This is a genomic window from Variovorax sp. IB41, from assembly GCF_016405905.1.
Lineage (GTDB): Bacteria > Pseudomonadota > Gammaproteobacteria > Burkholderiales > Burkholderiaceae_C > Variovorax.
In genome coordinates, this window is the sequence record NZ_JAEFCB010000023.1 from 1 (window position 1) to 56,123 (window position 56,123).

Sequence of the window (56,123 nt, forward strand, 5' to 3'; positions counted from 1 at the left end):
GATGATAGTGCGGGTTCCCGTGTGAAAGTAGGTCATCGTCAGGCTCTTACAGCCCGGAAAACCCCAGTCAGATTACTGACTGGGGTTTTTTGCTTTGGGGAATCGGAAAGTAAATAAAAAGCGCGGACATCTTAGATGGCGCGCTTTTTCTTATTCGGAGAAGCCGGATTCAGGTATTGCGAATACCCAAGGAGTCCATCTCCGCTGCACCAGCGGCAATCAATTCGCCCAAGATATCTTCGGTCAATTGATCCAACGCCTCGTCAGCAAAGAAACGAAGACGAATAGCGTCCAGGTAAGGTGTGCTTCGAAGCCACGCCGACCAGTCCTCGCGCGAGATGTGCTGCACTTCCAGCAGCTTGAACTTCATCAACACCTTGATCGCATGCCGCGCATGCTTCACCGGATCGCGCTGCAGCCCAGCCAGACGACGACGCGCAGTGATCAGCGCACCGTCGACGTCGTTGAACACTCGGCCGTGCCCAGGAATCACCCGCAACGGCGCAAGCTCCTCAATGCAATCGAGCGTCGCCGCGATATCGCCAAAAGACGGCTCCCCCGCCAGTTCGGGAAATGCAACACCAAAACCGTTCTCCCATAACGCGTCGGCCGAGATCAGCGTCCGCGAAGCCGGATCGAACAGAATGATCGAGTGCGGATCATGGCCTGGCGCACCGTGGACTTCCCACGCGCTGTCACCAAGCTGGCACTCCGTCCCCGGCCGCAGCAATCCGGTGAACCGAAAGCGAGGACAGACCTGCCCGGTCGCAAGAAAACTCAAGGCGCTCTCGTCCCATCGCTCCACCAGCGCCGCTTCCCCTGGGGGAATATCCGTTCGAAGTGCCGGATAGCGCTGCTGCAACGCCGCGTTCCCGCCGCAATGGTCGCTGTGCAGATGCGTATTCAGCACGCGGTCCAGCGGCCGGGAGCCCAGCGCCGACTCGACCAGCGCCAACGTCTGCTCGGCATGCGTGGCATAGCCGGTGTCGACCAGCGCGGTCTCGTCCGCCCCGACGAACAGGATGTTGTTCGACGACAGCCACCCGCGCTCGAACACGACGACATTCGCCGGCAAGCCGGCGCTCGCCGCGGCCTGGTTCATTCAGGCACCCGCACTGGTGCGAAGCTCGCGCCGCAGGATCTTCCCGACATTCGTCTTCGGCAGCGAATCGCGAAACTCGATGTGCTTGGGCCGCTTGTAGCCAGTGAGTTGCCCGTTGCAGTACTGCAGCACCGCGTCTTCGGTCAGGTTCGGGTCCCTGCGCACCACGAAGACCTTGATCGCCTCGCCCTGCTTCTCGTCGGGAACGCCCACCGCCGCGCATTCGACAACACCGGGGCACAGCGAAATCACGTTCTCCAACTCGTTCGGGAACACGTTGAAGCCGCTCACCAGGATCATGTCCTTCTTGCGATCGACGATGCGGCTGTAGCCATCTTCCTGCATCACGGCGATATCGCCCGTCCGCATGAAGCCATCGGCGGTGAACGCGGCAGCGGTCTCCGCGGGCTGGTTGTAGTAGCCCGTCATCACGTTCGGGCCCTTGATGCACAGCTCGCCCGATTCGCCCACCGGCATCGAGTTGCCGTCGTCGTCCTTGATCGCGATCTCGATGCTCGGCAGCGGCAACCCGATCGTCCCGGTGAATTTGGTGTTCGACACCGGGTTGTTCGTGCCGATCGCGCAGGTCTCGCTCATGCCCCAGCCTTCGATCATCGGACAGCCCGTCGCCTCGAACCACTTGCGCGCCGTGCCTTCCGATGCGGCCATGCCGCCCGCCTGCGAGACGAACAGCGTCGAGAAATCGATCGACTTGAACTCCGGATGCATCAAGAGCGCATTGAACAGCGTGTTCACCGCCGGCAGCATGTGGAACGGCCGCTTCTTGAGCACCGCGATGAACTTGTCGAAGTCGCGTGGGTTCGGGATCAGCGTCATGTGCGAGCCCTGGCGGATCACCAGCAGGCACAGCGTCAGCGCGAAGATGTGATACAGCGGCAGCGCCGCGATGCTGTTGACCTTCGCGAGGTCGCCGGCGCGAGACAGCGCCGGCGTGAACCACGCCTCGGCCTGCAGCGTCGCCGCGACGATGTTGCGGTGCGTGAGCACCGCGCCCTTCGACAGGCCGGTCGTACCGCCGGTGTACTGCAGGAAGGCGATCGAATCGAGCGTGCTCTGGTCCGCCGCCAGCGTGCGCCCGCGGCCTTCGGCGATGGCTTGCGTGAACGGCGTCACCGTGCGCCCGTCGCTCAGCGGCAGCTTGTACGGCGGCACCATCTTGGCCAGGTGGCGCACGGCGATCGTGATCCACGCGCCATACAGGCCGCCGAGCAGATCGCCCATCGAGGTCATCACCACGTGCTTGACCGGCGTGCGCTCGATCACCTGCTCCAGCGTGGACGCGAAGTTCTCGAGGATGACGATCGCCGTCGCGCCCGAGTCCTTGAGCTGGTGCTCCAGTTCGCGCGCGGTGTAGAGCGGATTCACGTTCACGCAGGTATAGCCCGCGCGCAGGATGCCGCACATCGTCACCGCGAACTGCGGAATATTGGGCAGCATGATCGCCACGCGCGCCCCGGGCTCCAGCCCCTTCGATTGCAGCCAGGCACCCAGCGCCTTGGACAGCACATCGAGCTCGCCGTAGTTCATCCAGCGCTCCATGCAGACCGAGAACGGCCGGTCCTTGTAGCGACCGAACGCCTCCTCGAACATGTGGGGCAGTGACCGGTATTGCTCGGGATCGATCTCCTGAGGCACACCGGCCGGATAGTTCTGTCGCGCGGATGTCTGCATGCAAGCTCCTTTGGCGCGGATTGTGGGAGCCAGGTGCTCCCAGCCGCCAGCGGGCTTGTCCTAGGGTGCCTGCGCGCGCTGTCGCGCAGGCGATAGATCACGACCGTGCGTCAGGCCTTGCCGGTCTCGCCCGGCAGCAGCACGCCGGGCTCGATGTCGGCCTGGACCTCCAGCGCCTCGTAGATCGGCGTGAAGTCCGGCGCCGTGAGATCGAAGAGCTGCGCGAAGTCTTCGATCACGAAGTAGTTGCTCTGGTAGGTGTCGATCTTGTAGCGCGTGCGCATGGCGCGCAGCAGGTCGAGCGGCAGCCGGCGCGGCTCGTCGCTGAGCACCGCGTGCTGGAGCTCGCCCACCGAGCTCAGAATGCCGGCGCCGTAGGCGCGCAGTCCGTCCGGCTGGCGGATCAGGCCGAACTCCACCGTGTACCAGTACAGCCGCGAGAGCTTCTCGCCCGCGCCCAGCTCGTGCGCCTTGATGCCGCCCGCGCCATAGCGCTGCACGTAGTCGGCGAAGGTCGGATCGAACAGCATCGGCACATGGCCGAAGAGGTCGTGGAACACGTCGGGCTCGACGATGTAGTTGAACTCCTCGGGCTTGCGGATCCAGTCGGTCACCGGGAACTTGCGGTTCGCCAGCAGCGTGAAGAACGGCAGCTCCGGAATCAGCCCCGGCACCGCGACGATCTCCCAGCCCGTGGCCTTGTGCAGCCGCTCGTTGATTTCGTCGAAGTGCGGGATGCGGTCCTTCACGCCCAGCGAAGGCAGTGCGTGGATGAACGCATCGCAGGCCAGGCCCGGCAACTGCGCAGCCTGCCGCTCGTAGAGCCGCCTGTAGGTGTCGTGGTCGGCCGCCGTGTAGCTGGCCCAGTCCTGCGGGCAGGTGTAGTCGGCCTGCACCGAGCCCCCGCGCGAGTAGTCGCCGCGCGGCGGGCGATCGGAGGCGCCATAGACGGCGGGAATGACAACGGCGGCGGGGGTATCCATGGGAATCGTGTTTCTCGGGTTATTTGAGCCAGCGGTCCATCGTGCGCTGGAAGTCGCCGCCGGCCTGCTGCAGGTGCAGCCACTGGTCTACGTACGACTTGAAGGCCACGTCGTCGCGCGGCAGCATCCAGGCCATCTCGCCGTACTGCAGCGGCTTGTCGGGGTTCACCGCGCACAGGCCCGGCTTGAGCTTCTGCTGCGTGATGGCCTCGGCCGCCTCGGTGACGAACACGTCGGCGCGGTTGGCCAGGATCTCGTCGAAGATCGTCACGTTTTCGCCGTGCAGCGTGAGCTTGGCCTGCTTGAAGTTGGTGCGGGCGAAGCGCTCGTTGCTGCCGCCCGGATTGAAGATGACGCGCGTCGAAGGCTGGTCGATCGCCGCGACGCTCTGGTACTTGGCCACGTCGGCGCAGCGCGCGATCGGCGTCTTGCCGTTGACCATGTAGGGCGCGCTGAAGAACGCGCGCTTTTGCCGGTCGGTGGTGACCGACACGCCGCCCACGGCGATGTCGCACTTGCCCGCTGCCAGGTCCGGCAGCAGGTTGGCCCAGGTGGTCTTGATCCACTCGGGCTTGGCGCCCAGGCTCGCGCTGAAGCCCGTCATCAGGTCGACGTCGATGCCTTCGAACGAGGCATCGGTCTTCTGGAAGCTGAAGGGCTTGTAGTCGCCCGGCGTGCAGATGCGCAGCACGGCGGCCTTCTGCACCGCGTCCAGGTGCGAAGCTGCCGTGGCCGCGGGCGTGGCCGCCGGCGCCATCGCGCAACCCGAGAGAACGGCGGCAGCCGCCGCGATGAAGGTCAAACCGATCGAAGACGTGCTGCTGCGCATGCTGGCTCCTGATGAACAAGGGCGGTTGAAGGGGCCCTTATTTTGCGGCGGTCAGCACGCCGCGGCGCATCTGGTCGAGCTCGATGCTCTCGAACAGCGCCTTGAAGTTGCCGTTGCCGAAGCCGTCGTCGCCCTTGCGCTGGATGAACTCGAAGAAGATCGGGCCCAGCTGGTTCTCGCTGAAGATCTGCAGCAGCAGCGCGTCCTTCTTGCCGTCGATCAGGATCTTGCGCTTCTTCAGCTCGGCCACGCTCTCGCCGTGCTCGGGGATGCGCTTGTCGACCAGCTCGTAGTACGTGTCGATGGTGTCCAGCAGCACGACGCCCTTGGCGCGCATCGCATCGACGGTGTCGTACAGGTTGTCCGAGCCCATCGCGATGTGCTGGATGCCCTCGCCCTTGTACATGTCCAGGTACTCCTGGATCTGGCCGGCCTGCTCCTTGCCCTCTTCGTTGATCGGGATGCGGATCTTGCCGCAGGGGCTGGTCATGGCCTTGCTCTTCACGCCCGTCACCTGGCCTTCGATGTCGAAGTACTTGATCTCGCGGAAGTTGAAGAGCTTCTCGTAGAAGCCGGCCCACACGTTCATGCGGCCGCGGTACACGTTGTGCGTCAGGTGGTCGACGTAGGTGAGGCCATTGCCCACCGGCGACAGCGCCTGCTGCGGCGACACGCCCGGCAGCGCCTCGAAGTCCACGTCGTAGAAGCCGATGTTGCCGATGTCGCCCGGCTGCGCGCCGTTCTTGCCGGGCCAGCGGTCCACCAGGTAGATCAGGCTGTCGCCCACGCCCTTGATGGCGGGGATGTTCAGTTCGCCCGGGCCGGCCTTGTCGGCGAAGCCCCAGGCGCCCAGCGCGGTGGCGCGCTCGTAGGCCTGCTTGGCGTCCTGCACGCGAAAGGCGATGGCGCAGACGCTCGGGCCGTGCTCGCGCGCAAAGCGCTGCGCGAACGAATCGGGCTCGGCATTCAGGATGAAGTTGATCGTGCCCTGGCGGTACAGCAGCACGTTCTTGTGGCGGTGCTTGGCCACGGCCGTGAAGCCCATGCGCTCGAACACCTTGCCCATGGCGACCGGGTCCGGTGCCGCGTATTCGATGAATTCGAAGCCGTCGGTGCCCATGGGGTTCTCCCAAGGGGTGAAGGCGGGTGCGTCGGCTTGGCTCATGTGCGGTCTCCAGAAAGTGGGGGATCGAATAGGTAAGGGATAGGCGAAAAACGCCAGTGCTGCAATGTAGGTTGGATGCCGCTCAAGTTTTCAGCGTTGTTGGGCGCGTTGGATGGCAAATGCGCAGTAAAACTGCAAAAATAGAAGAATGGAAGCACTCGACAAGATAGATCGGCTCATTTTGCGCACGCTGCAAGCAGACGGGCGCGCAACTTACGACCAGCTCGCCGAGCAGGTCAGCCTGTCGCCCAGCGCGGTGCTGCGGCGGGTCAAGCGCCTGGAAGAGAGCGGGGTCATCGACCGCTACGTGGCCCTCGTGCGTCCCGAGGTCATCGGCCTGGGCCTCACGGCCTACCTGAACGTGCGGCTCGAAAAGCACACCGAGACCCACAAGCGCAACCCGATGGACCTGTTCCGCGCCAGCGTGCAGACCTGGCCCGAGGTGGTCGAATGCGCGGCCCTCACGGGCGACATGGACTACCTGTTGCGCGTGGTGGTGGCCGACATGGCGCACTACAGCCGCTTCATCATGGACACCCTGCTCAAGCACCCCAGCGTGGAAGACTGCAAGACCAGCTTCGTGCTGGACCGTGTCAAGGCCACAACGGCTGTTCCCGTTTAGCCACACAAGGTTGCTCGGGCGCCACGGGCTTTGGTATTGGGTCACGAATGTGTCCCAGAAGTGTCCTTGCGGGCTTGTTGATTAAGGGAAAACCCTTACATTCAACCCATGCTTACCGCCAAGACCCTTCTCAAAGCGTCTCTCGGCCTCGGCTCTTTCCTGAAAGCGCCGATGGTTGAGACCCAGCCACGCGCCGTCTCGTCGCCCCAGCCCGTCATGGTGCCGATCCGCTCGATCGGCCCCCGCGAGCGGGAGCGCATCGCGCAGCATCTCTTTGCGCTCACCCCCCACGACCGGTACCTGCGCTTCGGCTACGCCGCGGCCGACGAGCAGATCCAGCGCTACGTGGACAACCTGGATTTCGAGCGCGACGAGATGTTCGGCATCTACAACCGCCGTCTCGAACTCATCGCGATGTCCCACCTGGCCTTCGCGCCCGGCGACCAGCACAGCGACTGCGCCGAATTCGGCGTCTCGGTCTCGGCGCACGCCCGTGGCCGCGGCTACGGCGCGCGCCTTTTCGAGCGCGCGGTGGTCGTGGCCCGCAACGAAGGCGTGGGCATGCTCTTCATCCATGCGCTGAGCGAAAACGCCGCCATGCTCAAGATCGCCCGCAACGCCGGCGCCACCGTAGTGCGCAGCGGCGCCGAAGCCGAAGCGCATCTGCAGCTGCCTGAGGCCACCTTCGACAGCCGCATGAGTGAAATCGCCCTGGAGCACTACGCCGCGGTCGACTTCGCGCTCAAGAGCCGCGCCAAGCAGTTCTGGGCCTTCCTGGCCAGCCTGCAGGAAGTGCGCAGCGGCATGAGAGACGCCCGACGTAAATCTGCGCCTTGAGCGTCCCCAAGGCCAATGAAACGGCCTGTGACGCCTGTGCGGTAGAGCGTGTCACACGCAATCCGTTATCCTTGCCTCTCTTCAACTACGCCCTCCCGCAGTGGCCGAACCTCACCCTGAACGCGCACCCGTAGAACGGGAAGACAAGCGCGGCTTCCTCCAGAAGCTTGCCGAATTCATCCACCCCGGACCCGACTCGCGCGACGAGTTGATCGAAACCTTGGCGGACGCCGAGGACAACGAGGTGATCGGCGCCGAGTCGCGCGTGATGCTCGAAGGCGTGCTGCGCATGGCCGACATGACCGCCGGCGACGTCATGGTCGCCGCGCCGCGCATGGATGCCATCAACATCGATGCGCCCTTCGATGCGCTGCTGCACCTCATCATCGACACGGCGCACTCGCGCTTCCCGGTGTACGAGGGCGAAAAAGAAAACATCATCGGCATCCTGCTCGCCAAGGACCTGCTCAAGCTGCAGCGCGCGCCGGGCCTGAACATCCGCGCGCTGCTGCGTCCGGCCACCTTCGTGCCCGAGAGCAAGGGCCTGAACGACCTCCTGCGCGAATTCCGCGGCAACCGCAACCACCTGGCCATCGTCATCGACGAGTTCGGCCGCGTGGCCGGCCTCATCACCATCGAGGACGTGCTCGAGCAGATCGTGGGCGAGATCGAGGACGAGTTCGACATCGCCGAGGACGAGGGCGACATCTTCGGCCTGGCCGACCACACCTACCGCGTCTCGGGCGACACGCCCATCGAGCGCGTGGCCGAGGCCTTCGGCATCGTGTTCGACGAAGAGCAGCTCTCCGAAGACTTCGACACCATCGGCGGCCTCATCGCCCACGAGATGGGCCACGTGCCCAAGCGCGGCGAACACCATGCGATGGGCGGCTTCGACTTCGTGGTGCTGCACACCAAGGGCGGCGCGGTGCGCTGGTTCAAGGTGTCGCCGGCGCGCGGCGGCGACGCGGCCGACTGATGCCGCTGCCTCAAGCAGCGACGGCGCGCCCCTCTCACGCCTTGCGCGCCTCCCCCGCGGTTGCCCGGTTTCGACTGCCCGGCCTCGTGCTGGCCGGAATGGCCCAGGCGCTGTCGATCGCCTGGCCGCTCGACGGCAGGCCGCTGTGGTGGCTTCAACTCCTTTCGATGGGCGCCCTGGTCTGGCTGCTCGGCAGCCTGCGCGCCGAGGGCGCCGGGTGGCGCCGCGCCGGCCTTCACGCCTGGCTCTTCTCGACCACCTGGCTTACCGGCAGCTTCTGGTGGCTCTTCATCTCGATGCACACCTACGGCGGCATGCCGGCGCCGCTCGCGGCCATTGCCGTGCTCGCGCTCGCGGCGGCACTCGGGCTGTACTACGCCGTCGCGGCCGCATGGTTCGTGGTGCGCGGGCCGAAGGGGCGCATCACTGGCGCGCTGGTCTTTGCCGCACTCTGGACGCTCGCCGAGCTCGTGCGCGGCAGCTGGTTCACCGGCTTTCCGTGGGGCGCCAGCGGCTATGCGCACGTCGAAGGTCCACTGGCCGCGTGGGCGCCGTGGATCGGCGTCTATGGCATCGGCGCTGTCGCCGCGTTCGCGATGGCGCTCATCGCGCTGCTGTCCCTGTCACGCATTACCGAAGCCGTCGGGGCACTGGTGCTGGTCGCGCTCGTGTTCGCATTCCCGCACATCACGCCGTCACTGCGCGGCGCCAGCACCGGCAGCCTCCAGGTCGCGCTCCTGCAAGGCAACATCCCGCAAGACGAGAAATTCATTCCCGGCGGCGGCATCGAGACCGCCCTGCGCTGGTACGGCGAACAACTGCGCGACGCCAAGGCCTCGCTCGTCGTCACGCCCGAAACCGCCGTGCCCCTGCTGCCGCAGCAATTGCCGGCCGGCTACCTAGAAGCGATCGAGGCGCGCTACAGCAGCGGCACGCAGGCCGCCATCGTCGGCCTCCCGCTGGGCGACCGCGCCGGCTACAGCAACGCGGTGCTCGGCTTCCAGCCCGGTGCCACGCAGCCGTACCGGTACAGCAAGCACCACCTCGTGCCCTTCGGCGAATTCATTCCGCCGGGCTTTCGCTGGTTCATCCAGATGATGAACATCCCGCTCGGCGACTTCCAGCGCGGCGGCCTCGCGCAGGCGCCGTTCGTCTGGCAGGGCCAGCGCATCGCGCCCAACATCTGCTACGAAGACTTGTTCGGCGACGAGATCGGCGCGAACTTCCGCGACGCGGCGAGCGCGCCCACCATCCTGCTCAACGTGAGCAACATCGCGTGGTTCGGCGACTCGGTCGCCATCGACGAGCACCTGGCCATCTCGCGCATGCGTTCGCTCGAATTCGCGCGGCCGATGGTGCGCGCCACGAACACGGGCGCCACCGTCGTCATCGATGCCGAAGGCCGCGTGACGCACCAGCTGCCGCGCCTCACGCGCGGCGTGCTCGAAGCCACGGTCGAAGGCCGCACCGGGCTCACGCCTTATGCGCGCTGGGTGGCGCCGTTCGGCCTGTGGCCGCTGTGGATCGCGATGCTCGCGGTCGTCGCCATCGCCTTCGCGATGGGCCGCCGCCAGCGCTGAGCGCCTTCAGCTCGCGGGCCGCACCGGCCAGTCGCGCAGCTTGCCCGGGTTCAGCAAACCCATCGGATCGAAGCGCTGCTTCACCGCGATGATCTCGGGCGGCAGCGGCCCGCCCGCCTTGCCGTCTTCCACGATGTTCACGTGCGGGTTGTTGATGTGCACATGGTGCGCGCGGTGGATGTCGATGATCTCCGCGAGCCGCGCCTCGGTGCTGAAACGCACCAGCTGCAGCCCGCTGCACGTCATGAGCCCCGCGACGTTGCGGATGAACTCGACGTGCATCATCACCTCGCCGCCCAGCAGTTTTTCCATCTCGACGATCTGCTCGACGTGCCTGCCGGGGATGAACCCGCTCTGCAGATAGGTCAGCGTGGGGTCCACCTTCAGCGCATGCAGCGTCGTGTGGTTCCAGGTGAATTCCATCAGCGTGCGGTTGCTCTTCTGCACCTCGGCCGCGGTCTTGCGATAGCCCACGGTGCCGCCGTGCGCCTCTGCCAGTTGCAGCAGCGCCGGCTCGCACGATTCGGCGACCAGCGACAGCACCGTGTGGCAACCCTTGGGCAGGTGCGCCGCGAGCTGCGCGAGGTGATCGGAGATGGGCGCCGCGAAGAATGCGATCTCGCGCTTCACGATGCCCGGCCCGTTCGCGAGCTTGTCGGCGAAGTGCAGCGCGTTCTCGAAACTGTCGAAAGTCACCAGCGTCTCGAGCCACGGATGCGCGGGCGCGAGCGCCACCTCCAGCTCCAGCACGAGCCCGTTGGTGCCCCACAGGTGGTGCATGCGCATCGCCTCGGCGCCGCGAAGCTCGACGATCTGCGGCTCAGGCTCGATCGTCATCGCGCGGATGCCGAGCACGTTGCCGGGCGCGCCGAGCGGCCCGTAGTTAATCGAGCCCACGCCGCCGAAGCCGCCGCCGAACAGGCCACCGAGCGTCGCGCTGCGGTAGGTGGACGGCACGCAGCGCATCTCCTGCCTCGAGGGCTTCGTCTGTTTCTCCAGTTCGCCCAGGCGGATGCCGGCCTGCGCGCGCGCCACGCCGGGCTGCACCCACAGGCACGCGTTGTAGCCCGTCATGTCGAGCACCACGCCACCCGCGAGCGGCGTGGTCTGGCCGTAGTTGCCGGTGCCGCTGCCGCGAATGACGATCGGCACGCCGCGGCGCGCGCACGCACCCACGACGGCGCGGATCTCGTCCTCGCTGCGCGGCCGCACGACCACGTCGGCGCGCTTGTCTTTGAGCTGGCGATTCAGCACGGGGCTGAACCACGAGAAGTCCTGCGAGAGCCGCGTGACGCGCCCTTCGTCGGTGATCCAGTCGAGGTCGGGCAGTTCGAGCAGCAACTGCTCGATGGCGGAGGCGGGAGCGTTCATGGTCGTCGTCAATTCGTCAATTCGTCAATGTCAGCAATGTCAATCTTGGGAAAGTTCGCTCGCATGCCACGAGCCCAGCGCCACCTTGGTGAGCCAGGCCATCAGCACGAAGAGCGCCACGCCGGTCAGCGAGATCAGCAAGAGCGCCGCGAACATGCGCGGAATGTTCAGCTGGAAGCCCGCCTGCAGAATCTGGTACGCGAGCCCCGCGCCCGAGCCGCCGGTGCCCGCGACGAACTCCGCCACCACCGCGCCGATCAGCGCGAGGCCGCTGGAGATGCGCAGCCCGCCGAAGAAATACGGCAGCGCGCTCGGAATGCGCAAGCGCACCAGCTGCTGCCAGCGCGTCGCGCGGTTCAGCTTGAAATAGCTCTGCAGATCGGGGTCAATGCTGCGCAGCCCCAGCGTCGTGTTGCTGATGATCGGGAACAGCGCCACCAGCGCCGCGCACACCGTCATCGCCGCCACCGGGTTCTTCACCCAGATGATGATGAGCGGTGCCACCGCGACGATGGGCGTCACCTGCAAGAGCACCGCATACGGAAAGAGCGCGGTCTCGATGCGCTTGCTCTGCACGAAGAGAAACGAGATCAGCACGCCCGCCACCGTCGCCAGCGCGAACGACAGCACGGTGATCTTGAGCGTGACCAGGAGCGCGTTGCCCAGCGGCGCCCAGTCGGTCACCAGCGTCTGCATCATGAGGTAAGGCGAGGGCACGAGATAGGGCGGCAGCTCCATCGCCACCACCATCCACTGCCAGAGCGCGACCAGCACCACGCCGATCAGCACCGGGTACAGCACGCGCTGCACGCGCGGTTGATTCAGGAGCGGCGTGCGCTTCATCGCGCGTGCTCCTCGTCGCCCTGGCTCGCGCGCAGCAGGCTGTCCTGCAGCCGCTTCGCATACTTCGCGAACTCGGGCGTCACCATGAAATCGGCGCTGCGCGGATAGGGCTCATCGATCTGGAACTGCTCCACCACGCGGCCAGGGCGCGCGGCCATCATCACCACGCGGCTCGACAGGAACACGGCCTCATGGATCGAGTGCGTCACGAAGATCACCGTGAGCTTCTTCTTGCGCCAGAGCTCCAGCAGGTCGGCATCGAGCCTGTGGCGCGTGATCTCGTCGAGCGCGCCGAAGGGCTCGTCCATCAGGAGCAGGTCGGGCTGCGTGACCAGCCCGCGCGCGATCGACACGCGCATCTGCATGCCGCCCGAGAGCGCACGCGGCAGCGCGCCGGCGAACTTCTCGAGGCCCACGAGCGCGAGCGATTCCGTCACACGCGCATCGGCCTCCTTGCGAGGCACGCCGGCCAGGTCCAGCGGCAGCCGCACATTGGTCTGCACGCTGGCCCACGGCATCAGCGTGGGCGACTGGAACACGAAGGACATGCGCCGCGCGCTGTCGTGCAACTGGCTCACGGGCTTGCGCCACACCAGGAGGCGCCCGTCGGTCGGCTCCAGCATGCCCGCCACCATCTTGAGCAGCGTGCTCTTGCCGCAGCCCGAGGGCCCGAGCAGCGTGACGAACTCGCCTTCGGCGATCGACAGGTCCACCGGCAGCAGCGCCTGCGTGCCGTTGGGGTAGGTCTTCTCGGCCGAGAGCACTTCCACCGCGGGCACGGCAGGCGCCACTGGCGGCGCGAGGGTGTGGGGTTCGATGCGATTCATGGCGCGGCGAAATTCAGGGCAGAACCTTGGCGTCTTTGACGAATTCAGTCGTGTACGTCTTGGCCAACTGGACCTTCGCGGGGTCGAGCAATTTCGAGGTCACGAGAAAGTCGTAGCTCGCCTTGGCACGCGCATCGGTCATCACGCCGATGCCCAGCTTGGCCGCGTCGCCGCCGGTGACCATGCCCATCTCCTTGAGCTTGGCCACGCTGTAGGCCAGCTGGTCGTCGGTCATGTTGGGGTTGTCCTTCTTGATGAGCGCGTTGGCCGGCGCCGGGTCGGCCAGGTAGCTCTTCCAGCCCTCGGCCGAGGCCTTCACGAACGCGGCGACCTGCTTGCTGCGGTCCTTCACCGTCTTCTCCATGCACGACACCGTGGTCGCATACGCGGGAAAGCCGTGGTCGCTGAACATCAGCACCGTGCTCTTCACGCCGGCCTTCTGGATGGCGTAGGGCTCCGACGTCAGGTAGCCCTGCTGCGCGGTGTTCTTGTCCGCCACGAAGGGCTGGATGTTGAAGGTGTAGGGGCGCGTCTGTTCGTCGGTGAGGCCGAACTTGGCCTTGAGCCACGGCCAGTAGCCGCGATTGGCCTGCGCGCCGATCAGCAGCGTCTTGCCCTTGAGGTCCTCGAACTTCTTCACGTCCTCGTGCGCGATCAGCACCTGCGGGTCCTTCTGGAAGAAGGCCGCGACGTTGACCACCGGCACGCCGCCTTCGCGCACCTGCATCATCTGGATGTCGCTCGAGCCCATGATGCAGTCGGCCTGGCCGGCCGCCATCATCTGCGTGATGTTGACCTGCGGGCCGCCCATCTTGATGGTCACGTCCAGCCCGTACTTCTTGTAGATGCCTTGCGCCACCGCCTGGTAGAAGCCGCCGTGCTCGGCCTGCGCGTACCAGTTGGTCATGTAGGTGAACTTGTCTTCCGCATGCGCGGGTGCGACCGCGGTGAACAGCGACAGCGCGGCGGCGCCGGCCAGGGAAAGAGCGAAGGAACGCATGGTGGGGACCTCTCGAAGGCTGGATGAAAAAGAAGAAAGCCGATGCAAGACGTGCGCCGCGCGCCTCAGGCGGGAGCGAACGACTGCTGGATGAAGCCCTGCTGGTGGCCGCGCTCCCAGGTGGGCTCCTCACGCACCACCCAGCGCAGCGCATGCAGCTCGGTCAGCGCCTGCACCCAGCTGTCGGAGAGCGTCTCCAGGATCTCGATGCCCTGCTCGCGCGTGGCGCTGGTCGGGTCGCCGATCACGCCGCTCGGTCCGAAGTCGCGCGCGGTCCAGGCGCAGGCCGGGCGGCCGTCGGCCGACAGCAGCTTGATCGGGAAGGGCGGCGGAAAGTTGGCCGCCGCGCGCTCCATGTGCACCGTGTCGGGCGCGAGCGCGAGCATCAGCGCGGTCTCCGAATGGCCGGCGTGCATCGACAAGCGCTTTTCCTGCTCGCTGATCTGCTTGCTCGACGCGTTCGGCAGGCGTGACACGCCGTGCGGCACCACCACGTAGTCGCCATGCCGAAGCCGCAGCTCGCGCGCCGCCATCTCCAGCACCTGCGGCTGGCCGCCGTGGCCGTTGGCGAACAGGAGCTTCCTGAAACCCGCGCGGTAGACCGACTCGCCGATCTCGGTCACCGTCGAGAGCAGCGTGGTGCCGGTGAGCGTCATCGTGCCGGGGAAGTGCAGGTGCTCTTCCGACTTGCCGTAGGTGATGGTGGGCAGCGCGAAGGCGCGCACCTCGGCGGGCAATTTCTCGAGCGCCCGGCCCATCACGCCCGAGGCGATCACGCTGTCGACCGAGCACGGCAGGTGCGGGCCGTGCTGCTCGATGGCGCCGCAGGGCAGCACGATGACCGTGTTCTCGCGGTCGGGGAGCGCCGCGATTTCGGTCCAGCTCAGGTAGGGCAGGAAGCGGTGGGGCGGGATGTAGCCGTGGAGCATGGGAGTCCTTGTTCTTTGCTTACTTGGGAAAGAAGGGCGTCGCGTCGCCGTGCGTCACGCGGCCGTCGCGCAGCACCACGCGGGTGGCGGCGCGCGAGGGCCAGCCGTGGCGGTCGGCCTGCGTGAAGAGCACGAGATCCGCTTTCGCGCCCACCAGCGTGGGCGCCGTCGTGGCGGGCGCGCGCTGCAGCCAGTCGCCGCGGCACAGCGCCTGCGACCAGGTGTCGAACGGTTCGTCGAGCTGCGCGACCAGCGCGGCCGTGCCCAGCGCTTCGACGGGGTCGAAGCTGCCGAGCCGGCAGAACGGGTCCTGCACGTTGTCGCTCGCGAACAAGAGCGGAATGCCGCGCTCGCGTGCTTCCTTCACGAGCGTGATGCCGCGCAGGCGCGGCGTGCGGCCCGTCACCGCGTCCTGCAGCAAGAGGTTGGTCGCGGGCAGCGAAACGACGGTGATCGGCGCGCGCGCCACCGCATCGAGCGTGGCGAGGGCCTCGGCCTCAGGCTGCGCCGCGAGCGCGCAGATGTGGCCGCAGACGACGCGGCCTTCGAAGCCGATCTCGCGCAGGATGCGCGCGGTGGTCTTGAGGCCGACGGCCGCGGCGTTGAGTTCCTCGTCGACATGCAGGTCGATGTCGAGGTCGCAGGCCTGCGCCGCATTCAGCAGGTTGCGCAGCGCGTTCTCGCTCCAGTTGGTCGAATGCACGAAGCCGCCGAGCAGCGCATGCGGCCCCGTGGCCTTCACCTGTTTCGCGAGGCGCAGCGCCTGCGCCGCGTCTTCGAACAGCGGCAGCTTGATGAGGCTCACCTGTTCCAGCCGAATCCGGCCCGCCCATTCCTCTGCGAGCTCGGCCAGCACCGGCCAGGCCAGCGGCACCGCATCGGGCTCCCACCAGTCGACGTGCGTGCGCACATGCGTGGTGCCGCATTCCCAGGCCCACTGCAGGCCACGCGCGGCGCGCTCGCGCACGTCGCCAGCGCTCCAGTGCACGCGGTCGGCCAGCATCGCATCGATGGCGCCGAGCAGGCCCGGCTGCACATGCTTCATGCGCGGCAGCGTGAAGGCCTTGTCCAGGTGCGTGTGCGCATCGACGAAGCCGGGGAGCACGAGGGTGCCGGCGAGGTCCCAGCTTTGGGGCGAGGGCGCGGCATCGTCGATGGGGCGCACCGACTGCACCCGCCCGGCGTCGAGCGCGAAGCGCGCGAGCACCGGCACGCCATCGCGCTGCGGCCAGTCGGCGGGCAGCAACCAGCGCGGCAAGCGCGCGTTGTCGAGCAGCACGGGCGCGTTCATGCGAAGCGCGCCATGGCCTGGCCCACGCGCGCCATGAAGCGCTTCAACTGGGGCTCGGTCGCCACGTTCATGTGGTAGTGGGCGTGGTAGTCCACGCGGGCGCGCTGCCCGGTGAGCCGCTTCATATAGCGCGTGACGATCTTGCGCGGCGGATCGCCCATGTACCAGGCCAGCCAGCGCGGCCGCCCGTAGGTGACCACGGCGCTGATGCGCGTGATGTGCGTGAGCATCGGCTTCACGTTCGCCGGATCGCTGATGTCGAAGGCCACGCCCGGCATGAAGAGCCGGTCGAAGTAGCCCTTGAGCATCGCGGGCAGCCCGAAGCACCACGTCGGAAAACAGAACACGATGCCCTCGGCCCAATGCAGCCGCTCGACATGCCGTTTGAGCGGCAGTTGGTTGGCCGGCACGTCGTGGTAGCCGAGCCGCTCCTCGCGCGAGAGCACCGGGTTGAAGCCCTCGGCGTACAGGTCGCAGTCGTCCACCTCGTGCCCGGCCGCACGCAGGTTCTTCAGCACCTCCTGGTGCAGGGCCGCATGGAAGCTGGTTTCGACCGGGTGGCAGTAGACGACGAGCACGCGCATGGTGTGTTTGACCGCTTAATCAGAGCAAGTGGTCAGGTTATGCAAGCGACGTGCCAGTCCGGATGCACCGGACTGGTGATTTCTCCTCGGATTGCGCTGTCAGGGCCCCGGCAGGCCCGGCCGGGTCAGCCTTCGAGCACTGGCGCGTCGCCCGACATGCCCAGGCTCCAGAGCCGCAGCGCCACGTGGATCTCCAGCGCCCGGCTCGCGTTGCCCCAGTGCCCCAGCAGTTCCTCCACGCTCGCCAGGCGCTGGCGCACGGTGTTGACGTGGATGCCCATGCGCGCGGCGGTCGTCTTCGCGTTCTGGTTGTTGTCGAAATAGGCCAAGAGCGTGGCGGTCAGTTCCGATCCGCGCTTCCTGTCATGGCCCATCACGGTGCCGATGGTCGCGTTCAGGAAGGTGTTCAGGCTCGCCTGGTCGTGCGTCTCGAACAGCACGGAGTACAGCGCCATCTCGTTCTGCCCGACGATGTTGCCGCGCATGCCCAGCCGCCCCAGCACTGACAGCGCGCGCCGCAGCGTCGCGTACAGCGCCGGCATCTCGGCGGGCGTGCGCACCGGCCGCGACAGCACGCCCCGGTAGGCGTCGCCGAGCTCGCTGCCGGCGAACGCGGTGAACTGGGCCAGCACGTCCTGCGCCTTCGTCGCGCCGCACACGATGACCAGCACCCCGTCGACCTCGTCCATCACGAGATCGGACAACGGCGCGCCCGCCCGCAGGCGCCGCGCCCAGAAGCCCGGCCGGGGCTGCTCCATCTCGACCACCATCAGCGAGATCGGCTGCGACAGGTCGAGGCCGAAGCGCTCGGCGCGGTCCTGCGTCAACGCGGGTTCGTCCTGCCGCGGCGAGATGAGCGTGTGCAGCAGCGCGGAGACGTCGCGGCTCTTGCTCGCCTCCACGCGTTCCTGCGACAGCAGTACGACGCCGATGACGCTCGAGCTGCGCTCGAAGGTGCGCAGCGAAATGTCGCGCAGGTCCTCCTGCCGGAAGAGCAGCACCGCGCCGAGCACGTCGTTGCCGCCGATCACCGCGATCGCGCGGCACAGTTCGCCACCCCGCGTGTAGGCGACGGCCGAGCGGCCGGCCTGGCGGCTTTCGCGCAGGGCCTGCGCGAGCGCGGCGCTGTGTTCATCGTGCGGCGCGTAGACATCGGCGGCCGTGCCGGCGTAGCCCGGCGCGGTGGCCCGGCCGATCACTTCGCTGGCTTCGTCGAGCACCAGCACGCTGCCGTTGAGGAGCTGCGCGACCGACTCGCACAGCGCGCCGAGCGATGCGCCCTTCGCGAGCAGCGAGGTCAGCTGCTCGTGCGCCTCGGCGGCCTCCTGCACGTCGCGCGCATGCCGCTCCAGTTCCGCGCGCGCGAGGTCCGCGTTCTCCAGCGCCGTCTTCGCTTCCGCGAAGGCCTTGGCGTTGTTGATGGCGACGGCCGCGTGCGTGGCGAGCGTGCAGAGGATCGACACGTTCAGCGCCGTGTGCGTGCGGTGGTAGCGGTCGGCCACGAAGAGCAGGCCGATCACGTTGTCGTCGCACATGAGCGGCGCGCCGACCAGCGCCGCGACGCCTTCGTCCCTGAAGGTGTCGTCCAGCGCGGGGTCGTGCGCGAAACGGTTGTCGTGCAGGTAGTCGGGCGTGAAGAAGGGCAGGCGCGTGGACATCACGATGCCCGCGACGCCCAGGTTCCTGCCGGCCGTCATCTTGCCGGTGCGGTCGGAGATGGCACCGTCGGCCACCACCACCTGGAACTCGCCGCTCGCCGCGTCGTAGATCGTGAGCCAGCACAGGTGCGCGCCCATCAGCTTGCGCGCGCGGCTCACGATGGCCTTGAGCAGGCCCGCGAGGTCCAGGCGGCTGGAGAGGTCCTGCGCCGACTCGATCACCGCGAGCATGCCGCGCTCGCGCTGTTCGTGGAGTTCGAGCCGGTTGCGCAGGGCCATCGCCATGCGCACCAGTTCCACCAGGCCCGACTTGCGCTGCAGCGCATCGGGCAGCGCCTCGACATGCGCGAGGCACGCGGCGAACTCTTCGGCGGAGGCGTTGCGGTGCAGGAGGCCGATCAGCTCGGGGGCGATCTCGTCGGCCGTCTGGCCCAGCGACGGGCCGATCGTTCGCTTTCGTTCTGGGGTCGGTGCCGGCATAGGGCGCGAAGGCTAGCAGAACGATGCGCGCATGGGCATGGGCCCAGGCCCTAGTTCCCGCGCGTGCGCGCCGCGCGCGCCATGGATCACATCGCGCGGGGCCCGGATGTGTGTCTGCCGCACATAGGTTTGCGCGGGCGCCTTCCGGACACTTGCCGTGCTGCACCGTTCACGAGACATCACGACAAGACAACCATGAGCATCATCGATTCACTCCGGCCCGCGCCCGGCCTGCGTGTCCTGGTCACCGCGGGCGGCGCCGGCATCGGTGCCGCGGTGGCGCGCGCATTCCGCGAGACGGGCGCGCGCGTGCATGTCTGCGACATCGACCGCGGCGCGCTCGACCGCCTGGCCGACGAAGCGCCCGAGATCACCTCGAGCATGGCCGACGCCTCGGTGCCCGAAGACGTCGACCTCGTCTTCGACGACGTGCAGGGCGCGCTCGGCGGGCTGGACGTGCTGGTGAGCAACGTCGGCATCGCGGGGCCGACCGGCGCGATCCAGGACCTGAACCGCGGCGACTGGGAGCGCACGGTGTCCGTGAACCTCAACAGCCAGTTCTATTTCGCGCAGCGCGCGGTGCCCCTGCTGCGGCAGTCCACGCAGAGCCCGTGCCTCATCGCGATGAGCTCGGTCGCGGGGCGGCTGGGCTATGCATTCCGCACGCCGTATGCCGCGACCAAGTGGGCCATCGTCGGCCTCATGAAGTCGCTGGCGATCGAGCTCGGCCCGCACGGCGTGCGGGTGAACGCGATCCTTCCGGGCACGGTCGAGGGCGAGCGCATGAACAGCGTGATCGGCGCGCGCGCGGCCACCGCGGGCGTGTCGGTGGACGCGATGCGCGCGGAGTACCTGCGGAAGATCTCGCTGCGCCGCATGGTCACGCTGGACGACGTGGCGGCCATGACGCTCTTTCTCTGCTCGCCCGCGGCACGCAACGTGACCGGCCAGGCGATCAGCGTCGACGGGAACATGGAATACCTCTAGCGCCCGCGCGGCCGCCGCGCCCCTTTTCTCGATTTCCTTTCATAAAAAGCATGGAGACATCAATGCACAAGTTCAACGCACTCGCCTTCGCCCTCGTTCCCGCGGTGGGCCTTCTCTGCGGCGCCGCATCGACCGCATCCGCCGCGCCGGTCAAGATCGGCGTGCTCGAAACGCTCTCGGGTCCGCAGGCCTCGTCGGGCCAGGCGTACCGCGCAGCCGTTCGCTACGCGATCGACCAGATCAACGCCGCGGGCGGCTGGAACGGCGAGCCCGTGCAGCTGATGGAGTACGACAACCAGGGCGGTCCCGCGGGCGCGGCCGACAAGCTGAAGGCCGCCGCAGCGGACGGCGTGCAGCTGATCGTGCAGGGCGCCTCGTCGGCCATCGGCGGGCAGATCACCGAGGACATCCGCAAGTACAACCTGCGCAATCCCGGCAAGGAAATGGTCTACCTCAACGTCGGTGCCGAGGCGCTAGAGCTCACCGGCGAGAAGTGCAACTTCCACCACTTCCGCTTCGGCGGCGATCCGCAGGTGCGCACCAAGGCGCTCGTGAGCGCCATGAAGCAGGCCAACGCGCTGGGCACCAAGGTTTATTCGATCAACCAGAACTACTCCTGGGGCCAGGACATGGAGAAGGCCATCGCCGACAACGCGGCGGCGGGCGGCTACCAGGTGGTCGAGAAGACGCTGCACGACGTGAACAAGGTGCAGGACTTCGCGCCCTATGTTGCGAAGATCGCCGCCTCCAAGGCCGACTCGGTGCTCACGGGCAACTGGTCCAACGACCTGCTGCTGCTGATGAAGGCCTCGAAGTCGGCGGGCCTGAAGGCGCGCTTCGGCACGGTCTACCTCGACCAGCCGGGCAACCTCGCCAACGCCGGCGACCTGGCCGTCGGGCACTTCGTGGTGCAGACCTTCAACCCCGAAGCGGGCGGTGCCGAAGGCGAACGCTTCGTGAACGACTACAAGGCCAAGACCGGCCACGTGCCCGTCTTCATCGAGCCGCAGACCGTCTTCGGCATGGCCATGGTGGCCGATGCATTGAAGCGCACCAAGCCCGAAGGCGGCGCGCTCAACGTGAACGCATTCGCCAAGGCGCTGGAGGCCACCACCATCAAGACCCCGATGGGCGACATGAGCATGCGCGCGGCGGACCACCAGGCGCAGTTGCCGATGGTGGTGTCCACGGTCACCAAGGATGCGAAGTTCAAGGTGGACGACACCGACATGGGCTTCAAGCCGGTCAAGCGCTTCTCTGCGCAGGAAGCCTCGACGCCCGCGCAGGCCAGCTGCGCGATGAAGCGGCCCGGCTGAGCCCCGCGCCCCGCTGAACTTCAACTAGCCGGCGGGACGCGAGCGTCCCGCGCGGCGCAGCCTCGGCTGCCGAAAAAACCTATGGACCAGACCATCGTTTCCCTCATGAACGGCGTCATCTACGGCCTCCTGCTGTTCATGGTGTCCGCCGGGCTCACGCTCATCTTCGGAATGATGGGCGTGCTCAACTTCGCGCACGCCTCGTTCTACATGCTCGGCGCGTACTTCGCGTACACGCTGCAGGGCGCGATCGGCTTCTGGCTCGCGCTGGTCGTCTCGCCGATTCTCGTGGGGCTGGTGGGCGTGGTGGTCGAGCGCTTTTTCCTTCGGCGGGTGCACCACCACGGGCATGCGCATGAGCTCCTGCTGACCTTCGGCCTCTCGTTCATCGTGGCCGAATCGATCAAGCTCTTCTTCGGCAACTTCCCGGTCGACTACCGGATTCCCGCGGCGCTCGACGTCTCGGCCTTCACCGTCGGCGGCGCGCAGTACCCGGTGTACCGCCTCCTGATGGGCGGCGTGGCCATCGCGATGTTCGTGGTCATCTACCTGCTGCTCACGCGCACGCGCGTGGGCATCGTGGTGCGCTCGGCCATCTACAAGCCGCGCATGGCGGAGGCGCTGGGCCACAACGTACCGCTGGTGTTCATGGGCGTCTTCGGCGTGGGCGCGGCGCTCGCGGGCCTGGCCGGCGCGGTGGCCGGCGCGTTCTACACGACGAACCCGAACATGGCGCTCGAACTGGGCGTGATGGTGTTCGTGGTGGTCGTGGTCGGCGGGCTGGGCTCGCTCGGCGGGGCGATGCTTGCATCGCTGCTGATCGGCGTCGTCACCTCATTGGCGGTCGGCGTGGACCGCAGCCTTGCCGACCTCTTTGCGCTCTTCGGCGCCGGCGAATGGGCCACGAGCGTCGGCGGCCTCATGACGCTGAAAGTCTCCAGCCTGTCCGCGACCATCCCCTTCGCGTTGATGCTGCTGATCCTGCTCGTGCGGCCCAGCGGCCTCATGGGCGAGAAGGCGTGATGCGATGAAGACCGGTCTTCTCCTCGTCCTCGCAGGCGTCGCGGCGCTTGTCGCGCTGCCGTTCCTGCTCTCGCAGGGGCTGCTGAACGCGGCCATCCAGATGCTCATCGCCGCGCTGTTCGCGAGCGCCTACAACCTGCTGTGCGGGCAGGCCGGCATGCTGTCCTTCGGGCACGCGGCGTACTTCGGCGTCGGTGCGTTCGGCACGGTGCACGCGATGAACGCCATCGGCGGCGCGGGGCTCCTGCCCACGCCCCTGATGCCGCTCGCGGGCGCCGCGTGCGGCCTGGTCTTCGGCGGCATCGCGGGCTGGTTCGCAACCAAGCGCACCGGCACCTACTTCGCGATGATCACGCTCGCGATCGCCGAGCTCGTGCACTCGCTCGCGCCGCACCTGAAGGGCCTCTTCGGCGGCGAGGCCGGCGTGTCCACCATGCGCATGCCCGCGTGGGGCCTGGATTTCGGATCGACCACGCAGGTGTACTACCTCACGCTCGCGTGGGTGCTGCTGTCGGTGCTGCTGCTGTACCTGTTCACGCGCACGCCGATGGGGCGGCTGGCCTATGGCCTGCGCGAAAACAGCCACCGGCTGCGGTTCCTCGGCTACAACGTGCACGGCCTGGGCATGCTGGTGTTCGCGATCTCGGCGATGTTCTCGGGCATCGCGGGCGGCCTGCAGGTGGTGTCCAACGAATCGGCGAACTACGTGGTGTTCGATCCGGCGCTCTCGGCCGCGGTCGTGCTCAACACCTACATCGGCGGCGTGAAGGTGTTCCTCGGCCCCGCGTTCGGCGCGGCGCTCATGACCTTCTTCGGCTACGCCGTGTCGGACCTCACGCAGTCGTGGCTGCTCTACCAGGGCATCCTGTTCGTGCTCGTGATGATGTTCATGCCCTCGGGGCTCGCGGGCCTCATCGGCACCACGGGCCGCCTGCGCCAGCGCATCGGCGTGGCGCAGCTGGTGCCGCTCGTGCTGCTGTCGATCGCCGCCGCGGTGCTCTTGAGCATGGGCGGCGCATTCGCGGTCGAGATGCTGCAGCGCGTCTTCTCGCAGGACTACCGCGCGATGGCGAAACTTGCCGCAGGCGGCGCGTGGCCGCCGGTCACGCTGCTCGCGCGCACCTGGTCGCCGACCGCGGTGGTCACGTGGGCAGTGCCCGTGCTGCTGATCGGCGCAGGCGCGCTGCTCGCATGGTTCGGCCAGCGAAAGCTCAGGCACGCCACCGAGCGCGCGGGAGGTGCCGCATGAGCGAGCCCATCCTCAGCATCCGGGGCCTGCGCAAGGCGTTCGGCCCGACGGAAATCATGCGCGGCGTGGACCTCGACCTGCACGGCGCCGAGCGGCATGCGCTCATCGGCCCCAACGGCGCGGGCAAGTCCACGCTCTTTCATCTGATCTCGGGCCACCTCGCGCCGAGCGCCGGCACGATCCATTTCGACGGCCATTCGATCGGCGGCCGCACGCCGCAGGCCATCAACCGGCTGGGGCTCGCGCGCTCGTTCCAGATCACCAACATCTTCCCGAAGCTCAGCGTGTTCGAGAACGTCCGGCTCGCGGTGATGCGCCCGCACGGGCTCGCGTACGCGTTCTGGAAATTCATCGACAGCGACCGGCGCGTGCGCGAGGAGACCTACCGGCTGCTGGAGCTGGTGCGGCTCGCGGCCCGCGCGGACGCGATCGCGGGGGAGATGGCGTACTCCGAACAGCGCTCGCTCGAGATCGCGATGACGCTCGCCTCCGACCCGAAGGTGATCCTGCTGGACGAGCCGATGGCAGGCATGTCGAACGAGGAAACGCACTACACCGCCGAGCTGATCCTCGAAGTGACCAAGGGCCGCGCGCTGATGCTCGTGGAGCACGACATGGACGTGGTGTTCTCGCTCAGCGACCGCATCAGCGTGCTGGTCTACGGCCAGGTGATCGCGACCGGAACCCCCGGCGAGATCCGCGCCAACGCGAGCGTGAAGGAAGCCTACCTGGGCGAGGAGGTGGCCGCATGAGCGCCGCGACCGAAACGCTGCTGCACGTGCAAGACCTGCACGCGCACTACGGCAAGAGCCACATCCTGCACGGCGTGAACCTGCAGGTGGCGCGCAACGAAGTCGTGAGCCTCCTGGGCCGCAACGGCTCGGGGCGCTCGACCACCATGAAGGCGGTCATGGGACTGGTCACGCCGACCTCCGGCCGCATCCGGCTGCAAGGCCGCGAGCTCGCGGGCGCGCGGCCCTACGCGATCTGCCGCGCGGGCATCGGCTACGTGCCCGAGGAGCGCGAGGTGTTCGCCAACCTCACCGTCGACGAGAACCTGCGCATGGGCGAGCAGACGCCGGTCGCCGGCGCGCACCGCTGGCGCATCGAGGAAATGTTCGACTACTTCCCGCGCCTGAAGGAGCGCCGCAACACCAAGGCCGGCAGCATGTCCGGCGGCGAGCAGCAGATGCTCACGATGTGCCGCTCGCTCTTGGGCAATCCGCTGGTGCTGCTGATCGACGAGCCCACCGAGGGCCTCGCGCCCAAGATCGTCGCGCAGGTGGCCGAGTGCATCCGCGACATGCACCGAAAGGGCGTCTCGGTCGTGCTGGTCGAGCAGAAGCTGGCCATTGCGCTGAAGGTCTCCACGCGCGTGTGCGTGATGGGGCACGGGCGCATCGTCTTCGAGGGCACGCCGCAGGAACTGGCGGCCAACGAGAAGCTCGTGGCCGAGTGGCTCGCGGTCTGACCCTTCTCCCTTTTTTCTCATTCACCGCTGCGAGTCCCGACATGGCAACCACAACCACCCAAGACAAGGTCATCATTTCCTGCGCGGTCACCGGCTCGGTCCACACGCCGACGATGTCCGAGCACCTGGCGCTCACGCCCGACCAGATCGCCGAGCAGGCCATCGAAGCGGCGGAGGCGGGCGCCGCCATCCTGCACCTGCATGCGCGCGACCCGAAGGACGGCCGGCCCTCGGCCGATCCGAAGATCTTCGATGCCTTCGTGCCGCGCATCCGCGACGCCACCGACGCGGTCATCAACATCACCACCGGCGGCAGCACGCGCATGACGCTGGAGGAGCGCCTGGCCTATCCGCTGCAGGCCAAGCCCGAGATGTGCTCGCTGAACATGGGCTCGATGAACTTCTCGATCCACCCGGCCGCGCGGCGCATCGCCGAGTGGAAGCACGAGTGGGAGAAGCCCTACGTCGAAGGCATGGAGGACCTGATCTTTCGCAACACCTTCCGCGACATCAAGCACATCCTGAAGGTGCTGGGCGAGGACTGCGGCACGCGCTTCGAGTTCGAGTGCTACGACGTGGGGCACCTCTACAACCTCGCGCACTTCGTGGACGAAGGGCTCATCAAGGGGCCGCTCTTCATCCAGAGCATCTACGGCATCCTGGGCGGCCTCGGGCCGGACCCGGAGAACCTCGTGGTGATGCGCACCACGGCCGACCGGCTCTTCGGGCGCGACGGCTACCGCTTCTCGATCCTCGGCGCGGGCCGGCACCAGATGCCGCTCCTGACGATGGGCGCGGTGATGGGCGGCAACGTGCGCGTGGGCCTGGAAGACAGCCTCTATCTGGCCAAGGGCCAGCTCGCGAAGTCGTGCGCCGAGCAGGTGCGAAAGATCCGCCGGATTCTCGAAGAGCTGTCGCTCGAGATCGCCACGCCCGACGAGGCGCGCGCGATGCTGGGGCTGAAGGGCCGGGACGCGGTCGCGTTCTGAACGTCCGGCCCAGGCAAGCCATTCATATCAATCAGGAGTAGCAATGAACAAGTTCTTGGAAGGCCGCGTGGCCATCGTCACGGGGGCCGGCAGCGGCCTGGGCAAGGCGCATGCGATGGCGCTCGCGCGGCACGGCGCGCGCGTGGTGGTCAACGACGTGGCGGGCCGGCACGAAGGCTCGCCGGGGCGCGCGGTCGCCGACGAGATCGTGCGGGCCGGCGGCCTTGCCATCGCCGACGGTGGCAACGTCACCGACTTCGCGCAGATGGAGCAGATGGTGGCGCGCGCCATCGGCGAATGGGGCCGCATCGACATCCTCGTGAACAACGCGGGCGTGCTGCGCGACAAGACTTTCTCCAAGATGTCGCTCGACGATTTCCGGCTGGTGATGGACGTGCACCTGATGGGCGCCGTCAACTGCGTGAAGGCCGTGTGGGAGCACATGCGCGAGCGCCGGTACGGGCGCATCGTGATGACGACGTCCTCCTCGGGCCTATACGGCAACTTCGGCCAGTCCAACTACGGCGCCGCGAAGATGGCGCTCGTGGGCCTCATGCAGACGCTGGCGCTGGAGGGCGCCAGGCAGAACATCCGCGTCAACTGCCTCGCACCGACGGCCGCGACGGCCATGACCGAAGGCGTGCTGCCGCCGGAGGCGCTGGCCCGGCTCGCGCCGGCCAACGTGAGCCCGGGGCTCGTCGCGCTGGTGGGCGAGGACGCGCCGACGCGCACCATCCTTCTCGCGGGTGCCGGCAGCTTCGAGAGCGCCAACGTCACGATGACGCAGGGCATCTTCATCGGCGACGCGGAAGACCCGGTGGCGCAGATCCGTTCGCGCATGGAAGAGATCCTGGACCGCCAGGACGAGCGCGTGCCCGGCACGGGGTTCGAGCAGTACCAGCTCGAACTGTCCAAGGCCGGCATCGAGATGGCGCTGCCCGGCGCATAGAGCGCACGCCGCCGCGCGGCGAGGGTTTTCACTGCATGGGGGCACCACATCGGATTCGCCCCCGCGGTGTCGGGTTCGCACATTGGATTCGAGAGGGTCGCGCGCGAGACTTTGTCGGGCCTCGCAAGAAGGCCGCGCAAGCAACCTGCAACGACATCGGAGACAGACCCAATGAAATCCAGTAATCGAGACCTGGCCCTCGTGGCCGCGGCCTGCCTCGCAGCGACCGCCATGCTCGCCGGCTGCGGCGGTGGCGGCAGTGGCGGCGGGGGCTTCCCGTTCGTGGCCCTGCCCCCGGCCGCACCACCGCCCGCCGCGCCGCCCCCGGCAGCGCCGCCGCCGCCTTCGCAACCCGTGGCGCTCACCTGCGACCAGCTGCAGGGCATGACCGTCGCCGCATCGGCGATCGGCCTGCCGACCTCCGGCGCCACCGTGACGTCGGTGAAGACCGTGGCCGCGAGCGGCAGTGGCGCCGCCGCCGTGCCCGAGTACTGCGAAGTCGCGGGCAAGATCGCGCCGGTCGACATCACGGCGCCCAACATCCTCTTCCAGCTGGCGTTGCCCACGCGCTGGAACCAGAAGGTCGTCATGTTCGGCGGTGGCGGGTTCAACGGCACCATTCCGGGCGTCAAGAGCAACGTGCCCAACGGCCCCGTCGACCAGCCGACGCCGCTCGGCCGCGGCTACGCCACCTTCGCGAGCGACTCGGGCCACCAGGCCAGCGCGCTCGGCTCGCAGGACGGCTCGTTCGGCCTGAACGACGAGGCCGTGCGCAACTTCGGCGGCGACGTGCTCAAGAAGGTGCACGACGTCGCGCTCTCGCTGGTGAAGGCGCGCTACGCGGCCAGCCCGGTGAAGGCGTATTTCGCGGGCGGCTCGACCGGCGGGCGCGAGGCGCTCACGGCCATCCAGCGCTGGCCCGCGGACTGGGACGGCGCGATCGCGTGGTACCCCGCGTGGAACGACGCGTCGGCGCTCCTGGCCGGGCACCGCATGAGCCGCGCGCTCGCGCAGCCGGGCGCTTATCCCAACGTCGCGAAGCGCGAGGTGCTGTTCAAGGCCGCGATGGAAGCCTGCGACGCGCTCGATGGCGCCACCGACGGCCTCATCAGCAACCAGAACCTGTGCAACGCGCGCTTCGATCCGTCGACCGCCACGCTCGCGGGCGTCGCGGTGCGCTGCCCGGGCGGCACCGACACGGGCAACACGTGCCTCTCGGATGCGCAGATCACGGCACTGAAGACCATCGATACGCCGACCAACTTCAACTACCTGCTCGCGAGCGGGGAGACGCAGTACCCCGGCTACAACGTGTGGGGCGCGGACCTGGGCATCACCACCTGGACGTCGCCGCTGGAGCCCGTGGTGACGTTCCTCGCGTTCGGCACCTCGCAGCCGGGGCGCCCGATGCCCGCGACCGCGCCCTACGTCAGCGTGCTCACCGACCAGTGGATCAAGTACTCGGTGACGCGCGATCCGCTGTACGACTCGCTCTCGCTCGATCCGGAGAACGCGGGCCCGTGGGCCAATCGCATCAGCGCGCTGAGCACGCAGCTGGACGTCAGCACCGACATCTCCGCGTTCAAGGCGCGCGGCGGCAAGCTGCTGCTGGCCCACGGCCTGGCCGACGTGCTGGTGAGCACGCGCGCCACGGAGCAGTACTACCAGCGGCTGCAGTCGCGGCTGGGGCTCGCGGAAGTCGACTCGTTCGTGCGCTACTACGAGGTCGAGGGCCTGGGCCACGCGGTGAGCAGCGTCTTCAACGCGACGTGGGATTCGCTCACGGCGCTGGAGCAATGGGCCGAGAAGGACACCGCGCCCACGGGGCAGGTGACGACCGACACGGCCGGCGTGCCCGGCCGCACCCGGCCGCTGTGCGATTACCCGAAGTGGCCGGCGTACAAGGGGGCGGGGGACGTCAACCTCGCGGCGTCGTTCCGCTGCGCGGACTGAGGGCGTCCGCTCAGGGCTTGCGGGGCGCGGGCCAGAGGCGCACCACCAGAGCGGCTGCCGCCGTGCCGGTCGCGAGCCACGTCACGCCGGCCCAGCCCCACTGCGCGAGCGCCAGCGCGCCCAGCGCCGAGCCGGCCGCCATGCCGATGAACATGCTGGTGAACAGCACCGCGTTCAGCCGGCTGCGCGCGCCTGGCTCGATACCGTAGACGATGGTCTGGTGCGCGATCAGCGTGGCCTGCAGGCCGAGGTCGAAGCCGACGGCCGCGATCGCCAGCAGCCAGAGCTGCGCGTGCGGCAGCATCAGCGGCGCGAGGCCCATGGCGGCGAACGACACCACGGCCAGGCCGGCGCCCAGGCGCGTCACCAGTTGCGGCCCGCGCCGGTCGGCCAGGCGCCCGGCCAGCGGCGCCGCGAGCGCGCCCGCCGCACCGGCCAGCCCGAAGGCGCCGGCCGCGGCGCTCCCCAGGTGGAAGGGCGCGCCGTGCAGCATCACCGCCAGCGTCGACCAGAACGCGCTGAAGCCCACCGCGAGCAGCGCCTGCGCCAATGCCGCGCGGCGCAGCGCGCCGTGGCGCGACCACAGCGTGCCCAGCGAACCGAGCAGCGCGCCGTAGGCCAGGTGCGTGGTCGGCCGGAAGCGCGGCAGCCCGCGCCAGGCGGCCGCGCCGATGAGCGCGATGCTGGCCGCCGCCGCGATGAACATCGCGCGCCAGCCGAAATGCTCGGCCACGAACCCGCTCACCACCCGCGACAGGAGGATGCCCAGCAGCAGCCCCGTCATCACCGTGCCGACGGTCTTGCCGCGCGAGGCTTCGGGCGCCAGCGTGGCGGCGGCGGGCACGATGTCCTGCGCCATCGTGGCCGCGAGGCCAATGGCCAGGCTGGCTGCGAGCAGCACGCCGATCGACGGCGCGGCGCCGGCCACCAGCAGCGCGGCGCAGAGCGCGGCCGCCTTGACGAGCACGATGCGGCGGCGGTCGAAGCGGTCGCCCAGCGGCGCCAGCAAGAGGATGCCGAGCGCGTAGCCCAGCTGCGTGAGCGTGGGGATGAAGCCGACCGCGCGGGTGGAGGCGCCGATGTCGGCGCCCAGCACGCCGAGCGTCGGCTGTGCGTAGTAGAGCGACGCCACCGACAGGCCCGCGGCGGTGGCCAGCAGCAGCACCAGTGAAGCCGGCAGCGCTTGGCCGTCCGGTGCGACGCCGGGGTGGGCATGCAGTGCTTGAATGGAAGACATGGTGATAACCCTTGGTTTTCTGGCTAGGGGTGGAATGTGCTCCTCTTGGGATGTACTTGGTAGCCCTGCGGGTTGCACAATGTCTATGCGCGATGCGCATAAAGAGCGAAGAGATGCCGATTTCACCCCCCGCCACCGACCGCATCGAGCTGATGCAGACCTTCGTCCACATCGTGGAGGCTGGCAGCCTCTCGGCCGCCGCGTTGCGGATGGGCGCGACGCAGCCCACCGTGAGCCGCCGGCTGCAGGCGCTGGAGCGCTCCCTCGGCGTGCGGCTCTTGCGCCGCTCCACGCACGCCATGAAGCTCACCGAAGACGGCGAGCGCTGCTACGAGCGCGCCAAGGAACTGATCGCCAACTGGCGCGCCTTCGAGGCGGACCTGCGCGGCGTGGGCGACGAGCCCGAGGGCACGCTGCGCGTGGTGGCGCCGCATGCGCTGGGGCAGCGGCTGCTGGTCGGGCCGCTCGCCGAGTACCTGCGCGCCTATCCGCGGGTGGCCGTCGAATGGCTGCTGCACGACCGGCGGCCCGACTTCATCGCCGAGGGTGTCGATTGCGCGATCCAGGTCGGCGAGGTGACCGACACCATGGCCGTGGCCATCAAGCTCTCGGAGGTGCCTCGCGTGGTGGTCGCCGCGCCGTCGGTGCTGGAAGGCCGCAAGCCCCCCACGCATGCGTCGGAACTGGCCGGGCTGCCCTGGATCGCGCTGCGCACCTTCTATCGCAACGAGGTGCAGCTCACGCACCGGCCGAGCGGTGAGCTCGCGCGGGTGCCGATCCGCCCGCGCATGAGCACCGACAGCCTCTATGCGCTGCACAGCGCCGCGGTGATGGGGCTGGGCGCCTGCATCGGCTCGGCCTGGCTCATGAACGACGACATCGCCGCAGGCCGGCTGGTGCAGCTGGTGCCGCAATGGCATGCGGCGCCGCTGCCCGTGTACCTGACCTATTCGCCCGCGCGCTTCCAGCCCGCGCGGCTGCGCCGCTTCATCGAGGTGGTGCGCCTGGCGATGGCCGACCCGACGGGCCGCGCCTGGGAGGTCAGGGCGTCGGCTTGATGCCGCAGCCGCCCAGCACGAACGCCACCAGCTCGCGCGCGATGGGTTCGCGGTCGATGGGCGCATCGGGCGGCAGGCCCAGCATCACGCGCGTCTGGATCGCATAGTCGGCGTAGCTCTGGGTCATGGCCCAGATGTGCATGAGGAGGATGCGCGCATCGAGCGGGCGCATCTGCCCGCGCGCGATCCAGCCGTTGATGATGTCCACCTTCTTCTGCGTCCACGCGCGGGCGTTGGGCCAGTAGCGGTCCAGGTTGCGGCCGCCGTCCAGGATCTCGCGGGTGAAGATGCGCGACATCTCGGGGCTGTCGATGGCATGGTCCAGCTTCTTGCGGATGTAGTCGCCCAGCACCGTGGCCGGATCGCTCGCGTCCTCGAACGAGAACACCACCTTCCAGGCGTGCAGCACCTGCATGAGCAGCTCTTCGTAGAGCTCTTCCTTGCCGGCGATGTAGTAGTGCAGCTGGGGTTTGGTGAGGCCGGCGCGCGCGGCGATGGCCTGCGTCGAGGTGCCCTTCAGGCCATGCAGGCTGAACTCGGCCACCGCCGCGGTGCGGATGGCGGCCATGATGCGCTCGCGCCCCGGGCGTGCGCGCGACAGCGGGCCGTCGGGGGCGGGCATTTCCTGGGCGGTGGCGGGGGGCAGGGCGGCGGTGTCGGAGGTCATGCGGGGTCAGCTGGGAGGGCGGCGGCGGGGCGCCCGGCCGATGGTAATCCCATGGTGCATGGCCGCCCGCCGTGCCGCAAGGCATGGCCGCATGCAGTGCCGGCATGGCCGCAGGGCGCATGCGGGCACGGTTCATGTATCTTCCTCGCCGCTTCCAGACATTCACCTCAGACCAAGGAGTCTTCCATGTACCTCTCTCCCCGTTTCAGGGCCTTCGCCGCGGGCGCCGCCCTGCTGGCCGCCAGTGCCCTTGCGCAGGCCCAGCAAGCGCTGCCGAACGTGGTGATCCTCGCCACCGGCGGCACCATCGCCGGCGCCGGCGCCTCGGCCGTCAACAGCGCCACCTACGCGGCCGCCAAGGTCGGCGTGGACAAGCTCATCGCCGGCCTGCCCGAGCTCGCCAAGGTCGCCAACGTGCGCGGCGAGCAGGTGTTCCAGGTCGCATCGGAAAGCCTCACCAACGACAACCTCTTGACGCTGGCCAAGCGCGTCTCGGCGCTCTCCAAGCAGTCGGACGTCGATGGCATCGTCATCACCCACGGCACCGACACGCTGGAAGAAACCGCCTACTTCCTGACGCTGACGGTGCACACCAACAAGCCGATCGTGGTGGTCGGCTCGATGCGTCCCGGCACGGCCCTCTCGGCCGACGGCGCGCTCAACCTGTACGACGCGGTGAACGTGGCGGGCAGCAAGGACGCCGTGGGCAAGGGCGTGCTGGTGACGATGGGCGACAACATCGACAGCGGCCGCGACGTGAGCAAGAACGTCAACATCAAGACCAGCGCGTTCTCCAGCCAATGGGGCCCGCTCGGCATGATCGTGGAGGGCAAGAACTACTGGTTCCGCGCGCCGGTCAAGCGTCACACCATGAATTCCGAATTCGACATCGACAGCATCAACGCGCTGCCGCCGGTTGAAATCGCCATGGGCTACGAAGGCGTGTCGTCGGTGGCCATCGACGCGATCGCCAAGAGCGGCGCCAAGGCGCTCGTCCACGGCGGCACGGGCAACGGCTCGGTGGCCGACCGGATCGTGCCCAACCTGCAGAAGGCGCGCACCGACGGCGTGATCGTGATCCGCAGCTCGCGCGTGCCCGACGGCTTCGTGATCCGCAACGCAGAGCAGCCCGATGACAAGTACGACTGGGTGGTGGCGCACGACCTGCGTCCGCAGAAGGCGCGCATCCTGGCGATGGTGGCTCTCACGAAGACCAACAACACCAAAGAGCTGCAACGCATCTTCTGGGAGTACTGATCCCAGGTCAGCGCGCGGTGCGGCGCTTGCGGTGCCGCGCGTATTCCAGGCTGCTCACGCACACGAGCAGCCAGGCGAAGCCGGTCAAGAGGCCTGCCGCCACATCGCTCGCGAAGTGCACCTGCAGGAAGATGCGGCTGCACGCGATGGTCAGGATGGCGCCCACGGCGGCCATCGCCGCCGGCACATGCCAGCGCGCCGGCAGCGTGCGCAGCGCCAGGTACAACAGCATTCCGTAACTCACGATCGCGCCCGCGCTGTGTCCGCTCGGGAAGCTGTAGCTCGTCTCGAACGCGAGGCCGTGGTCGTGCACCGGCCGCGCCCGCTCGAAGATGTGCTTGAGCGCCGGATTCAGCACCACGATGCCGCCAAGCGCCATCACCCAGCCGAGCGCCAGGCCCCGGTGCGCCTTGCGCCACAGCACCGCGGCGATCACCACGCACACCGGCGCGAGAAAGGCGAAGTCGCCCAGGTGGGTGAGCCAGCTGAAGGCGACGAGCGCGGCCCACGGCACGTGGGTGCCGATGGCGTCGGCCAGCGCCTGGTCGGCCCGGCCCATCGAATGACCGTCGGAAAGATTCGACGCAATCCACGCGAACACGCTTGCCGCCGCCAGGATCAGCAGGAACCCTGCCGCGAGCCCGGCGGCGATGCGCGGCTCGCTGGGCTCGTCGGCATCGAGCGCCTTGAAGTGGCGGCGCTGCAGCGTCCAGCAAAGGGCGCCGGCGCCGAGCACCGACACGGTCCAGATCGAGACAAACCAGCCGAGCGCATGGGCGCCCAGGTGCTGGGCAAGGAGAACGAGCGGGGGTGCGAGAGGGGAAGCTTCCAACGGCATGCGGCTGCACCCTAAGGGGGCGTCGCGCTGCTGGCAAGCGAAAGCGGGAATACTTTGGCGCACACGAAGGCTTTGTCGGCGGCGGCGTAGTCCCAGCGTTCCACGCGGCACGCGCGCGCGCCGCCGGCCATGTCCAGGCGCACCACGTTCACCGAATTCGCAAAGCCCGCGCGCACGCGGCGCGACACCGCCGTGCCCGCCTGCACGGCGAAGGCGGTGCGCTTGCAGCCCGAGAACGCATCGTGCAGCGAGCGCACGTAGGGCAGGTGGATGTGCCCGCCCAGGATCAGGTCCACGCCCGCTTCGGACCAGCGCGCCACCGCCCGCTCGCGCCCGTGCAGGCGGTTGGACATGTCCTCCTGCCGCGTGACCATCACCGGCTGGTGCGTCACCACCACGCGCAGCTGCGAGGGCGATGCGGCCGCGAGGCGCCCGGCGACCCGCTCGACCTGCGCGGGCGACACCACGCCGTCTTCGTGCCGGTACCAGCGCGTCGTGTTGACCGTGACGACCAGCCACTCGTCGGACTCGAACACCGGCTCCAGGTCGTCGCCGAAGGCTTCCATGTACCGGCCGTAGGGCGAGAAGCAGCGCGCCGCGAGCTGGTACAGCGGAATGTCGTGGTTCCCCGGAATGACGAGCGTGGCGGGCGCCGCGAGCCGCTCGACGAAAGCGCGCGCCGCCGCGAACTGCACGCGCGTGGCGCGCTGCGTGATGTCGCCCGACATCACCACCACCTGCGGCGCGAGCGCCTGTGCAAACCGCTCGAGCGCCCGCAGCACCTCGGGCCGTTCGGTGCCGAAGTGCGGATCGGAGATCTGCAGCAGGCAAGGGCTCATTGCTTGGCCGCCTCCAGCTCGGGCGCGACGTCGGGCCGCACCAGCCACAGCGGCTCGGGCGACACGCGGAACAGCAGCGGCATGTCGGTCCAGGCGATCTCGCCGTCGGTCGCCACCTTCACGCGGCGGGGCGCCCGCAGGCGGCCGGCCTTGACCGTCATCGATTCGAAGGGAAAGCTCAGCACCTGGTCGGCGCGCCCGAGCTTGCCCATCGCGCCGTGCACCAGCAGCCCCGGCATGGCCAGCACGCCGACCGGCTTGAGCGCGATGGCCGCGAGCTGCCCCTGCTCGGGCGCATCGGCATGCTCGATGCCCACCTGCAAGAGCTGCAGCGGGTTGTTGCCCACGAAAAGGGTCGGCGTGCGGATGTCCTTTTCCTGCCCGCGCCAGGCCATGCGCAGGTTCCAGTGCCGGTGGCGCCCGCGCATCACCGTGAGGAGACCCGCGAAGAATGCGATCCAGCGGCTGCGGCCGTAGCGCGCCTTGTAGGTCTCGCGCTCTTCCAGCAGCTCGGCGTACAGGCCCATGCTGGCGTTCACCAGGAACACCCGGTCGTTGACCAGCCCCACCTGCACGGCGCGCGGCGCCTCGGTCAGCAGCACCTGCATCGCTTCTGCCGTGTCGCGCGGAATGCCGTGGGTGCGGCTGAAATAGTTGAAGGTGCCCTGCGGCAGCACGCCGAAGGCGCAGCCGCTGCCCAGCGTGGCCTGCGCGACCGCGTTGATGGTGCCGTCGCCGCCCGCGGCCACCACCACGCCGCCGACGGTGCGGGCGCGCTCGACGGCTTCGCGCGCCAGCGCCTGCAGCCGGCCCGGGCCGTCGACCAGGAAGATGCGGTGCTTGCGGCCGGCCGCGGCAAAGCCTTCCTCGATGACCCGACGGGCCTCGGCGGCGCTCTCGCTGCCGGAGCCGGCGTTGAGCACGATGAAAAACGGAGTGTTCGGACCGATGTGGGGCGGTTGCATGTCTGTGGGGCGGGGAAAGACGGGCCCTGAAAGGGCTGTGTGAGGGGCTGCCGCGTGCGGCCGGCCGGTGGTTGTCGCACGTCCGGCCGGACGGCGGGAGCGGCCGGCATCCCGGCCGGCTGTGGGAGAGTTGCCCTCCGCCCGTAAAATCGTCCGCTTTCGCGGCGCATCGCCGCGCTACCGTCCAAATGTCCGGCCCGTGCCGGCCAGCTTCATGTTGACCTTCCAGCAAATCATTCTCAAACTGCAGTCGTACTGGGCCGACAAGGGCTGCGCGCTGCTGCAACCGTACGACATGGAGGTGGGCGCGGGCACCTCGCACACCGCCACCTTCCTGAGGGCCCTGGGCCCCGAGCCCTGGAAAGCCGCCTACGTGCAGCCCAGCCGCCGCCCCAAGGACGGCCGCTACGGCGAGAACCCCAACCGCCTGCAGCACTACTACCAGTACCAGGTCGTGCTGAAGCCGGCACCCTCGAACATCCTGGAGCTCTATCTCGGTTCGCTGGAAGCCCTGGGCTTCGACCTGAAGAAAAACGACATCCGCTTCGTGGAAGACGACTGGGAGAACCCCACGCTCGGCGCCTGGGGCCTGGGCTGGGAAGTCTGGCTCAACGGCATGGAGGTGACCCAGTTCACCTACTTCCAGCAGGTCGGCGGCATCGACTGCAAGCCGATCACCGGCGAGATCACTTACGGCCTCGAACGCCTCGCGATGTACCTGCAGGGCGTGGACAACGTCTACAACCTCACGTGGACCGATGGCCTCACCTACGGCGACGTCTACAAGCAGAACGAGGTCGAACAGTCGACCTACAACTTCGAGCACAGCGACGCCGAGTTCCTCTTCACCGCCTTCAACGCGCACGAGAAGCAGGCCAAGCACCTCATGACCGAGCAGCTCGCGCTGCCGGCCTACGAGCAGGTGCTCAAGGCTGCGCATAGTTTCAATCTGCTCGATGCGCGCGGCGCGATCAGCGTGACCGAGCGCGCGGCCTACATCGGCCGCATCCGCAACCTCGCGCGCAGCGTGGCGCAGAGCTACTACGACAGCCGCGAGCGCCTGGGCTTCCCGATGGCGCCGCGCGAATGGGTTGCGCAGATGCCCCCGAAGAAAGCCGCCTGAGCGATGACGACGACTCCCATGAACAACAAGAACTCCCTCTTGGTCGAACTCTTCGTCGAAGAGCTGCCGCCCAAGGCATTGAAGAAGCTCGGCGACGCCTTCGCGGGCGTGCTGCGCGACCAGCTCGTGGCGCAAGGCCTGGCCGAAGCCGGCTCGGTGCTCACCGCGTACGCCTCGCCGCGCCGCCTGGCCGCGCACCTCACTCACGTGGCCGAAGGCGCCGCCGACAAGGCCGTGTCGCAAAAGCTCATGCCCGTGGCCGTGGGGCTCGATGCCTCGGGCCAGCCGACGCCCGCGCTGCTCAAGCGCCTGGGCGCGCTCGGTGCCGATGCCTCGGCCGTGCCGGGCCTGAAGCGCGCGATGGACGGCAAGGCCGAAGCGCTCTTCTACGAAAGCACCGCCAAGGGCGCGACGCTGGCCGAGGGCCTGCAGAAAGCGCTGGCCGAAGCCATCGCCAAGCTGCCGATCCCCAAGGTGATGAGCTACCAGCTCGAGAGCGGCTGCGAACTGTCGGGCTGGAGCAGCGTGAGCTTCGTGCGCCCCGCGCACGGCCTCGTGGCGCTGCATGGCGACACCGTGGTGCCGATCGAGGCGCTGGGCCTGAAGGCCGGCCGCGAGACGCACGGCCATCGCTTCGAGGCGGCGGTCGATCCGGTCGTGCTGCGCGATGCCAACAGCTACGCGCTGCAGCTGCAGGACGACGGCGCCGTCATCGCGAGCTTCGAGGCCCGCCGCGCCGAAATCGCGCGGCAGCTCGCGGCCGCGGCAGTGAAAGTCGGCGGCGGCTCGGTGCCGATCCACGACGACGCGCTGCTCGATGAAGTCACGGCGCTGGTCGAGCGCCCCAACGTGCTGGTCTGCAGCTTCGAGCGCGAGTTCCTCGAAGTGCCGCAGGAATGCCTCATCCTCACGATGAAGGCCAACCAGAAGTACTTTCCGCTGCTCGATGCGCAAGCCAGGCTCACGAACAAATTCCTGGTCGTCAGCAACATCAGCCCCGACGACGCGAGCGCGGTCATCGAAGGCAACGAGCGCGTGGTGCGCCCGCGCCTGGCCGACGCCAAGTTCTTCTTCGACCAGGACCGCAAGAAATCGCTGGCCTCGCGCGTCGAGTCGCTGGGCAAGGTGGTCTATCACAACAAGCTGGGCACGCAGGGCGAACGCGTGCAGCGCGTGATGCACATCGCGCGCGGCATTGCAGAGAAGCTCGGCGATGTGAAGGTCGCCGCACAGGCCACGCAGGCCGCCCAACTGGCCAAGGCCGATCTCGTGACCGACATGGTCGGCGAGTTCCCCGAGCTGCAGGGCACCATGGGCCGCTACTACGCGCTGCACGACGGCCTGGACGCTGCTGTGGCCGATGCGATCGAAGACCACTACAAGCCACGCTTTGCCGGCGACGAGCTGCCGCGCAACAACGTGGGCCTCGTGGTCGCGCTGGCCGACAAGCTCGAGACGCTCGTGGGCATGTTCGGCATCGGCAACCTGCCCACCGGCGACCGCGACCCGTTCGCGCTGCGCCGCCATGCGCTGGGCGTGATCCGCATGCTGATCGAGAAAGACCTCGCGCTGGGGCTCGACGCCCTGTTGCAGGACGCCGCCGCGCAGTTCAAGGACATCGCCGGTTTCGACAGCAGCAAGGCCACGGTCGAGCTGCGCGACTTCATCCTCGATCGCCTCGCCGGGAGCCTGCGCGAGCAGGGCGCGAGCGCGCAGGAAGTCGACGCCGTGCTGGCCCCGCTGCCGCAGCGCCTGGGCGAAGTGCCCAAGCTGCTGGCCGCCGTGCGCGCCTTCGCCGCTCTGCCCGCCGCCGCCGCGCTGGCCGCGGCCAACAAGCGCATCGGCAACATCTTGAAGAAGGCCCCCGAGGCCGACGCGCACGTGAGCGCGCTGCTGCTGCAGGAGCCCGCCGAGAAGGCGCTCCACGCCGCCATGGCCGAGGTCGTGCCCGCCGCCAACGCCCAGTTCGAAGCCGGCGACTACACCGCCTCGCTGCAGACGCTGGCCGCGCTGCGCGAGCCGGTCGATGCCTTCTTCGACGGCGTGATGGTCAACGCCGAGCAGGCCGACCTGCGGCTCAACCGGCTGGGCCTCCTGATGTCGCTGCACGCCGCGATGAACCGCGTGGCGCAGCTCGAGCGGCTGGCTGTCTGAACTCCAGCAATCGGCACTTCGCACCATGAACCGGCAGTTGCAAATCGACGATTTTTCGCTTCGGGCGCATTGCCTCGCTGTAGAGCGACTGCGTGCCGATCCCACTCGAATCGTCGATCTCTCGGCGACGCTGGAACGGTGGCAAATGCAATCCGGCGAGACGCGCTCTGACTCTCATTGGGCCGAGTGGCGCACCATGCTCGCGGCTGGTGTGGATGCCATCGAAGCGGCTACATGCAGTGCAGATGACCATGCGGTTGTGTTGCGCAGTGTGTCCCCTGCCGGCATCCTCATCACGCAGGAAGAGCGCGACGAACTTCGGCTTGCAGCGGGACTAGGTGCCGTACAACCTGGCGAACGTCGTTCCTCAAGCACGGGAAGGACTCCATGAAACTCGTCATCCTCGACCGCAACGGCACGATCAACGTGCACCGCGAAGACTTCGTCAAGAGCGACATCGAGTGGACGCCGTTGCCCGGTGCGCTCGAAGCCGTGGCGCGGCTGAACCATGCGGGGTGGCACGTGGTGATCGCCTCGAACCAGTCGGGCCTGGGCCGCGGGCTCTTCGACATGGCTTCGCTCAACGCCATGCACGCCAAGATGCACAAGATGCTCGCGGCCGTGGGCGGCAAGGTGGATGCGGTGTTCTATTGCCCGCACAGCCCCGACGAGGGGTGCGACTGCCGCAAGCCCAAGTCGGGCCTGTTCCTGCAGATCGGCGACCGCTACGGCATCGATCTGAAGGGCGTGCCGACCGCGGGCGACAGCCTGCGCGACCTGCAGGCGGGCGCGGCCGCCGGCTGCGAGCCGCACCTTCTGCTCACGGGCATGGGCGCGGCGTGCATCGGCGTGGATCCGCTGCCCTCCGAATATCCGGCGAACACGATGGTTCACGAGAACCTCGCCGCCTTTGTCGATTTCCTGCTCGTGCGCGAAGCGCGGGCTGCACTGCAGGTAGCTGTCTGATGGCGTTTTTCCGTTCCGTTGTCCACGCACTCTGGATGCTTGTCACCGTGGTGCCGTGGGGCATCATCATGTGCGTCAGTTCGATCTGGAAGCGCGGCATTCCGCTCTACTGGATGGCCGAGCAATGGCTCAGCTGGGCCATCGGCGGGGCGCGCGTGCTGCTGGGCATCCAGACGCGCGTGACCGGCATGGAGAACCTGCCGACCGACCAGCTCGCCGGCGCGGTACTGCTGGTCAAGCACCAGTCCACGCTGGAGACCTTCCTCATGCCCACGCTGATGCCGCATCCGCTGGCCTTCGTGTTCAAGAAGGAACTGATCTACGTGCCCTTCTTCGGCTGGGCGATGGCGCGGCTGGACATGATCCACATCGACCGCAGCCAGCGCGCGCAGGCCTTCAACAAGGTGGTGAACCAGGGCCGCAAGCTCCTTGCGCAGGGCATCTGGATCATCATGTTCCCCGAAGGCACGCGCATTCCGCGCGGCCAGAAGGGCACCTACAAGAGCGGCGGCACGCGCCTGGCCTGCGAGACCGGCGTGCCGGTGATTCCGATTGCCGTCACCTCGGCCAAGGTCTGGCCGCGCAAGGCGTTCATCAAGCGCCCGGGCGTGGTCGACGTGTCGATCGGGCCGGCGATTTCCAGCGTCGGCCGCAAGCCCGACGAGCTGATGCGCGAAGTCGAAGCGTGGATCGAGGCGGAGATGCACCGGCTCGACCCCGAGGCGTACCGCTAGCCGGAAGGAACAGAAGGAACGCCAGATGCAGGGGCTGCTGCAGTTCACGATGGACCTGTTCGAGGGGCTGGGCAGCGAGTTCGCAAAGCCCGAGCCGCCCGCGCCGCGGCCGAAGAAAGTCCGCAAGGCTGCGCCGCCCGTCGCGACGCCGTTGCCCTTCGTGGTGCCGGAACCGGAAGCGGCAAGGAACACCGGTCCGGCGCTGCCCGCGATTCCGCTGCGCGACACGCTGACGCTCGCGAGCTTCATCCATCCGCAGGCCACGCGCGAGCTTGTGCTGGGCTCGGCACGCGTGGCTTACGAATTCAAGCGCGGCAAGCGCAAGACCATCGGCTTTCTCGTCGGTGCCGAGGGGCTGTCGGTGCGCGCGCCGCGCTGGGTCGCGCTGCGCGATGTCGATGCCGCCGTGCGCGAGAAGGCCGACTGGATCTTGCGCAAGCTCCAGGAAACGCAGCAGCGCCACGCGCGCGTCGAGGCGACGCGCATCGAGTGGAAGGACGGCGCCGAATTTCCGTTCATGGGCGAGCCGGTCGTGATCCGGCTCGATCCGAAGCATGGCTTTGCCAGCGTCGGCGGCACGCTCGACGAGGCCGAGGCTGCGGGCGGTCCGCGCATCCTGCGGCTGGCCGTCGCGCAGAACGCCGAGCCCTCGCAGATCCGCGATGCCGCGCAGGCCTGGCTCATGCGGCAGGCGCGCAAGCTCTTCATCGAGCGGCTCGATCATTTCGCGCCGCTCCTGGGCGTGCGCTGGCAGAAGCTGTCGCTGTCGAATGCGGCCACGCGCTGGGGCAGCGCGAGCGCCGATGGGTCGCTGCGGCTGAACTGGCGGCTCATTCATTTCCGCCTGCCGGTGATCGACTACGTGGTGGCGCACGAGCTGGCCCACCTGCGCGTGATGGACCATTCGCACCGCTTCTGGGAAACCGTCGAGAGCGTGGTGCCCGACTACGACGTGCTGCGCCAGCAGCTCAAGGACGAAGCCGTTCCGCGCTGGAACTGAAGCCCGGCGTTACTCTTTGACCGATCCGGTCATCCCCGAGACGTAGTACTCGACGAAGAACGAGTAGATGAACGCCACCGGCAGCGAGCCGAGCAGCGCGCCGGCCATGAGCGGCCCCCACTGGTACACGTCGCCCTGCACCAACTCGGTCACCACGCCGACCGGCAGCGTCTTCACCTCCGACGACGAGATGAAGGTGAGCGCATAGATGAACTCGTTCCACGACAGCGTGAACGCGAAGATGCCGGCCGAGATGAGCCCGGGCACCGCCAGCGGCAGCACGATCTTCACGAGGATCTGCCAGCGGCTCGCGCCGTCGATGAGCGCGCATTCCTCGAGCTCGGCCGGGATCGAGCGGAAGTAGCCCATCAAGAGCCACGTGCAGAAGGGAATGAGGAAGGTCGGGTACGTGAGGATCAGCGCCCAGCGCGTGTCGAAGAGGCCGAGGTTGAAGACCACGTTCGCCAGCGGAATGAACAGGATCGACGGCGGCACCATGTACGCGAGAAAGATCGAGAGGCCCACGTGCTTGGAGCCCCTGAAGCGCAGCCGCTCGATCGCATACGCCGCGAACACCGAGGCCGCGAGCGACACGAAGGTGGACACCACCGACACCAGCACCGTGTTCCACAGCCACTGCGGGTACGAGGTCTCGAACAGCAGCTTGTAGAAATGCGAGAGCGTCGGGTTGATCACCCAGAACGGATTGCCCTCGCGCGAGAGCAGCTCGGCATCGGGCTTCACCGAGGTGATGGCCATCCAGTAGAACGGGAACAGCAGCACGATCAGAAAGACCACGAGCGGCAGGTACACGGTCACCGCCTTGCGCGGGATCGTGTCGAGGTAGCTCATGCCGACGGTGTCGACCTGGCCGGCATTGCTCATCTGTAAGTCCTCATTTGTCTGCGCCGCCCTGCTGCCACGCGCGCCGCTGCAGGCCGAAGAAGCTGAACATCACGCAGGCCAGCAGGAACGGCACCATCGCGATGGCAATGGCCGCGCCTTCGCCGAGCGCACCGCCCGAGATCGCGCGCTGGAACGACAGCGTGGCCATCAGGTGCGTCGCATTGAGCGGGCCGCCGCGGGTGATGACGTAGATCAGCTGGAAGTCGGTGAAGGTGAACAGCACCGAGAAGGTCATGACCACTGCGATGATCGGCGTGAGCAGCGGCATCGTCACGTGGCGGAACTGCTGCCAGGGCGTCGCGCCGTCGATGGCGGAGGCTTCGTAGTAAGAAGGCGAAATCGTCTGCAGGCCCGCCAGCAGCGTGATCGCCACGAAGGGCACGCCGCGCCACACGTTCGCGATGATCACCGCGATGCGCGCATTCCATGGCGAGCCGAGGAAGTCGATGTACTGGTCGATCAGGCCCATCCGCATCAGCGCCCAGCTGATGATGGAGAACTGCGAGTCGTAGATCCACCAGAACGCGATGGCCGAGAGCGCGGTGGGCACGATGTACGGCAGCAGGATCACCGCGCGAAAGAAAGTCTTGAAGCGGATGTTCCGGTTCAACAATATCGCGAGCCACAGGCCCAGGAAGAACTTCAGCACGCTCGCCACCGCCGTGTAGAAGAGCGTGTTGAAGAGGGCCAGCCTCGTCACGGCATCGCCCCACAGGTACTCGTAGTTCTCCAGGCCGATCCACTGGCCCGCGCGGCCCACCTTGGCGTCGGTGAAGCCCAGGTAGGTGCCCAGCCCGAGCGGGTAGGTCAGGAACAGCAACAGCAGCACCGCCGCCGGAAGCATGAACGCGATGCCGAGGGCGTTGCGGCTGTTCTGGAACCTGGCCAAAAGTGTCATGGGATGGGCGGCTTGGAGGGAAAGGGATCAGACTTGGTCAGACCTTGTAGTAGCGCTCGGCACGCTTCTGCGCGCGCTCGGCCGCTTCCTTGGGCGTCTTCGATCCGCTGGCCGCCTCGGCCACCATGTTCGGAATGATGAAGTCCGCCGCCGCGCCCGCCGATGCGTAGCCCAGCTTGCCGTCGTAGCCGCCCGGGCGCAGGTTCTTCACCGAGTCGCGGTAGGGCATGTTCTTCGGGTCCGAGGTCCAGATCGCGCTGTTCTCGTAGAAGCGCAGGGGCTGCGCCACGTAGCCGCCGCCGCCTTGCAGCCACGGGTCGAACTGCTCCTTCTCCATCATGAAGCGCAGGAACTCCTTGGCCGCCTGCGGGAATTTCGTGTACTTCATGACCATCTGGTTGAAGAACAGGTGCGACTCCGTGGGCACGCCCACCGGGCCGATGGGGAACACCGCGTGGTTGATGTCCGCGGCCATTTCCTTGACCTTCGGGTCGGCCGAATTCTTGGCCGCGTAGTAGACCGAGATGCCGTTGTTGGTGACGCTGATCTGGCCGTCCAGGAAGGCCTTGTTGTTGTTCGGGTCCAGCCACGAGAGCGTGCCCGGAATGAAGTTGGCGTAGAGCTCCTTGCCGTACTCCAGCGCCTTGAGCGTCTCGGGGCTGTCGATCACCACCTTGTTGGTCTTGTCGACCAGCTTGCCGCCGTGCGACCAGATGAGCCAGTTGCACCAGGTGCTGTCGCCGGTCGCGTTGCCCAGCGCCATGCCGCCGGGCGTGCCCTTTTCCTTGAGCGCCTTGTAGAGCTTGAGGAAGTCGTCGGTGGTCTTGGGGAAGGTCGCGAAGCCCGCGGCCTTGACCATGCTCTCGCGGTACACGATGAGCGAGCCCGAGGCGCCCAGCGGCAGGCCCAGCCACTTCTTGCCGTCGGGGCGCATGAAGGCCTCGCCGGCCGGGTACCAGCCGCCGTATTTCTTGCCGAGGTACTCGGCCAGGTCCGTCACGTCGAGCAGCTTGTCGGGGTAGAGGTTGGCGTCGTCGTTGGTCGACAAAATGATGTCGGGGCCGGCGCCCGTGTTGGCCGCCACCGCGGCCTTCGGGCGCACGTCTTCCCAGCCTTCGTTGTCCACGCGCACTTCCACGCCCGTGGCCTCGGTGAACTTCTTGACGTTGGCCATGTAGGCGTCGATGTCGCCCTGCACGAAGCGGCTCCATCGCAGCACGCGCAGCTTGGCGCCCTTCTCGGGCTTGAACGTCAGGTTCTGCGCCTGCGCGAAAGGTGCGAAGAGGGCGCTGCCCGTGCCGACAGTCGCGGCGGCGGCAACGCCGGCCGAACTCTCGAGAAACTTGCGGCGATTGAAATCACTCATGACTGTCTCCTTCGTTGTAAACGGAACGGTGCGAACCAAAGACAAAGCGAAAAATCGGGCGTGCTTTCAGGCGGCCAGGCGCAGGCCGCTTTCGGCATCGAACAGGTGGGCGCGCGCCAGATCGGGCAAGAGATGGATCGTGCTGCCCGGCGCGAAGTCGTAGCGCTCGCGGAACACGGCCGAGAGCTCGGCGCCTTCGTGGCGGCAGGCGACGAAGGTGTCCATGCCGGTCGGCTCCATCACCACCACGCGGGACGGAATGCCGCCGCTGTCGCCCAGCGTCAGATGCTCGGGGCGCGTGCCGTACACCACGCTCTGGCCGTCGGTGCCGCCTGCGTGGATGGGCGCATCGAGCCGTGTGCCGTCGGGCAGTTCGACATGCGCCGCGCCGCCCGCGCGCCGCAGCGTGCCGGGCAAAAAGTTCATGGCCGGCGAGCCGATGAAGCCCGCGACGAACTGGTTGGCCGGGTGGTCGTATAGCTGAAGCGGACTGCCGGTCTGCTCGATGCGGCCGTCGCGCATCACCACGATCTTGTCGCCCATGGTCATGGCCTCGATCTGGTCGTGCGTGACGTAGATGGAGGTGGTCTTCAGGCGCTGGTGCAGTTCCTTGATCTCGCTGCGCATCGCCACGCGCAGCTTGGCGTCGAGGTTGGAGAGCGGCTCGTCGAAGAGAAAGACCTGCGGATCGCGCACGATCGCGCGCCCCATCGCCACGCGCTGGCGCTGGCCGCCCGAGAGCTGGCGCGGATAGCGCTCCAGGAGCGGCGCGAGCGCAAGAATTTCGGCCGCGCGCGTCACCTTGCTCTCGATGGTGGCCTTGTCCATCTTCGCGAGCGAGAGCGCGAAGGCCATGTTGTCGCGCACCGTCATGTGCGGATAGAGCGCGTAGTTCTGGAACACCATCGCGATGTCCCGCTCCTTGGGCGGCAGGTCGTTCACGCGGCGATCGCCGATGCGGATCTCGCCGCCATGGACTTCTTCCAGCCCCGCGATCATGCGCAGCAGCGTCGACTTGCCGCAGCCCGAGGGGCCTACCAGCACCGTGAACGAACCGTCGGCGATGTCGATGTCCACCCCGTGAAGGATGGCGACCTCGCCGAATCGCTTCTTGACCGCCTGAATCGTGACACTGGCCATGCAAGGAGTCCTGACAAATCGCGGGAAGGGAAGCAACACGGAGACCTCCGCGTCGCAGCAGCCCGCGTAGTATCGGCACTCGGTTTTGAAACCGGTATCAGGACAAACCGGTACGAGAAAATCCCGGTTGACTTGTATGATGACCCGATAACCGTGCTCCACTTTTCCGCTGCCGTGCAGGCCACCGCCCTCTCAGAATCCTTTCCTCTGGTCACGGACCGCCTGTCTGACCGGCTCGCTTTGCGGCTGGCGGCACAGATCGAATCGGGCGCGCTGCGGCCCGGCGACCGCCTTCCCACCGAACAGCAACTCGCGGCCTCGCACGGCGTTTCGCGCACCGTGGTGCGGGAAGCTGTGCACCAGCTCAAATCGCAGGCGCTGGTCACATCGCGGCAAGGGCTGGGTGTGTTCGTGGCGCAGGCGCCGCTCAACCGTCCGCTGGCTTTCGACCCCGCCGTGCTCGAGTCGGTGCAGGCGGTGGTGCATGTGGTCGAGGTGCGCCGCGTGCTCGAAGGCGAGATCGCCGCGCTCGCGGCCAAGCGCGCGACGCGCAGCCAGATCGCGGCGCTGCGGCGCGCGCTGAAAGCCATCGACATGGCGGCCGCGGCCGGGCACGACGGCGTGGCCGAAGACCTGGCTTTTCACCGCGTGATCGGCGAAGCCACGGGTAATCCGCAGTTCCGCTTGCTGCTCGGCTTTCTCGAGCAGTACCTGCGCGAAGGCATGCGCATCACGCGCGGCAACGAGGCGAGGCGGCTCGACTTCATGGAGGCGGTGCAGAACGAGCACCGCGCGATCGTCGAAGCCATCGCGGCGCGCGATCCCGTGGCGGCGCGCCATCACGCCACGCAGCACCTGATCCGCGGCGAGCAGCGGCTCGTCGAGGGCGGGATCATCACCGGCCAGCGCCGGCGTGCCGCCGCGCGCGCCGTGCGCGGCGCCCCACCGGCCCCCACCGTCACCGTCACCGCGAAAAGCACAACCAGGAAGAAGAGGGACACCCCATGAAACTGTTGATCACCGGAGGCGGCGGCTTCGTCGGCTCCCGTCTCGCGCGTGCGCTGCTCGCGCGTGGCACGCTGGCCGGCCAGCGCATCGAGCGGCTGGTGCTGACCGACATCGCGCCGCCGCCGGCCGACCTGCTGGCCGATGCGCGCGTGGAGGCCCGCACCGGCCCGCTGCTCGCGCAGACCGAGGCGCTGAAGACCGAAGCCTTCGATGGCGTGTTCCACCTCGCCTCGGCCGTGTCGGGCGAATGCGAGGCCGATTTCGACCTGGGCCTGCGCTCCAACCTCGACAGCACGCGCGCGCTGCTCGATGCGCTGCGTGCCAACGTCGGCGCGGGCGGCAAGGTGACGCGGCTGGTGTTCTCCAGCTCGGTCGCGGTGTTCGGCCCCGACCCGTCGGTGCCGCTGCCCAAGCTCGTGGCCGACGACACGCTGCCGCTGCCGCAGACCTCCTACGGCACGCAGAAGCTGGTCTGCGAGCACCTCATTTCCGACTACACGCGCAAGGGCTACATCGACGGCCGCGCCGCGCGGCTGATGACCGTCACCGTGCGCCCGGGCCGCCCCAACGGCGCCGCCTCGTCGTTCTTCAGCGGCATCATCCGCGAGCCGCTCGCGGGCGTGGAATCGGTCTGCCCGGTGTCGCCCGATGTGTCGCATCCGATGACCTCGCCGGCGCGCACGGTCGATGGCCTCATCGCCGTCTACGAAGCCAGCCGCGAGGCCTTCGGCGGGCGCGCCGCGCTCAACCTGCCGGCGCTCAACGTGCGCGTGAGCGACGTGCTCGATGCGCTGGAGGAAGTGGCCGGACCCAAGGTGCGCGCGCTGGTGCGCTTCGAGCGCGACGAGCGCATTGCCGGCATCGTGGCCAACTGGCCCGCCGGCGCCACGGCCGAACGCGCGGCGCGGCTGGGCCTGCACCCGCACGAGAATTTCGCAGACATCATTCGCCAATACATCGCCGATTGCGCCGCGCTTCCGAATGCGGCCGAAACCTTGAAGGGAATGTCCTGATGAGCAAGAAGAAGAGCCCCACGTCCACCCCCATGTCCAAGCCGAAGCGCGCCGCCGCGGAAAAGGCGAGGGCCGCGCTCAAGCTGCGCTCGCAGGCCTGGTTCGATAACCCGGCCAACACCGACATGACGGCGCTGTACCTGGAGCGCACCATGAACTACGGGCTCGGCCTGGAGGAGCTGCAGTCGGGCCGCCCGATCATCGGCATCGCGCAGACGGGCTCGGACATCGCGCCCTGCAACCGCCACCACCTCGTCCTGGCCGAGCGTGTGCGCGAGGGCATTCGCGACGCGGGCGGCATCGCGTTCGAGTTTCCGATCCATCCGATCCAGGAGACCTGCAAGCGCCCGACCGCCTCGCTCGACCGCAACCTGCAATATCTCTCGCTGGTCGAGATCCTCTACGGCTATCCGCTCGACGGCGTGGTGCTGACCACCGGCTGCGACAAGACCACGCCGGCGCAGCTGATGGCTGTGGCCACGGTCGACATTCCGGCCATCGCGCTGAACTCCGGGCCGATGCTCAACGGCTGGTACAAGGGCGAGCGCACGGGCTCGGGCACCATCGTGTGGAAGGCGCGCGAGCTGCTGGCCGCGGGCGAGATCGACGAAACCGGGTTCCTGAAGCTCGTGGCGTCGTCCGCGCCATCGACCGGCCACTGCAACACCATGGGCACGGCCTCCACGATGAACTCGTTGACCGAGGCGCTCGGCATGACGCTGCCCGGCAGCGCCGCGATTCCCGCGCCGTACCGCGACCGCCAGGAGATGGCTTACCTCACCGGCAGGCGCATCGTCGAGATGGTGCGCGAGAACCTGAAGCCCTCGGACATCCTCACGCGCGCCGCGTTCGAGAACGCGATCGTCGTCAACTCGGCCATCGGCGGCTCGACCAACGCGCCCATTCACCTGAACGCCATCGCGCGCCACATCGGCGTGCCGCTGACCACCGGCGACTGGGAAAAGCACGGCTACAAGATTCCGCTGCTGGTCAACCTGCAGCCCGCGGGCGAGTACCTCGGCGAGGACTACTACCGCGCGGGCGGCGTGCCCGCCGTGGTGGCCGAGCTGATCGCCAAGGGCAAGATCCAGGACTCGCTCACCGCCAACGGCAAGAGCATCATCGAGAACTGCGAAGGCCGTTTCACCGAAGACCGGAAGGTGATCTTCCCGTACGCCAAGCCGATGATGAAGAACGCCGGCTTCCTGGACTTCAGCGGCAACCTCTTCGACTCCGCGATCATGAAGACCAGCGTGATCACGCCCGAATTCCACAACCGTTACCTGGAGGACCCGGCCGACCCGATGGCCTTCGAAGGCACGGCCGTGGTGTTCGATGGCCCCGAGGACTACCACCGCCGCATCGACGATCCGAAGATGAAGATCGATGCGCACAGCATCCTGTTCATGCGCGGCGTGGGTCCCGTGGGTTACCCCGGCGCGGCCGAAGTCGTGAACATGCGGGCGCCGGCCTACCTGCTGAAGAAGGGCATCACCGCGCTGCCCTGCATCGGCGATGGCCGGCAGTCGGGCACGTCGGGCTCGCCGTCGATCCTGAATGCGTCACCTGAAGCCGCGACCGGCGGTGCGCTCGCGTTGCTCAAGACCGGCGACCGCGTGCGCATCGACCTGAAGAAGCGCACCGCGAACATGCTGGTGTCGGACGAGGAACTCGCCAAGCGCCGCCAGAAGCTCGAAGCCGCCGGCGGTTACCCATACCCGCCGAGCCAGACGCCGTGGCAGGAGATTCAGCGCTCGGTGGTGGACGAACTCTCCGAGGGCATGGTGCTCAAGCCGGCGGTGAAGTACCAGAAGATCCACGCCACCTTCGGCGTGCCGCGCGATAACCACTGAGGCGGGCAGAGCCACGACCGTTCGGGCGGCTCTGGCAAGAACCGCAACCGTTCGGGCTGAGCTTGTCGAAGCCTTGCGCGGCGCTTCGACAGGCTCAGCGTGAACGGATTTTTATTTCAGGAAGATCCACGCGCTCAGCGCGCGTGCGTCACGCCGCCGTCGACGACGAGTGTGGAGCCCATCACGTAGTCGCCCGCGCGCGAGGCCAGGTAGATCGCGGCGCCGGCCATGTCCTCGGGCGTGCCGATGCGTCCTGCGGGGATGCGGCCCTTGACCTCGTCGCCGTGGTCGCGCGCATCCTTGTTCATGTCCGAGGCGAATGCGCCCGGCGCAATGGCACTCACCACGATGCGCTCTTGCGCCAGGCGCAGCGCCATGCGGCGCGTGAGCTGGATCAGCCCGGCCTTGCTGGCCGCGTACGAATACGTCTCCTGCGGGTTCACCGAGATGCCGTCGATCGAGGCGATGTTGATGACCTTCGAGAGGTGATCGGTCGCGGCCTTCGTGAGCATCGGCGTGAGCGCCTGCGTGAGGAAGAAGGGCGTCTTCAGGTTCAGGTCGACCACCTTGTCCCAGCCGCTCTCGGGAAACTCGGCATACGGCGCGCCCCAGGCGGCACCGGCGTTGTTGACGAGGATGTCGAGCGCGTCTTCGTGCTTTGAATACGCTGCGACCAGCGCCTGCGCGCCCTCGACCGTGGACACATCCGCCGGCAGCGACACGCAATGGCCGAAGGCCGAGAGCTCCTTGGCGGTCTGGTCGCAGGCGGCTGCCTTGCGCGCCGAGATGTACACGCGCGCGCCCTGGGCCAGATAGCCCTCGGCGATCATGCGGCCGATGCCGCGCGAGCCGCCGGTGATCAAGGCGGTGCGGCCCTTCAGCGAGAAGAGTTGGGTGGTGTCCATGGTGCGGGTGTCTCCTGAATTGAAAGAACTTCAGGAAACGAGCTTAGTGCGGCGCGCGTCCGCGCTGCGTCACCTTGGTGCCAGCGAGAGGCTGCGGGGGCTGGTGAAGCTGCGCAGCTCGCCCGTGACCGGGTCCTGGAACGCGACCGACTTGGCCAAGAGCTGCAGCGGCTTGTCGAAGTCGTCGGTGTTCTCGGGCAGCAGCACGGGGTAGATCGGGTCGTTCTCGATCGGCATGCCGAGCGCGAGGCAATGCACGCGCAGCTGGTGCTTGCGGCCGGTGACGGGCGAGAGCCGCAGCAGCGCGCGGCCGCTGCGAACCTCCTGCACCTCGATGCGCGTCTCGGAGTTGGGCGCGCCCGGTTCTTCGCGCATGCGCATGAAGTGCTCGTCGTCCACGAGGCGGCTGCGGTAGATGTCGGGCACCGACGAGACGCCCTCCTGCCACGGCACCACCGCCTCGTAGTGCTTGGCGATGCGGCGCTCCGGAAACATCTGCTGGTAGGCGCCGCGCGTTTCGCGCCGCACCGAGAACAGCACGAGGCCCGAGGTGCTGCGGTCGATGCGGTGCAGCGGCACGAGGTCGTCGATCTGCAGCTTGCGCTTGAGTCGCACCAGGAGGCTTTCCTGCAGGTACTTGCCGGTCGGCGTGACGGGCAGGAACGGGGGCTTGTCGGCCACGACGAGTTCGCTGTCCTGGAACAGCACCTGCTCCTCGAAGGGGATGTGCACTTCCCCATCGAGCGTGCGGTAGTAATAAACGCGCAGCGGCGATTCGTAGCGGCGCTCGATGGTGATGGGCGCGCGGTGCTCGTCGATCACGTCGCCGGCCGCGATGCGCTCCAGCCATGCATCGCGCGTGATGGCGGGAAAGCGCTCGATGAGGAATTCGGCGATGGTCGGCCAGGCGCCGTGGGGCAGCCCGACGCAACTCGGCCCGACGCCGTCGCGGGTGGGCAGCGGCAGCCGGTGGGTGGTCATTGCGCGGCTTCCCGCTGCAGCACCGACAGCGCTTCGGCGAAGGAAGGGCGCGAGGGCACGTCGGGATGCATGCAGCGGTCCTTCAATGCGGACATGGTGGCGGGCGGCGCATCGCTGCAACGCGCGAGCAGTTCTTCGAGCAGGCAGCCGAAGGCGCGCATCTCCAGGCGCTGCAAGGCCTGAGCCTGCGCCGCATCGAGCGAGCCCGTCATCCACCCCGCGCCGAAGTCGCCGAGCCGGCCGCCGCCTTGCGCGTTCCACAGGATGTTGTGCGCGTATAGGTCGCCATGGAGGATGCCGTGTGCGTGCAGGTGTTGCATGGCGGAGGCGATGTCGCGTGCGATGCGCAGCGCGACTTCCGCCGTCCATCGCGCATCGTCCGCATAGACGTCGCGCGTGCACGAGGCCAGGCTCGGTGGCCCTGCGAGCGTGCGGAAAGAGGGCGGCACGAGCGCCATCACGAGGCCTTCGGTGCCATCGGGGTGGCCGTCGATGCGGCTCTGCGCAGCGATCAGCGTGGGGTGCGCGCCGGCCGCGATGCAGGCGGCCATTTCGCTGTGCGGCCAGCCGTCGCTGGTGACCGCGCCCTTGAAGAGCTTGACCGCCACTTCCTGCTGCGATGACTTCAGCGTCGCCTGATGGATCACGCCCGATGCGCCTTCGCCAAGCTTCTTGCCGAGCGTGAGGTCGCGCCAATCGACATGCGGCACCGACCGCGCTGTGATGGCTGCGTCTTCGGCCTGCGTATCGAACGGATTGCCAGCGGCCGCAAGCCACGAGAGACGCGGCAAGGAGAACAGCCATTCGGGCAGCGCCTCGAAGCGGTTGGCGGAGATGCGCAGCAGTTCGAGCCGCTGCAGCGCGGCCATCGAATCAGGCAGCCGACCCAACCGGTTGCCCGCCAGCATCAGCTTCTGCATCCGCGTGCAGTGGCCGAGCGTGTCGGGCAGTTCCTCGATCTGGTTGTCCGTGAGGATCAGCCATCGCAGCGAGGCCGGCAATGCAGTGGCCGGTACGCGTGCGATGCGGTTCGCCTTGAAGCCGACGATGTCGATGCCATCGCATCCGCCGATGGACTCGGGCAGCGTCGTGAACCGGTTGTCGGAGCAGAACAGCACCCGCAGCTTGTGCAGGCGGCCCAGGTCATCGGGCAGCGCATCGAGCGCATTCCCGGAGAGATTCAGTGTTTCGAGCGAATCGGCAAGGTCGAAGATCTCGCGCGGGAACTCGGTGAGTCCGCACGAGAGATCGAGCCTGGTGGCGCCTGCCAGCCGACCCGCGCGCAGCTCGGCCAGTGTGTCCATCCGCCGAGTCTAAATCCCTAGGTGGATGCGCTTTGGGGCCCGAAGCGGTAGACGCCGTCCTTGCCGAGCTCGCGCTTCACCTGGCCCGAGAACCACAGAAGGTGCAGGTGCGCCACCGTCTCGCCCATCGCGAAGGTGATCTGGTGCAGGTCGAGCTCGCGCTTGAAGAGGATCGGCAGGCCCTCGGCCGCGGTCAGTGCGCGCGCGGTGCAGGCTTCGAGCAACTCGGCCAGCCGGTCGCGGTGATGCTCCTGCAACTGGTCGACGCGGCGGTGGATGCCGGTGAAGGGCTTGCCGTGCGAGGGCAGGCCCACGGTGTCGGCCGGCAGCGCCTTGAACTTGTCGATGCTGTCCAGGAAGAGCCGCAGCGAATTGGCCTCGGGCTCGCCCGCGTGCACGCTCACGTTGGTCGAGATGCGCGGCAGCATCATGTCGCCGCCCAGCAGCAGCTTCTGCGCGTCGCAGTACAGCGCGATGTGCTCGGGCGCATGGCCGTAGCCGCTGATGCAGCGCCACGCGCGCCCGCCGATGGTCACGGTGTCGCCGTCCATCATGCGCACGTAGCGGTCGGGCACCGCGGGCACCATGTTCGCGTAGTAGTTGGTGCGCGCGCGGATCTTGGCGATGCCTTCTGCGTCGGTCATGCCGTGCGAGGCGAAGAAGTCCGCCGCCGCATCGCCGCCCGCCAGCGTGTCGCCGGCGGTGCTCAGCACGCGGGCCACGTGGTAGTCGGTGGCGCTGATCCACAGCGGCGCGCCCCAGCGTTTGCAGAGCCAGTCGGCCAGGCCGATGTGGTCGGGGTGCATGTGGGTGACGATCACGCGCAGGATCGGCAGGCCTTCCAGCTGCGTCTCGAAGATCTGCTCCCATTGCGCGCGCGCCTCGTCGTGCGAGATGCAGCAGTCGACGACGCTCCAGCCCTCCACGCCGTCGATCGTGTCGCGCAGCAGCCAGAGGTTGATGTGGTCCAGCGCAAAGGGCAGCCGCATGCGGATCCAGCGCACGCCGGGCGCGACTTCCAGGGCTTCGCCGGGCCCGGGCAGGGTGTCGCCCAGGGTGTAGTGGAGTTCGCGTTCGAGGAGGTTCATGTAAGATTGACGTTTACGTAAACGTCATGTGTTGGTGGCATCATTGTAGGGAGCGGGGCAGAAATCTGCTGTCGCCCCCATAACACCCCTGTGCTGCTATTCCTGGCGCTTTCCGGAACGTCTTTTCACCCCGCATGCCCACGCCAACTTTCACCATCAGCGAGCTCGCGAAGGAATTCGACCTCACCACGAGAGCGATCCGCTTCTACGAGGACATGGGCCTGCTCACGCCCGAGCGCGCGGGCCTGCAGCGCGTGTACAGCGCGCGCGACCGGGCGCGGCTCACCCTCACGCTGCGCGCCAAACGGCTGGGCCTGAGCCTCACGGAGGCCAAGGACATCCTGGACATGTACGACAGCCCGCGCGACACCGTGCCGCAGCTGCAGAAGTTCCTGGGCGTGCTGGGCGCGCACCGGGCCCAGCTGGAGGCGCAGATGGCCGAGCTGCAGGCCAATCTCGCGGAAGTGCGCGAGCACGAGAAAAAAGGCCGCGCCACCCTGGCGAAGGCCCAGAAAGCGGCCAAAGCCGCCCAGGCGTCCTGACCGGTACACGACTCATCGACAATCACCTCCTATGTCCGACAACAACCTCGAAGACCTGTTCGCCCACAACCGTGCCTGGTCCGCACAGATGGAGCGCGACCGGCCCGGCTTCTTCACCAGCCTGGTGAAGCAGCAGACGCCGCGCTACATGTGGATCGGCTGCTCCGACAGCCGCGTGCCCGCCAACCAGATCACGGGCCTGGAGCCCGGCGAAGTGTTCGTGCACCGCAACGTCGCCAACATCGTGGTGCACTCCGATCTGAACGCGCTCTCGGCGATCCAGTTTGCGGTGGAGCACCTGAAGGTGGAGCACATCATGGTGGTGGGCCACTACGGCTGCGCGGGCGTGAAGGCCGCGCTCAGCGGCAAGCGCATCGGCCTGGCCGACAACTGGATCCGCCACATCCAGGACGTGCGCGACCGCCACAGCGTGATGATCGAGAGCCTGCCCGAAGAAGTGCGCGTCGATGCGCTGTGCGAGCTCAACGTGGCCGAGCAGGTGGTCAACGTGGCCGTGAGCACCGTCATGGTCGATGCCTGGGCGCGCGGCCAGAAGGTGCTGATCCACGGCTGGACCTTCGGCGTGCACGACGGCCTCCTGCAGGACCTGGGCCTGAGCGTGGACGGCGCCAAGCCGCTGGATGCCGCGTACAAGGCCGCGGTGCAGCGCATCCGCTACAAGTGGAGCAAGCCCCTGGGCCTCTCGCCGAGCGCGCAGGCGGGCGCCGACGGCACGGACGCTGCCGCGAAGTAAACCGGCCGGGCCCATGTTCCCGCAGCGCCTCGATTCACCGCTGGCCTACGACATCGCCAAGGCGATGATCGACGGGTTCAACCGGCACTACCGGTTGTTCCGCGCCGAATCGGCGCGCGCCAAGCACCGTTTCGAGACCGCAGACTGGCACGGCCAGCAGCGCGCGCAGCGCGAGCGCATCGAGTTCTACGACCTGCGCGTGAACGAGGCCGTGGCCCGGCTCGAGAAGGAGTTCAAGGCCGGCGACCAGCCGATGGAGGTGTGGCACCAGGTCAAGCTGCACTTCATCGGCCTTTTGGTGGACCACCACCAGCCCGAGCTGGCCGAGAGCTTCTTCAACTCGGTGACCACCAAGATCCTGCATCGCGCGTACTTCCAGAACGACTTCATCTTCGTGCGCCCCGCGATCAGCACCGAATACATCGAGCCGCGCGGCGCGCCCACTTATCGCCCCTACTACCCCGCGCACGACACGCTGGCCGACACCCTCGTGCAGATGCTGGACGACTTCGCGCTGCAGGGCAGCTACGCCGACAAGCGGCGCGATGCCGAGCGCGTGGCGCACGTCATCCTCAACCGCTTCCACCAGGTCAAGCTGCGCGCCAACTTCCAGCTGCAGGTGCTCTCGGGCCTCTTTTTTCGGAACAAGGGCGCGTACGTGGTGGGAAAGATCATGAACGGCTTCACCGAGATCCCGTTCTCGCTGCCGATCCTGCACGACAGCACCGGCAAGTTCTACATCGACGCGGCGCTCTTCGGCGAAGACGACCTGCAGATGCTCTTCAGCTTTGCGCGTGCCTACTTCATGGTCGACATGG

The 56,123-nt window shown here is 67.8% G+C and carries 53 protein-coding genes (1 of these 53 running past the window's edge); 27 read left to right on the forward strand and 26 right to left on the reverse strand.

Features of this window, described 5'->3' with window-relative positions; genetic code table 11:
- Positions 1-169: 169 nt before the first annotated feature.
- From JC881_RS27970 to hppD, 5 genes are all read right to left on the reverse strand, one after another.
- The gene (locus tag JC881_RS27970; RefSeq protein WP_198788958.1) at positions 170-1,102 is read right to left on the reverse strand and encodes an MBL fold metallo-hydrolase; all 933 of its coding nucleotides are present in this window, start codon (positions 1,100-1,102) and stop codon (positions 170-172) included.
- Complete coding sequence (locus JC881_RS27975) at positions 1,103-2,794, reverse strand: AMP-binding protein (protein WP_198788959.1); 1,692 nt, start codon at positions 2,792-2,794, stop codon at positions 1,103-1,105.
- 110 nt (positions 2,795-2,904) lie between these two features.
- On the reverse strand, positions 2,905-3,777 hold the full coding sequence (gene phhA / locus JC881_RS27980; RefSeq protein WP_198788960.1) for a phenylalanine 4-monooxygenase: 873 nt from the start codon (positions 3,775-3,777) through the stop codon (positions 2,905-2,907).
- Positions 3,778-3,796: 19 nt separating this feature from the next.
- Positions 3,797-4,606: a transporter substrate-binding domain-containing protein gene (locus tag JC881_RS27985; protein ID WP_198788961.1), complete on the reverse strand. Its 810-nt coding sequence runs from the start codon at positions 4,604-4,606 to the stop codon at positions 3,797-3,799.
- 37 nt (positions 4,607-4,643) lie between these two features.
- Positions 4,644-5,771: a 4-hydroxyphenylpyruvate dioxygenase gene (gene hppD / locus JC881_RS27990; RefSeq protein WP_198788962.1), complete on the reverse strand. Its 1,128-nt coding sequence runs from the start codon at positions 5,769-5,771 to the stop codon at positions 4,644-4,646.
- 148 nt (positions 5,772-5,919) lie between these two features.
- Here hppD and JC881_RS27995 point away from each other — a divergent pair, with 148 nt between their 5' ends.
- The 4 genes from JC881_RS27995 to lnt all read left to right on the forward strand — a co-directional run bounded on the left by JC881_RS27995 (position 5,920) and on the right by lnt (position 9,789).
- Positions 5,920-6,393 carry an Lrp/AsnC family transcriptional regulator gene (locus JC881_RS27995; RefSeq protein WP_042581002.1) on the forward strand — a complete coding sequence of 158 codons (474 nt, stop codon included), beginning with the start codon at positions 5,920-5,922 and terminating at the stop codon, positions 6,391-6,393.
- Between the two features lie 108 nt (positions 6,394-6,501).
- Positions 6,502-7,230 (forward strand): GNAT family N-acetyltransferase, encoded by a 729-nt coding sequence (locus JC881_RS28000; protein WP_198788963.1) that lies wholly within the window; start codon positions 6,502-6,504, stop codon positions 7,228-7,230.
- A 100-nt stretch (positions 7,231-7,330) separates the two neighbouring features.
- The gene (locus JC881_RS28005; protein WP_042581004.1) at positions 7,331-8,209 is read left to right on the forward strand and encodes an HlyC/CorC family transporter; all 879 of its coding nucleotides are present in this window, start codon (positions 7,331-7,333) and stop codon (positions 8,207-8,209) included.
- On the forward strand, positions 8,209-9,789 hold the full coding sequence (gene lnt, locus JC881_RS28010) for an apolipoprotein N-acyltransferase (protein WP_198788964.1): 1,581 nt from the start codon (positions 8,209-8,211) through the stop codon (positions 9,787-9,789). The genes JC881_RS28005 and lnt overlap by 1 nt, the downstream gene beginning before the upstream one ends.
- Positions 9,790-9,795: 6 nt before the next feature.
- Here lnt and JC881_RS28015 read toward each other — a convergent pair whose 3' ends face one another.
- The 8 genes from JC881_RS28015 to JC881_RS28050 all read right to left on the reverse strand — a co-directional run bounded on the left by JC881_RS28015 (position 9,796) and on the right by JC881_RS28050 (position 18,772).
- Positions 9,796-11,160, reverse strand: coding sequence for an FAD-binding oxidoreductase (locus JC881_RS28015; protein ID WP_198788965.1), 1,365 nt, complete (start codon positions 11,158-11,160; stop codon positions 9,796-9,798).
- Between the two features lie 39 nt (positions 11,161-11,199).
- On the reverse strand, positions 11,200-12,003 hold the full coding sequence (locus JC881_RS28020) for an ABC transporter permease (RefSeq protein WP_198788966.1): 804 nt from the start codon (positions 12,001-12,003) through the stop codon (positions 11,200-11,202).
- Positions 12,000-12,830 (reverse strand): ABC transporter ATP-binding protein, encoded by an 831-nt coding sequence (locus tag JC881_RS28025; RefSeq protein ID WP_198788967.1) that lies wholly within the window; start codon positions 12,828-12,830, stop codon positions 12,000-12,002. Before JC881_RS28025 ends, JC881_RS28020 begins: the two co-directional genes overlap by 4 nt.
- A 13-nt stretch (positions 12,831-12,843) precedes the next feature.
- Positions 12,844-13,830 (reverse strand): ABC transporter substrate-binding protein, encoded by a 987-nt coding sequence (locus tag JC881_RS28030; protein WP_198788968.1) that lies wholly within the window; start codon positions 13,828-13,830, stop codon positions 12,844-12,846.
- Positions 13,831-13,895: 65 nt separating this feature from the next.
- Positions 13,896-14,759 carry a creatininase family protein gene (locus JC881_RS28035; protein WP_198788969.1) on the reverse strand — a complete coding sequence of 288 codons (864 nt, stop codon included), beginning with the start codon at positions 14,757-14,759 and terminating at the stop codon, positions 13,896-13,898.
- 19 nt (positions 14,760-14,778) lie between these two features.
- Positions 14,779-16,050, reverse strand: coding sequence for an amidohydrolase family protein (locus JC881_RS28040; protein WP_198788970.1), 1,272 nt, complete (start codon positions 16,048-16,050; stop codon positions 14,779-14,781).
- Positions 16,047-16,634, reverse strand: coding sequence for an NAD(P)H-dependent oxidoreductase (locus JC881_RS28045; protein WP_198788971.1), 588 nt, complete (start codon positions 16,632-16,634; stop codon positions 16,047-16,049). Before JC881_RS28045 ends, JC881_RS28040 begins: the two co-directional genes overlap by 4 nt.
- Positions 16,635-16,759: 125 nt before the next feature.
- On the reverse strand, positions 16,760-18,772 hold the full coding sequence (locus tag JC881_RS28050; RefSeq protein ID WP_198788972.1) for a helix-turn-helix domain-containing protein: 2,013 nt from the start codon (positions 18,770-18,772) through the stop codon (positions 16,760-16,762).
- Positions 18,773-18,967: 195 nt separating this feature from the next.
- On the opposite strand from JC881_RS28050, the gene JC881_RS28055 reads away from it, so the two are divergent.
- The 9 genes from JC881_RS28055 (at position 18,968) to JC881_RS28095 (ending at position 28,709) form a co-directional block, all read left to right on the forward strand.
- The gene (locus tag JC881_RS28055; protein WP_198788973.1) at positions 18,968-19,759 is read left to right on the forward strand and encodes an SDR family oxidoreductase; all 792 of its coding nucleotides are present in this window, start codon (positions 18,968-18,970) and stop codon (positions 19,757-19,759) included.
- 62 nt (positions 19,760-19,821) lie between these two features.
- Entirely contained in the window at positions 19,822-21,075 is a 1,254-nt protein-coding gene (locus JC881_RS28060) for a branched-chain amino acid ABC transporter substrate-binding protein (protein WP_198788974.1), read from the forward strand.
- An 81-nt stretch (positions 21,076-21,156) separates the two neighbouring features.
- Positions 21,157-22,098 (forward strand): branched-chain amino acid ABC transporter permease, encoded by a 942-nt coding sequence (locus tag JC881_RS28065; protein ID WP_198788975.1) that lies wholly within the window; start codon positions 21,157-21,159, stop codon positions 22,096-22,098.
- Positions 22,099-22,102: 4 nt separating this feature from the next.
- Positions 22,103-23,347, forward strand: coding sequence for a branched-chain amino acid ABC transporter permease (locus tag JC881_RS28070; RefSeq protein ID WP_198788976.1), 1,245 nt, complete (start codon positions 22,103-22,105; stop codon positions 23,345-23,347).
- Positions 23,344-24,099: an ABC transporter ATP-binding protein gene (locus tag JC881_RS28075; protein WP_198788978.1), complete on the forward strand. Its 756-nt coding sequence runs from the start codon at positions 23,344-23,346 to the stop codon at positions 24,097-24,099. Before JC881_RS28070 ends, JC881_RS28075 begins: the two co-directional genes overlap by 4 nt.
- Positions 24,096-24,818, forward strand: a complete 723-nt coding sequence (locus tag JC881_RS28080) for an ABC transporter ATP-binding protein (RefSeq protein WP_198788980.1) — start codon at positions 24,096-24,098, stop codon at positions 24,816-24,818. The genes JC881_RS28075 and JC881_RS28080 overlap by 4 nt, the downstream gene beginning before the upstream one ends.
- Before the next feature lie 41 nt (positions 24,819-24,859).
- Positions 24,860-25,807 carry a 3-keto-5-aminohexanoate cleavage protein gene (locus JC881_RS28085; protein WP_198788982.1) on the forward strand — a complete coding sequence of 316 codons (948 nt, stop codon included), beginning with the start codon at positions 24,860-24,862 and terminating at the stop codon, positions 25,805-25,807.
- Positions 25,808-25,850: 43 nt separating this feature from the next.
- Positions 25,851-26,756 (forward strand): SDR family NAD(P)-dependent oxidoreductase, encoded by a 906-nt coding sequence (locus JC881_RS28090; protein WP_198788983.1) that lies wholly within the window; start codon positions 25,851-25,853, stop codon positions 26,754-26,756.
- A 171-nt stretch (positions 26,757-26,927) separates the two neighbouring features.
- Positions 26,928-28,709, forward strand: a complete 1,782-nt coding sequence (locus tag JC881_RS28095) for a tannase/feruloyl esterase family alpha/beta hydrolase (RefSeq protein WP_198788985.1) — start codon at positions 26,928-26,930, stop codon at positions 28,707-28,709.
- 10 nt (positions 28,710-28,719) lie between these two features.
- On the opposite strand, the gene JC881_RS28100 is transcribed toward JC881_RS28095, so the two are convergent.
- A complete protein-coding gene (locus JC881_RS28100; RefSeq protein ID WP_198788987.1) occupies positions 28,720-29,946 on the reverse strand; it encodes an MFS transporter in 1,227 nt (408 codons plus the stop codon).
- A gap of 113 nt (positions 29,947-30,059) precedes the next feature.
- Here JC881_RS28100 and JC881_RS28105 point away from each other — a divergent pair, with 113 nt between their 5' ends.
- Positions 30,060-31,004, forward strand: coding sequence for a LysR family transcriptional regulator (locus JC881_RS28105; RefSeq protein WP_198788989.1), 945 nt, complete (start codon positions 30,060-30,062; stop codon positions 31,002-31,004).
- Here JC881_RS28105 and JC881_RS28110 read toward each other — a convergent pair.
- Entirely contained in the window at positions 30,988-31,671 is a 684-nt protein-coding gene (locus tag JC881_RS28110) for a TetR family transcriptional regulator C-terminal domain-containing protein (protein ID WP_233102092.1), read from the reverse strand. The two genes, JC881_RS28105 and JC881_RS28110, sit on opposite strands and share 17 nt — an antisense overlap.
- A 186-nt stretch (positions 31,672-31,857) precedes the next feature.
- Between JC881_RS28110 and JC881_RS28115 the strand changes: the two genes are divergently transcribed.
- Positions 31,858-32,928, forward strand: a complete 1,071-nt coding sequence (locus JC881_RS28115) for an asparaginase (protein WP_198788991.1) — start codon at positions 31,858-31,860, stop codon at positions 32,926-32,928.
- A gap of 7 nt (positions 32,929-32,935) precedes the next feature.
- On the opposite strand, the gene JC881_RS28120 is transcribed toward JC881_RS28115, so the two are convergent.
- From JC881_RS28120 to JC881_RS28130, 3 genes are read right to left on the reverse strand one after another with little or no spacing between them, the layout of a single operon-like run.
- Positions 32,936-33,766: a phosphatase PAP2 family protein gene (locus JC881_RS28120; protein ID WP_198788992.1), complete on the reverse strand. Its 831-nt coding sequence runs from the start codon at positions 33,764-33,766 to the stop codon at positions 32,936-32,938.
- A gap of 11 nt (positions 33,767-33,777) precedes the next feature.
- Positions 33,778-34,605 (reverse strand): metallophosphoesterase family protein, encoded by an 828-nt coding sequence (locus JC881_RS28125; RefSeq protein ID WP_198788994.1) that lies wholly within the window; start codon positions 34,603-34,605, stop codon positions 33,778-33,780.
- Complete coding sequence (locus JC881_RS28130) at positions 34,602-35,570, reverse strand: diacylglycerol/lipid kinase family protein (protein ID WP_198788996.1); 969 nt, start codon at positions 35,568-35,570, stop codon at positions 34,602-34,604. The genes JC881_RS28125 and JC881_RS28130 overlap by 4 nt, the downstream gene beginning before the upstream one ends.
- Positions 35,571-35,784: 214 nt before the next feature.
- Here JC881_RS28130 and glyQ point away from each other — a divergent pair, with 214 nt between their 5' ends.
- The 6 genes from glyQ to JC881_RS28160 are packed head-to-tail and all read left to right on the forward strand — an operon-like array spanning position 35,785 to position 41,547.
- On the forward strand, positions 35,785-36,693 hold the full coding sequence (gene glyQ, locus JC881_RS28135) for a glycine--tRNA ligase subunit alpha (RefSeq protein ID WP_093442160.1): 909 nt from the start codon (positions 35,785-35,787) through the stop codon (positions 36,691-36,693).
- Positions 36,694-36,711: 18 nt separating this feature from the next.
- Positions 36,712-38,847, forward strand: coding sequence for a glycine--tRNA ligase subunit beta (gene glyS, locus JC881_RS28140; protein WP_198789068.1), 2,136 nt, complete (start codon positions 36,712-36,714; stop codon positions 38,845-38,847).
- A gap of 25 nt (positions 38,848-38,872) precedes the next feature.
- The gene (locus JC881_RS28145) at positions 38,873-39,238 is read left to right on the forward strand and encodes a hypothetical protein (protein ID WP_198788997.1); all 366 of its coding nucleotides are present in this window, start codon (positions 38,873-38,875) and stop codon (positions 39,236-39,238) included.
- On the forward strand, positions 39,235-39,813 hold the full coding sequence (gene gmhB / locus JC881_RS28150; protein ID WP_198788999.1) for a D-glycero-beta-D-manno-heptose 1,7-bisphosphate 7-phosphatase: 579 nt from the start codon (positions 39,235-39,237) through the stop codon (positions 39,811-39,813). The genes JC881_RS28145 and gmhB overlap by 4 nt, the downstream gene beginning before the upstream one ends.
- Positions 39,813-40,547, forward strand: a complete 735-nt coding sequence (locus tag JC881_RS28155) for a lysophospholipid acyltransferase family protein (protein WP_198789001.1) — start codon at positions 39,813-39,815, stop codon at positions 40,545-40,547. The genes gmhB and JC881_RS28155 overlap by 1 nt, the downstream gene beginning before the upstream one ends.
- Positions 40,548-40,572: 25 nt before the next feature.
- Positions 40,573-41,547, forward strand: coding sequence for a M48 family metallopeptidase (locus JC881_RS28160; RefSeq protein ID WP_233102093.1), 975 nt, complete (start codon positions 40,573-40,575; stop codon positions 41,545-41,547).
- A 9-nt stretch (positions 41,548-41,556) separates the two neighbouring features.
- On the opposite strand, the gene JC881_RS28165 is transcribed toward JC881_RS28160, so the two are convergent.
- The 4 genes from JC881_RS28165 to JC881_RS28180 form a co-directional block, all read right to left on the reverse strand.
- Entirely contained in the window at positions 41,557-42,432 is an 876-nt protein-coding gene (locus tag JC881_RS28165) for a carbohydrate ABC transporter permease (RefSeq protein WP_198789003.1), read from the reverse strand.
- 10 nt (positions 42,433-42,442) lie between these two features.
- On the reverse strand, positions 42,443-43,351 hold the full coding sequence (locus JC881_RS28170) for a carbohydrate ABC transporter permease (protein WP_198789004.1): 909 nt from the start codon (positions 43,349-43,351) through the stop codon (positions 42,443-42,445).
- Between the two features lie 37 nt (positions 43,352-43,388).
- A complete protein-coding gene (locus JC881_RS28175) occupies positions 43,389-44,717 on the reverse strand; it encodes an ABC transporter substrate-binding protein (protein ID WP_198789006.1) in 1,329 nt (442 codons plus the stop codon).
- 66 nt (positions 44,718-44,783) lie between these two features.
- A complete protein-coding gene (locus tag JC881_RS28180; RefSeq protein WP_198789008.1) occupies positions 44,784-45,857 on the reverse strand; it encodes an ABC transporter ATP-binding protein in 1,074 nt (357 codons plus the stop codon).
- Between the two features lie 174 nt (positions 45,858-46,031).
- Between JC881_RS28180 and JC881_RS28185 the strand changes: the two genes are divergently transcribed.
- From JC881_RS28185 to JC881_RS28195, 3 genes are read left to right on the forward strand one after another with little or no spacing between them, the layout of a single operon-like run.
- Positions 46,032-46,865, forward strand: a complete 834-nt coding sequence (locus JC881_RS28185) for a FadR/GntR family transcriptional regulator (protein WP_332875305.1) — start codon at positions 46,032-46,034, stop codon at positions 46,863-46,865.
- Complete coding sequence (gene denD / locus JC881_RS28190) at positions 46,862-47,878, forward strand: D-erythronate dehydrogenase (protein ID WP_198789010.1); 1,017 nt, start codon at positions 46,862-46,864, stop codon at positions 47,876-47,878. The genes JC881_RS28185 and denD overlap by 4 nt, the downstream gene beginning before the upstream one ends.
- A 32-nt stretch (positions 47,879-47,910) precedes the next feature.
- Positions 47,911-49,731 (forward strand): IlvD/Edd family dehydratase, encoded by a 1,821-nt coding sequence (locus JC881_RS28195; protein ID WP_198789073.1) that lies wholly within the window; start codon positions 47,911-47,913, stop codon positions 49,729-49,731.
- Positions 49,732-49,865: 134 nt separating this feature from the next.
- On the opposite strand, the gene JC881_RS28200 is transcribed toward JC881_RS28195, so the two are convergent.
- The 4 genes from JC881_RS28200 to JC881_RS28215 all read right to left on the reverse strand — a co-directional run bounded on the left by JC881_RS28200 (position 49,866) and on the right by JC881_RS28215 (position 54,009).
- The gene (locus JC881_RS28200; RefSeq protein ID WP_198789012.1) at positions 49,866-50,636 is read right to left on the reverse strand and encodes an SDR family oxidoreductase; all 771 of its coding nucleotides are present in this window, start codon (positions 50,634-50,636) and stop codon (positions 49,866-49,868) included.
- Between the two features lie 69 nt (positions 50,637-50,705).
- A complete protein-coding gene (locus tag JC881_RS28205) occupies positions 50,706-51,617 on the reverse strand; it encodes a pseudouridine synthase (protein WP_198789014.1) in 912 nt (303 codons plus the stop codon).
- Entirely contained in the window at positions 51,614-52,921 is a 1,308-nt protein-coding gene (locus JC881_RS28210) for a leucine-rich repeat-containing protein kinase family protein (protein ID WP_198789016.1), read from the reverse strand. The genes JC881_RS28205 and JC881_RS28210 overlap by 4 nt, the downstream gene beginning before the upstream one ends.
- Positions 52,922-52,938: 17 nt before the next feature.
- Positions 52,939-54,009, reverse strand: a complete 1,071-nt coding sequence (locus JC881_RS28215) for an MBL fold metallo-hydrolase (RefSeq protein WP_198789018.1) — start codon at positions 54,007-54,009, stop codon at positions 52,939-52,941.
- A 134-nt stretch (positions 54,010-54,143) separates the two neighbouring features.
- Here JC881_RS28215 and JC881_RS28220 point away from each other — a divergent pair, with 134 nt between their 5' ends.
- The 3 genes in view from JC881_RS28220 to aceK are tightly spaced (at most 31 nt apart) and all read left to right on the forward strand, a layout consistent with a single transcriptional unit that may run on beyond the window.
- Positions 54,144-54,551 (forward strand): MerR family transcriptional regulator, encoded by a 408-nt coding sequence (locus JC881_RS28220; protein ID WP_198789020.1) that lies wholly within the window; start codon positions 54,144-54,146, stop codon positions 54,549-54,551.
- Between the two features lie 31 nt (positions 54,552-54,582).
- On the forward strand, positions 54,583-55,305 hold the full coding sequence (gene can / locus JC881_RS28225) for a carbonate dehydratase (RefSeq protein ID WP_198789022.1): 723 nt from the start codon (positions 54,583-54,585) through the stop codon (positions 55,303-55,305).
- Between the two features lie 13 nt (positions 55,306-55,318).
- Positions 55,319-56,123 carry the 5' portion of a bifunctional isocitrate dehydrogenase kinase/phosphatase gene (aceK, locus tag JC881_RS28230; RefSeq protein ID WP_198789024.1) on the forward strand. 1,016 nt of this gene lie beyond the right edge of the window, so 805 of the gene's 1,821 nt are visible here — the first part of the coding sequence; the start codon lies at positions 55,319-55,321; the stop codon falls past the right edge of the window.

Coding starts and splice junctions, on each gene's coding strand:
- JC881_RS27975 (WP_198788959.1), bottom strand. CDS start 2,794: ATGCAGACATCCGCGCGACAGAACTATCCGGCCGGTGTGCCTCAGGAG.
- glyQ (WP_093442160.1), top strand. CDS start 35,785: ATGTTGACCTTCCAGCAAATCATTCTCAAACTGCAGTCGTACTGGGCC.
- JC881_RS28090 (WP_198788983.1), top strand. CDS start 25,851: ATGAACAAGTTCTTGGAAGGCCGCGTGGCCATCGTCACGGGGGCCGGC.
- JC881_RS28115 (WP_198788991.1), top strand. CDS start 31,858: ATGTACCTCTCTCCCCGTTTCAGGGCCTTCGCCGCGGGCGCCGCCCTG.
- JC881_RS28145 (WP_198788997.1), top strand. CDS start 38,873: ATGAACCGGCAGTTGCAAATCGACGATTTTTCGCTTCGGGCGCATTGC.
- JC881_RS27985 (WP_198788961.1), bottom strand. CDS start 4,606: ATGCGCAGCAGCACGTCTTCGATCGGTTTGACCTTCATCGCGGCGGCT.
- JC881_RS28195 (WP_198789073.1), top strand. CDS start 47,911: ATGTCCAAGCCGAAGCGCGCCGCCGCGGAAAAGGCGAGGGCCGCGCTC.
- hppD (WP_198788962.1), bottom strand. CDS start 5,771: ATGAGCCAAGCCGACGCACCCGCCTTCACCCCTTGGGAGAACCCCATG.
- JC881_RS28065 (WP_198788975.1), top strand. CDS start 21,157: ATGGACCAGACCATCGTTTCCCTCATGAACGGCGTCATCTACGGCCTC.
- JC881_RS28095 (WP_198788985.1), top strand. CDS start 26,928: ATGAAATCCAGTAATCGAGACCTGGCCCTCGTGGCCGCGGCCTGCCTC.
- JC881_RS28160 (WP_233102093.1), top strand. CDS start 40,573: ATGCAGGGGCTGCTGCAGTTCACGATGGACCTGTTCGAGGGGCTGGGC.
- JC881_RS28120 (WP_198788992.1), bottom strand. CDS start 33,766: ATGCCGTTGGAAGCTTCCCCTCTCGCACCCCCGCTCGTTCTCCTTGCC.
- JC881_RS28200 (WP_198789012.1), bottom strand. CDS start 50,636: ATGGACACCACCCAACTCTTCTCGCTGAAGGGCCGCACCGCCTTGATC.
- phhA (WP_198788960.1), bottom strand. CDS start 3,777: ATGGATACCCCCGCCGCCGTTGTCATTCCCGCCGTCTATGGCGCCTCC.
- JC881_RS28030 (WP_198788968.1), bottom strand. CDS start 13,830: ATGCGTTCCTTCGCTCTTTCCCTGGCCGGCGCCGCCGCGCTGTCGCTG.
- JC881_RS28175 (WP_198789006.1), bottom strand. CDS start 44,717: ATGAGTGATTTCAATCGCCGCAAGTTTCTCGAGAGTTCGGCCGGCGTT.
- lnt (WP_198788964.1), top strand. CDS start 8,209: ATGCCGCTGCCTCAAGCAGCGACGGCGCGCCCCTCTCACGCCTTGCGC.
- gmhB (WP_198788999.1), top strand. CDS start 39,235: ATGAAACTCGTCATCCTCGACCGCAACGGCACGATCAACGTGCACCGC.
- JC881_RS28020 (WP_198788966.1), bottom strand. CDS start 12,003: ATGAAGCGCACGCCGCTCCTGAATCAACCGCGCGTGCAGCGCGTGCTG.
- JC881_RS28170 (WP_198789004.1), bottom strand. CDS start 43,351: ATGACACTTTTGGCCAGGTTCCAGAACAGCCGCAACGCCCTCGGCATC.
- JC881_RS28025 (WP_198788967.1), bottom strand. CDS start 12,830: ATGAATCGCATCGAACCCCACACCCTCGCGCCGCCAGTGGCGCCTGCC.
- JC881_RS28180 (WP_198789008.1), bottom strand. CDS start 45,857: ATGGCCAGTGTCACGATTCAGGCGGTCAAGAAGCGATTCGGCGAGGTC.
- denD (WP_198789010.1), top strand. CDS start 46,862: ATGAAACTGTTGATCACCGGAGGCGGCGGCTTCGTCGGCTCCCGTCTC.
- JC881_RS28130 (WP_198788996.1), bottom strand. CDS start 35,570: ATGCAACCGCCCCACATCGGTCCGAACACTCCGTTTTTCATCGTGCTC.
- glyS (WP_198789068.1), top strand. CDS start 36,712: ATGAACAACAAGAACTCCCTCTTGGTCGAACTCTTCGTCGAAGAGCTG.
- JC881_RS28215 (WP_198789018.1), bottom strand. CDS start 54,009: ATGAACCTCCTCGAACGCGAACTCCACTACACCCTGGGCGACACCCTG.
- JC881_RS28085 (WP_198788982.1), top strand. CDS start 24,860: ATGGCAACCACAACCACCCAAGACAAGGTCATCATTTCCTGCGCGGTC.
- JC881_RS28045 (WP_198788971.1), bottom strand. CDS start 16,634: ATGCGCGTGCTCGTCGTCTACTGCCACCCGGTCGAAACCAGCTTCCAT.
- JC881_RS28220 (WP_198789020.1), top strand. CDS start 54,144: ATGCCCACGCCAACTTTCACCATCAGCGAGCTCGCGAAGGAATTCGAC.
- JC881_RS28040 (WP_198788970.1), bottom strand. CDS start 16,050: ATGAACGCGCCCGTGCTGCTCGACAACGCGCGCTTGCCGCGCTGGTTG.
- JC881_RS28035 (WP_198788969.1), bottom strand. CDS start 14,759: ATGCTCCACGGCTACATCCCGCCCCACCGCTTCCTGCCCTACCTGAGC.
- JC881_RS28000 (WP_198788963.1), top strand. CDS start 6,502: ATGCTTACCGCCAAGACCCTTCTCAAAGCGTCTCTCGGCCTCGGCTCT.
- JC881_RS28165 (WP_198789003.1), bottom strand. CDS start 42,432: ATGAGCAATGCCGGCCAGGTCGACACCGTCGGCATGAGCTACCTCGAC.
- JC881_RS28015 (WP_198788965.1), bottom strand. CDS start 11,160: ATGAACGCTCCCGCCTCCGCCATCGAGCAGTTGCTGCTCGAACTGCCC.
- JC881_RS28205 (WP_198789014.1), bottom strand. CDS start 51,617: ATGACCACCCACCGGCTGCCGCTGCCCACCCGCGACGGCGTCGGGCCG.
- JC881_RS28210 (WP_198789016.1), bottom strand. CDS start 52,921: ATGGACACACTGGCCGAGCTGCGCGCGGGTCGGCTGGCAGGCGCCACC.
- JC881_RS28055 (WP_198788973.1), top strand. CDS start 18,968: ATGAGCATCATCGATTCACTCCGGCCCGCGCCCGGCCTGCGTGTCCTG.
- JC881_RS28060 (WP_198788974.1), top strand. CDS start 19,822: ATGCACAAGTTCAACGCACTCGCCTTCGCCCTCGTTCCCGCGGTGGGC.
- JC881_RS27995 (WP_042581002.1), top strand. CDS start 5,920: ATGGAAGCACTCGACAAGATAGATCGGCTCATTTTGCGCACGCTGCAA.
- JC881_RS28075 (WP_198788978.1), top strand. CDS start 23,344: ATGAGCGAGCCCATCCTCAGCATCCGGGGCCTGCGCAAGGCGTTCGGC.
- JC881_RS28110 (WP_233102092.1), bottom strand. CDS start 31,671: ATGACCTCCGACACCGCCGCCCTGCCCCCCGCCACCGCCCAGGAAATG.
- JC881_RS28155 (WP_198789001.1), top strand. CDS start 39,813: ATGGCGTTTTTCCGTTCCGTTGTCCACGCACTCTGGATGCTTGTCACC.
- JC881_RS28070 (WP_198788976.1), top strand. CDS start 22,103: ATGAAGACCGGTCTTCTCCTCGTCCTCGCAGGCGTCGCGGCGCTTGTC.
- can (WP_198789022.1), top strand. CDS start 54,583: ATGTCCGACAACAACCTCGAAGACCTGTTCGCCCACAACCGTGCCTGG.
- JC881_RS28105 (WP_198788989.1), top strand. CDS start 30,060: ATGCCGATTTCACCCCCCGCCACCGACCGCATCGAGCTGATGCAGACC.
- JC881_RS28100 (WP_198788987.1), bottom strand. CDS start 29,946: ATGTCTTCCATTCAAGCACTGCATGCCCACCCCGGCGTCGCACCGGAC.
- JC881_RS28080 (WP_198788980.1), top strand. CDS start 24,096: ATGAGCGCCGCGACCGAAACGCTGCTGCACGTGCAAGACCTGCACGCG.
- JC881_RS28125 (WP_198788994.1), bottom strand. CDS start 34,605: ATGAGCCCTTGCCTGCTGCAGATCTCCGATCCGCACTTCGGCACCGAA.
- JC881_RS27970 (WP_198788958.1), bottom strand. CDS start 1,102: ATGAACCAGGCCGCGGCGAGCGCCGGCTTGCCGGCGAATGTCGTCGTG.
- JC881_RS28050 (WP_198788972.1), bottom strand. CDS start 18,772: ATGCCGGCACCGACCCCAGAACGAAAGCGAACGATCGGCCCGTCGCTG.